50 protein-coding genes and 2 CRISPR repeat arrays (2 of these 52 cut by a window edge) are annotated in these 57671 nt (G+C 50.9%); of the genes, 12 read left to right on the top strand and 38 right to left on the bottom strand.

All coding sequences use genetic code 11. From position 1 onward, the window contains the following. From ftsB to cysD, 5 genes are all read right to left on the bottom strand, one after another. Positions 1-173: the 5' portion of a cell division protein FtsB gene (ftsB, locus tag AC0IWZ_RS16365; protein WP_034497953.1), read on the bottom strand. 142 nt of this gene lie to the left of the window's left edge; 173 of the gene's 315 nt are visible here — the first part of the coding sequence; it begins with the start codon at positions 171-173; the stop codon falls past the left edge of the window. Between the two features lie 183 nt (positions 174-356). Continuing rightward, a complete protein-coding gene (locus AC0IWZ_RS16370; RefSeq protein ID WP_034497955.1) occupies positions 357-680 on the bottom strand; it encodes a DUF3561 family protein in 324 nt (107 codons plus the stop codon). 51 nt (positions 681-731) lie between these two features. After that, entirely contained in the window at positions 732-1337 is a 606-nt protein-coding gene (cysC, locus tag AC0IWZ_RS16375) for an adenylyl-sulfate kinase (RefSeq protein WP_034497957.1), read from the bottom strand. Then, positions 1337-2764, bottom strand: coding sequence for a sulfate adenylyltransferase subunit CysN (cysN, locus tag AC0IWZ_RS16380; RefSeq protein ID WP_471678912.1), 1428 nt, complete (start codon positions 2762-2764; stop codon positions 1337-1339). Before cysN ends, cysC begins: the two co-directional genes overlap by 1 nt. Before the next feature lie 11 nt (positions 2765-2775). Further along, positions 2776-3720: a sulfate adenylyltransferase subunit CysD gene (cysD, locus tag AC0IWZ_RS16385; RefSeq protein WP_281630317.1), complete on the bottom strand. Its 945-nt coding sequence runs from the start codon at positions 3718-3720 to the stop codon at positions 2776-2778. Between the two features lie 229 nt (positions 3721-3949). Here cysD and AC0IWZ_RS16390 point away from each other — a divergent pair, with 229 nt between their 5' ends. Next, complete coding sequence (locus AC0IWZ_RS16390; protein ID WP_410373947.1) at positions 3950-4990, top strand: aminopeptidase; 1041 nt, start codon at positions 3950-3952, stop codon at positions 4988-4990. Positions 4991-5066: 76 nt separating this feature from the next. Continuing rightward, a CRISPR array of direct repeats spans positions 5067-6071; the repeat unit is 29 nt; unit sequence CGGTTTATCCCCACTCGCGTGGGGAACAC. Positions 6072-6164: 93 nt separating this feature from the next. Here AC0IWZ_RS16390 and cas2e read toward each other — a convergent pair. The 11 genes from cas2e to cysJ all read right to left on the bottom strand — a co-directional run bounded on the left by cas2e (position 6165) and on the right by cysJ (position 19889). Continuing rightward, on the bottom strand, positions 6165-6449 hold the full coding sequence (gene cas2e / locus AC0IWZ_RS16395) for a type I-E CRISPR-associated endoribonuclease Cas2e (RefSeq protein ID WP_410373946.1): 285 nt from the start codon (positions 6447-6449) through the stop codon (positions 6165-6167). A 2-nt stretch (positions 6450-6451) separates the two neighbouring features. Continuing rightward, positions 6452-7369, bottom strand: a complete 918-nt coding sequence (gene cas1e, locus AC0IWZ_RS16400; protein WP_410373945.1) for a type I-E CRISPR-associated endonuclease Cas1e — start codon at positions 7367-7369, stop codon at positions 6452-6454. A 3-nt stretch (positions 7370-7372) separates the two neighbouring features. Then, complete coding sequence (gene cas6e, locus AC0IWZ_RS16405) at positions 7373-8026, bottom strand: type I-E CRISPR-associated protein Cas6/Cse3/CasE (protein WP_471678911.1); 654 nt, start codon at positions 8024-8026, stop codon at positions 7373-7375. Then, entirely contained in the window at positions 8026-8760 is a 735-nt protein-coding gene (cas5e, locus tag AC0IWZ_RS16410; RefSeq protein WP_471678910.1) for a type I-E CRISPR-associated protein Cas5/CasD, read from the bottom strand. Before cas5e ends, cas6e begins: the two co-directional genes overlap by 1 nt. Positions 8761-8769: 9 nt before the next feature. After that, complete coding sequence (gene cas7e / locus AC0IWZ_RS16415) at positions 8770-9825, bottom strand: type I-E CRISPR-associated protein Cas7/Cse4/CasC (RefSeq protein ID WP_410373942.1); 1056 nt, start codon at positions 9823-9825, stop codon at positions 8770-8772. 26 nt (positions 9826-9851) lie between these two features. Further along, positions 9852-10451, bottom strand: coding sequence for a type I-E CRISPR-associated protein Cse2/CasB (gene casB, locus AC0IWZ_RS16420; RefSeq protein WP_471678909.1), 600 nt, complete (start codon positions 10449-10451; stop codon positions 9852-9854). Further along, positions 10444-12006 (bottom strand): type I-E CRISPR-associated protein Cse1/CasA, encoded by a 1563-nt coding sequence (gene casA, locus AC0IWZ_RS16425; protein WP_471678908.1) that lies wholly within the window; start codon positions 12004-12006, stop codon positions 10444-10446. The genes casB and casA overlap by 8 nt, the downstream gene beginning before the upstream one ends. 4 nt (positions 12007-12010) lie before the next feature. Beyond that, positions 12011-14686 (bottom strand): CRISPR-associated helicase Cas3', encoded by a 2676-nt coding sequence (gene cas3, locus AC0IWZ_RS16430; protein ID WP_471678907.1) that lies wholly within the window; start codon positions 14684-14686, stop codon positions 12011-12013. A gap of 193 nt (positions 14687-14879) precedes the next feature. Further along, positions 14880-15213: direct repeats of the CRISPR family, unit length 29 nt; unit sequence CGGTTTATCCCCGCTGACGCGGGGAACAC. Positions 15214-15528: 315 nt separating this feature from the next. Next, a complete protein-coding gene (gene cysH, locus AC0IWZ_RS16435; RefSeq protein ID WP_471679117.1) occupies positions 15529-16260 on the bottom strand; it encodes a phosphoadenosine phosphosulfate reductase in 732 nt (243 codons plus the stop codon). A 111-nt stretch (positions 16261-16371) separates the two neighbouring features. Beyond that, entirely contained in the window at positions 16372-18084 is a 1713-nt protein-coding gene (gene cysI, locus AC0IWZ_RS16440; RefSeq protein WP_034497969.1) for an assimilatory sulfite reductase (NADPH) hemoprotein subunit, read from the bottom strand. After that, complete coding sequence (gene cysJ, locus AC0IWZ_RS16445; protein ID WP_471678906.1) at positions 18084-19889, bottom strand: NADPH-dependent assimilatory sulfite reductase flavoprotein subunit; 1806 nt, start codon at positions 19887-19889, stop codon at positions 18084-18086. The genes cysI and cysJ overlap by 1 nt, the downstream gene beginning before the upstream one ends. Positions 19890-20189: 300 nt before the next feature. Between cysJ and queD the strand changes: the two genes are divergently transcribed. Next, complete coding sequence (queD, locus tag AC0IWZ_RS16450) at positions 20190-20552, top strand: 6-carboxytetrahydropterin synthase QueD (protein ID WP_172588727.1); 363 nt, start codon at positions 20190-20192, stop codon at positions 20550-20552. A 31-nt stretch (positions 20553-20583) separates the two neighbouring features. Here queD and queE read toward each other — a convergent pair whose 3' ends face one another. Continuing rightward, the gene (queE, locus tag AC0IWZ_RS16455; RefSeq protein ID WP_034497975.1) at positions 20584-21255 is read right to left on the bottom strand and encodes a 7-carboxy-7-deazaguanine synthase QueE; all 672 of its coding nucleotides are present in this window, start codon (positions 21253-21255) and stop codon (positions 20584-20586) included. A 272-nt stretch (positions 21256-21527) separates the two neighbouring features. On the opposite strand from queE, the gene AC0IWZ_RS16460 reads away from it, so the two are divergent. From AC0IWZ_RS16460 to AC0IWZ_RS16470, 3 genes are read left to right on the top strand one after another with little or no spacing between them, the layout of a single operon-like run. After that, positions 21528-22241, top strand: a complete 714-nt coding sequence (locus AC0IWZ_RS16460) for a nucleoside recognition domain-containing protein (RefSeq protein WP_410373937.1) — start codon at positions 21528-21530, stop codon at positions 22239-22241. Then, entirely contained in the window at positions 22234-22701 is a 468-nt protein-coding gene (locus tag AC0IWZ_RS16465) for a YjiG family protein (protein ID WP_259267749.1), read from the top strand. Before AC0IWZ_RS16460 ends, AC0IWZ_RS16465 begins: the two co-directional genes overlap by 8 nt. A gap of 3 nt (positions 22702-22704) precedes the next feature. Next, complete coding sequence (locus AC0IWZ_RS16470; protein ID WP_471678905.1) at positions 22705-23817, top strand: M20 family metallopeptidase; 1113 nt, start codon at positions 22705-22707, stop codon at positions 23815-23817. A 41-nt stretch (positions 23818-23858) separates the two neighbouring features. Here the strand turns inward: AC0IWZ_RS16470 and adhP are convergent, their stop codons facing one another. From adhP to rlmD, 8 genes are all read right to left on the bottom strand, one after another. Further along, complete coding sequence (adhP, locus tag AC0IWZ_RS16475) at positions 23859-24875, bottom strand: alcohol dehydrogenase AdhP (protein WP_034497982.1); 1017 nt, start codon at positions 24873-24875, stop codon at positions 23859-23861. 169 nt (positions 24876-25044) lie between these two features. Next, entirely contained in the window at positions 25045-26349 is a 1305-nt protein-coding gene (eno, locus tag AC0IWZ_RS16480; protein WP_034497984.1) for a phosphopyruvate hydratase, read from the bottom strand. An 83-nt stretch (positions 26350-26432) separates the two neighbouring features. Then, entirely contained in the window at positions 26433-28073 is a 1641-nt protein-coding gene (pyrG, locus tag AC0IWZ_RS16485; RefSeq protein WP_471679504.1) for a glutamine hydrolyzing CTP synthase, read from the bottom strand. Between the two features lie 225 nt (positions 28074-28298). Further along, complete coding sequence (mazG, locus tag AC0IWZ_RS16490) at positions 28299-29093, bottom strand: nucleoside triphosphate pyrophosphohydrolase (protein WP_471678904.1); 795 nt, start codon at positions 29091-29093, stop codon at positions 28299-28301. 395 nt (positions 29094-29488) lie between these two features. Beyond that, entirely contained in the window at positions 29489-30274 is a 786-nt protein-coding gene (locus AC0IWZ_RS16495; RefSeq protein WP_471678903.1) for a DUF4225 domain-containing protein, read from the bottom strand. Further along, positions 30271-30747, bottom strand: coding sequence for an Hcp family type VI secretion system effector (locus tag AC0IWZ_RS16500; protein ID WP_034497993.1), 477 nt, complete (start codon positions 30745-30747; stop codon positions 30271-30273). Before AC0IWZ_RS16500 ends, AC0IWZ_RS16495 begins: the two co-directional genes overlap by 4 nt. A 131-nt stretch (positions 30748-30878) precedes the next feature. Then, positions 30879-33107 carry a GTP diphosphokinase gene (relA, locus tag AC0IWZ_RS16505; protein WP_034497996.1) on the bottom strand — a complete coding sequence of 743 codons (2229 nt, stop codon included), beginning with the start codon at positions 33105-33107 and terminating at the stop codon, positions 30879-30881. A gap of 57 nt (positions 33108-33164) precedes the next feature. Beyond that, complete coding sequence (rlmD, locus tag AC0IWZ_RS16510) at positions 33165-34490, bottom strand: 23S rRNA (uracil(1939)-C(5))-methyltransferase RlmD (RefSeq protein WP_471678902.1); 1326 nt, start codon at positions 34488-34490, stop codon at positions 33165-33167. Positions 34491-34550: 60 nt separating this feature from the next. On the opposite strand from rlmD, the gene barA reads away from it, so the two are divergent. Further along, entirely contained in the window at positions 34551-37310 is a 2760-nt protein-coding gene (gene barA, locus AC0IWZ_RS16515) for a two-component sensor histidine kinase BarA (RefSeq protein ID WP_034498001.1), read from the top strand. Positions 37311-37379: 69 nt separating this feature from the next. On the opposite strand, the gene AC0IWZ_RS16520 is transcribed toward barA, so the two are convergent. The 8 genes from AC0IWZ_RS16520 to syd all read right to left on the bottom strand — a co-directional run bounded on the left by AC0IWZ_RS16520 (position 37380) and on the right by syd (position 45788). Next, on the bottom strand, positions 37380-38531 hold the full coding sequence (locus tag AC0IWZ_RS16520) for a glycerate kinase (protein ID WP_034498003.1): 1152 nt from the start codon (positions 38529-38531) through the stop codon (positions 37380-37382). Between the two features lie 71 nt (positions 38532-38602). Then, positions 38603-39937 (bottom strand): glucarate dehydratase, encoded by a 1335-nt coding sequence (gudD, locus tag AC0IWZ_RS16525; RefSeq protein ID WP_172893383.1) that lies wholly within the window; start codon positions 39935-39937, stop codon positions 38603-38605. Positions 39938-39965: 28 nt separating this feature from the next. Beyond that, complete coding sequence (locus tag AC0IWZ_RS16530; protein ID WP_471678901.1) at positions 39966-41306, bottom strand: enolase C-terminal domain-like protein; 1341 nt, start codon at positions 41304-41306, stop codon at positions 39966-39968. After that, on the bottom strand, positions 41303-42664 hold the full coding sequence (locus AC0IWZ_RS16535; protein ID WP_471678900.1) for an MFS transporter: 1362 nt from the start codon (positions 42662-42664) through the stop codon (positions 41303-41305). The genes AC0IWZ_RS16530 and AC0IWZ_RS16535 overlap by 4 nt, the downstream gene beginning before the upstream one ends. 343 nt (positions 42665-43007) lie before the next feature. Then, on the bottom strand, positions 43008-43457 hold the full coding sequence (locus tag AC0IWZ_RS16540) for a flavodoxin (protein ID WP_115627457.1): 450 nt from the start codon (positions 43455-43457) through the stop codon (positions 43008-43010). A 27-nt stretch (positions 43458-43484) separates the two neighbouring features. Next, positions 43485-44255, bottom strand: coding sequence for a tRNA pseudouridine(65) synthase TruC (truC, locus tag AC0IWZ_RS16545; protein WP_034498013.1), 771 nt, complete (start codon positions 44253-44255; stop codon positions 43485-43487). Further along, positions 44255-44584 carry a YqcC family protein gene (locus AC0IWZ_RS16550; protein WP_034498147.1) on the bottom strand — a complete coding sequence of 110 codons (330 nt, stop codon included), beginning with the start codon at positions 44582-44584 and terminating at the stop codon, positions 44255-44257. Before AC0IWZ_RS16550 ends, truC begins: the two co-directional genes overlap by 1 nt. A gap of 655 nt (positions 44585-45239) precedes the next feature. Further along, a complete protein-coding gene (gene syd, locus AC0IWZ_RS16555; protein ID WP_471678899.1) occupies positions 45240-45788 on the bottom strand; it encodes a SecY-interacting protein in 549 nt (182 codons plus the stop codon). Positions 45789-45856: 68 nt separating this feature from the next. On the opposite strand from syd, the gene queF reads away from it, so the two are divergent. From queF to AC0IWZ_RS16575, 4 genes are all read left to right on the top strand, one after another. After that, positions 45857-46699 carry an NADPH-dependent 7-cyano-7-deazaguanine reductase QueF gene (gene queF, locus AC0IWZ_RS16560; RefSeq protein ID WP_410373928.1) on the top strand — a complete coding sequence of 281 codons (843 nt, stop codon included), beginning with the start codon at positions 45857-45859 and terminating at the stop codon, positions 46697-46699. 115 nt (positions 46700-46814) lie between these two features. Next, positions 46815-48179 (top strand): nucleotide 5'-monophosphate nucleosidase PpnN, encoded by a 1365-nt coding sequence (ppnN, locus tag AC0IWZ_RS16565; protein WP_410373927.1) that lies wholly within the window; start codon positions 46815-46817, stop codon positions 48177-48179. Positions 48180-48656: 477 nt separating this feature from the next. Continuing rightward, complete coding sequence (locus tag AC0IWZ_RS16570) at positions 48657-49961, top strand: HAAAP family serine/threonine permease (protein ID WP_034498019.1); 1305 nt, start codon at positions 48657-48659, stop codon at positions 49959-49961. 68 nt (positions 49962-50029) lie between these two features. Further along, on the top strand, positions 50030-51394 hold the full coding sequence (locus tag AC0IWZ_RS16575) for an L-serine ammonia-lyase (protein ID WP_034498020.1): 1365 nt from the start codon (positions 50030-50032) through the stop codon (positions 51392-51394). 43 nt (positions 51395-51437) lie between these two features. On the opposite strand, the gene kduI is transcribed toward AC0IWZ_RS16575, so the two are convergent. After that, positions 51438-52274: a 5-dehydro-4-deoxy-D-glucuronate isomerase gene (gene kduI / locus AC0IWZ_RS16580; RefSeq protein WP_471678898.1), complete on the bottom strand. Its 837-nt coding sequence runs from the start codon at positions 52272-52274 to the stop codon at positions 51438-51440. A 414-nt stretch (positions 52275-52688) separates the two neighbouring features. Between kduI and kdgT the strand changes: the two genes are divergently transcribed. Beyond that, complete coding sequence (gene kdgT / locus AC0IWZ_RS16585; RefSeq protein WP_034498024.1) at positions 52689-53684, top strand: 2-keto-3-deoxygluconate transporter; 996 nt, start codon at positions 52689-52691, stop codon at positions 53682-53684. A 52-nt stretch (positions 53685-53736) separates the two neighbouring features. On the opposite strand, the gene AC0IWZ_RS16590 is transcribed toward kdgT, so the two are convergent. Beyond that, on the bottom strand, positions 53737-54921 hold the full coding sequence (locus AC0IWZ_RS16590; protein WP_471678897.1) for an aminotransferase-like domain-containing protein: 1185 nt from the start codon (positions 54919-54921) through the stop codon (positions 53737-53739). A 175-nt stretch (positions 54922-55096) separates the two neighbouring features. Between AC0IWZ_RS16590 and xni the strand changes: the two genes are divergently transcribed. After that, a complete protein-coding gene (xni, locus tag AC0IWZ_RS16595) occupies positions 55097-55852 on the top strand; it encodes a flap endonuclease Xni (RefSeq protein WP_471678896.1) in 756 nt (251 codons plus the stop codon). A gap of 38 nt (positions 55853-55890) precedes the next feature. Here xni and rlmM read toward each other — a convergent pair whose 3' ends face one another. The 3 genes in view from rlmM to gcvA are tightly spaced (at most 49 nt apart) and all read right to left on the bottom strand, a layout consistent with a single transcriptional unit that may run on beyond the window. Continuing rightward, positions 55891-56991, bottom strand: coding sequence for a 23S rRNA (cytidine(2498)-2'-O)-methyltransferase RlmM (gene rlmM, locus AC0IWZ_RS16600; protein ID WP_034498030.1), 1101 nt, complete (start codon positions 56989-56991; stop codon positions 55891-55893). Then, positions 56984-57379, bottom strand: coding sequence for a DUF423 domain-containing protein (locus AC0IWZ_RS16605; protein WP_034498032.1), 396 nt, complete (start codon positions 57377-57379; stop codon positions 56984-56986). Before AC0IWZ_RS16605 ends, rlmM begins: the two co-directional genes overlap by 8 nt. A gap of 49 nt (positions 57380-57428) precedes the next feature. Continuing rightward, positions 57429-57671, bottom strand: the 3' portion of a protein-coding gene (gene gcvA, locus AC0IWZ_RS16610) for a glycine cleavage system transcriptional regulator GcvA (RefSeq protein ID WP_034498034.1). Its footprint extends 675 nt past the window's final position; only the last 243 of its 918 coding nucleotides appear in the window; its start codon lies off the right edge, out of view; the stop codon is at positions 57429-57431.

Here is a 57671-nt window from a genome sequence, read left to right on the forward strand (position 1 = left end):
TCAATTTCAGCGAACAGCTGATCGTTACGCGCCTTAAGCTTGGCGTTCGTCGCCTGCTGAGCGGTAACATCGTCGTTCACACGCGTGTAATCATGTACGCCGTTTTTTCCAAACCACAGCGAATACTGCAACCAGACCAACAAAGCCAGTAACAGCAACGTTAGTTTACCCATCCTGCCCCCTGAAAAACGGCACAATCATCGCACAAAATTTTATCGAGCTTCGCTCTGGGCCCAAAATGGCCCCTCGTATTTGCGGCAGAATTTATCACAGATAGCGGCAACATGCGCGTTTGGAGGCGAGTTAGCGAACTTGCGGTCATAAATAGTCTGTTACGGTTTGGTAAATATTTACGGCTAACCCATCAGCCACAAGAATAGAATGCCGAACATGAGTGCCACGGCCAGCACCGTGGCCGCGCAGCTATATACCACGCGTCCGCGCAGCAAAGAGTGCAAGGCAATCCCTACTACCACCGCAACAGGGAGGAGCGCAAGGAAGAATGGCCAGGTATAGAGGAAGAAAAACAGGGTGTTAGGGCCGTAAACCAGGAACGGAATGCCCAGCGCCAATAGCCACGACAAAAAACCGATAAACGCCCCGGCCAATGACCAGGTCGTCTCTTCGGTGCCAGGGCTTGCTTCAGCCGATGTAATAGCGATATTGGTACTATTGCGCATAACGAATCCATAAACCCTGCAAGCCAGGTACGAAACAATCCTGGCAATCTCTTAGGTTTTGATAATAACGTCACGCCGCAACAGGTCTAATAATTGCGCAATCAAATTTGTTACTAATTGTTCGCCGCCTAAGTGTATTTCCGGGTTCTCTGGAGCCTCGTAAACCGAGTCAATTCCAGTGAAATTACGTAACTCACCGGCACGGGCTTTTTTGTACAAACCTTTCGGATCACGCGCTTCGCAGATAGAAAGTGGTGTATCAACAAACACTTCAATAAACCGCCCTTCCCCGACAAGCTCGCGCACCATCTGGCGTTCTGCTCGATGAGGAGAAATAAATGCGGTCAGCACCACCAGCCCCGCATCGGCCATCAGCCTGGCAACTTCACCGACGCGGCGGATGTTTTCTTTACGATCTGCATCACTAAAGCCCAGATCGCTGCACAAACCGTGGCGCACATTATCGCCATCCAGCAAATAAGTGCTGACGCCAAGTTTGTGTAACGCCTCTTCCAGCGCGCCTGCAATGGTCGATTTACCCGAGCCGGAAAGCCCGGTAAACCACAGCACCGCGCCCCGGTGCTGATGAAGTTTTTCACGCTGCTCAACCGTTACTGGATGCGCATGCCAGACGACGTTTTCGTCGTGCTCAGCCATTATTTGCCTCCCAGCAAATCACGTGCGCCCCAGTGTGGGAAGTGTCTGCGCACCAGCGCATTCAGTTCCAGCTCAAACGCGCTAAACGCAGAAGGTTCCTGATACACCTGTTCTTGCGGCTCACGCACCATTCCGGCACCCACCGTCACGTTGGTCAGGCGGTCGATGAAAATCAGCCCGCCAGTCACCGGGTTTTCCTGGTATTTATCCAGCACCAACGGTTCGTCAAAGGTCAAATCCACCAGACCGATACCGTTGAGCGGCAGGGTTTCCACCACGCGCTGGGTCAGGCTGTTAATTTCAACCTGATAATGAATGTTATCAACGCGAGCGCGGGTTTTCTTCCCGGCCACTTTGATATCATAGCTTTGGCCCGGCACCAGCGGTTGCTCCGCCATCCACACCACATCGACTTTCGCTGTCTGTACCGCAGGCTGTGCGTCGGCAGCATCCACCAGCAAATCCCCACGGCTGATGTCGATTTCATCTTTCAGCACCAGCGTAATCGCTTCGCCCGCAGCGGCTTGTTGCAAATCTCCATCAAAAGTGACGATTCGCGCAATGGTTGACTCAACGCCCGATGGCAGAACTTTTACCCGCTGGCCGACGTTAACAATGCCTGAAGCCAGCGTCCCGGCATAACCACGGAAATCGAGATTCGGGCGGTTCACGTACTGAACCGGGAAACGCATCGGCTGTTGCTCAACGGTGCGTTTCACCTCTACCGTTTCCAGAAGCTCCAATAAAGTCGGGCCGGTGTACCACGGCATGCTGGCACTTTGGGTCGCCACGTTGTCGCCTTCGAGAGCCGAAAGCGGCACAAAACGAATATCCAGATCCGCCGGAAGCTGCTCAGCAAAAGTCAGGTAATCCTGTTTGATCTGCTCAAATCTTTCTTCGCTGTAATCCACCAGATCCATTTTGTTAACCGCGACCACCAGATGTTTGATCCCCAGCAGCGTGGAGATAAAACTGTGGCGACGCGTTTGATCCAGCACGCTTTTACGCGCATCGATCAACAGGATCGCCAACTCACAGGTAGACGCACCGGTCGCCATATTACGGGTGTACTGCTCATGCCCCGGCGTGTCGGCAATAATAAACTTACGTTTTTCCGTCGAGAAATAACGGTATGCCACGTCGATAGTAATGCCTTGCTCGCGCTCGGCTTGCAGACCATCCACCAGCAAGGCCAGATCCAGTTTTTCACCCTGCGTACCGTGACGTTTGCTGTCGGTATGCAGGGAAGAAAGTTGATCTTCATAGATCTGGCGAGTGTCATGCAGCAGGCGGCCAATCAGCGTACTTTTGCCGTCATCGACGCTGCCGCAGGTCAGGAAACGCAGCAGGCTTTTATGTTGCTGCGCGTGCAGATAGGCTTCAACGCCGCCTTCATCCGCAATTTGTTGTGCAATAGTGGTGTTCATCTGGCGGCTCCTTAGAAATAACCCTGGCGTTTTTTAAGCTCCATGGAGCCTGCCTGGTCGCGGTCAATTGCCCGCCCTTGACGTTCACTGGTGGTCGAAACCAGCATCTCTTCGATGATTTCCGGCAGCGTCTGCGCTTCGGACTCAACGGCACCGGTCAGCGGCCAGCAGCCCAGGGTACGGAAGCGCACCATTTTCTGCTCAATCACTTCGCCAGGTTGTAAATCGATGCGGTCGTCATCCACCATCAACAGCATGCCATCACGCTCCAGCACAGGGCGTGGTGCGGCCAGATACAACGGCACGATTTCGATATTTTCCAGGAAGATGTACTGCCAGATATCCAGCTCGGTCCAGTTAGAAAGTGGGAACACGCGAATGCTCTCGCCTTTGTTAATCTGGCCGTTGTAGTTGTGCCACAGCTCCGGGCGCTGGTTTTTAGGATCCCAGCGGTGGAAGCGGTCACGGAAAGAATAGATACGTTCTTTCGCACGTGATTTTTCTTCATCACGCCGCGCGCCACCAAAAGCGGCATCAAACCCGTACTTACTCAGTGCCTGTTTCAGCCCTTCGGTTTTCATGATGTCGGTATGTTTAGCGCTACCGTGCACGAACGGGTTAATTCCCATCGCCACGCCTTCCGGGTTTTTATGCACCAGCAGCTCAAAACCATAGTTCTTCGCGGTGCGGTCACGGAAATCGTACATCTCGCGGAATTTCCAGCCGGTATCAACATGCAGCAGTGGGAAAGGAAGCGTGCCTGGGTAGAAGGCTTTACGGGCCAAATGCAACATCACCGAGGAGTCTTTGCCAATGGAATACATCATCACCGGATTAGCAAATTCGGCTGCGACCTCACGGATGATATGGATGCTTTCCGCCTCCAGTTGCCGTAAGTGAGTAAGTCGTTTCTGGTCCATAACCTTCCCTTTGCCGAGGTTTAGTACGGAGGACATGCCCCCGTTTAAAAATTCATTAGGGGACTATACGGCTGAGGTTTATTTGTTATGAAATTACGAATTGGAATGAGTAGTTCCACAAAGGAATAACGCCGTGGAAATGCAAATCACAAAATGTGCTTTACCCACGAGATAATGCGGCTTTCAGAGCAATTGAAATTGTGTAACGTCCATCACAGTTTCATACTACGCGGGCAAAAATTTTTCTCTTTGAAAGGGACCCACTATGTTTTCCGCATTGCGCCACTCGCTGACCAGCCTGGCGCTAAGCATTTGCTGTACTTTGCCAGCATTAGCAGGTCACTCGCCAATTGGCGAAATGGCCAGTCAACAAACCCGCCACATTGCGACGGTATTCCCAGGGCGCATGACGGGCAGTCCTTCGGAAATGTTAGCGGCGGATTACCTCAAGCAACAATTTAGCCAGCTTGGCTACCAAAGCGATATTCGCCGCTTTAATACCCGCTATCTTTACACCACCAAAGACGGTCATCAGAGTTGGCATAACGTGAGCGCCAGTTCGGTCATTGCTGCCCGCGAGGGCGTTGATCCACAGCAAATTATCATCATGGCGCATCTCGATACCTATTCTCCGCTCAGTGATAACGATGTGAATAACAATCTTGGCGGCTTAACACTGCAAGGTGTGGATGACAACGCGTCTGGTTTGGGCGTGATGCTCGAACTTGCTGCGCGCATGAAAGAGATCCCAACACGTTATGGCATTCGTTTTATCGCCACCAGCGGTGAAGAAATTGGCACGCTGGGCGCGGAAGATATACTCAAACGCATGTCGGCCCGTGAGAAGAAAAACACGCTGCTGGTGATCAATCTCGATAACTTAATTGTCGGCGACAAACTCTACTTCAATAGCGGGAAAGCAACACCGACTGCGGTCAGTAAATTAACGCGCGATCGGGCGTTAAAACTGGCACATAAGTTTGGCGTTCAGGCCACGACGAATCCGGGGCTGAATGCTGCCTATCCCAAAGGCACCGGCTGTTGCAGCGATACCAACGTCTTTGACGAGGCTGGAATTCCGGTGCTTTATGTTGAAGCAACGAACTGGTCGCTGGGCAAAAAAGATGGTTATCAGCAACGCGCGAAGAGCAAAGCCTTCCCGGAGGGAACCAGTTGGCATAACGCTCTGATTGATAACCAACAGTATCTGGATAAATGGCTCCCGCATCGTATCGAAAAACGCAGTCATGATGTGGTACGCGTGATGTTGCCGCTGGTAAAAGAGCTGGCGAAAGCGAAGCAATAACTCGTTGTTGGATTTAGGCCGCAAACGTCTGGGTAAGGGAACCAGGGTTTGGTCCACCAGCAACATGGAAGGGTAGCGATTTATCCCCACTCGCGTGGGGAACACCATATGGACGCACGGTCAGATAAACCGACACACGGTTTATCCCCACTCGCGTGGGGAACACATCAACATCGCGACCGCGAATGAGATCCAGCTCGGTTTATCCCCACTCGCGTGGGGAACACTCAGCGTGATAACGACCTGTAGTTCGTCGAGACGGTTTATCCCCACTCGCGTGGGGAACACATCCGCGAAGCTCTGAGCCATAAGGCCCTTTCCGGTTTATCCCCACTCGCGTGGGGAACACTGAAATCTTCTCCCAATTTTCGAAGCCCTGCTCGGTTTATCCCCACTCGCGTGGGGAACACTAATTTCAAACCAACATCGAGCGAAGGCATCGCGGTTTATCCCCACTCGCGTGGGGAACACCGGTCAATGAGGAAAACCATGCTGGTGGCCACCGGTTTATCCCCACTCGCGTGGGGAACACTCCCGGTGAACTGTATTCAGCGGTTACGGAGCCGGTTTATCCCCACTCGCGTGGGGAACACTCGCTGATGAAATAGTCGCTGTCGCCGCTAAACGGTTTATCCCCACTCGCGTGGGGAACACCATGCGCCCGAATTGAGAAGGCGGTGGCAGAACGGTTTATCCCCACTCGCGTGGGGAACACAAAAGCATTATCGCCGCGGGTTTGACCGTCCTCGGTTTATCCCCACTCGCGTGGGGAACACAGGAGCAAAACCCGGTGCGCCTGGGGAGAATGCGGTTTATCCCCACTCGCGTGGGGAACACTATGCTTTGTGGTGGCACCAGAATCTGTCACTCGGTTTATCCCCACTCGCGTGGGGAACACATCAATCGGTGCAATTAGCTGCATGGGCGCACCGGTTTATCCCCACTCGCGTGGGGAACACACCATCGAAAGTAAATGTTGGCATGTTAATTCCGGTTTATCCCCACTCGCGTGGGGAACACGGTACAAGATAAGAAGGATCGCTATCAATCTGCGGTTTATCCCCACTCGCGTGGGGAACACTCTAAAAGTATATCGCTGATCTAAAAAGGTTTTTTCAACCTAAAAAAATACACCGATTTTTACCTGTTTTTAAAGAACTACAACTCATTGATTTTAAATAGCCGAAAATGAAACCAGTCTTAGCCCATCGAGATCCACCGGCATTCGCCTGTTACTCCCCCAAGTCTGGAACTCAAAGCCTGATTCGTTATTTGTAGCCCAAGCCATAACCACATTTCCCTCCTGAGCCAGAACCGAAATTTGGTGCCAAATCATTTCCCGCACCTTTCGGGACGTGTCACCCACATAAACTCCAGCGCGTACTTCCAGCAGCCATATGGCTAAACGACCTCTGAGATTTGGAGGCACATTTTCTGTCACGACCACCAGCATGCTCATATTTACCCTCCCCGATGCCCCGCATCCCCTAATGCCACAGGCTCAGGAATGGCTGGGGGTTGCGCATCATCAAACGGCTGCGGCATCGCGATTTCTCCCGCTGCCAACACTTCCTCAATCAGTGGGATCAACCGTGCCAGCGTTTTCTGCGTGCGGAATATGTCTCTGCACGCCAGCCGAACGTCTTTATCTGGCGATGGTGAGTTTTTTGCCGCTATCTCAAAAGCCACCGGCACAACACCATCAAATTTCACTATATCGGCAATGTCATAAACAAATGAAAGGGGCTTTCCGGAATGCACAAAACCGATAGCTGGCGCATAACCTGCGGCGAGTACGGCAGCTTCGGTGATGCCATACAAACAGGAGGTTGCAGCGCTAATGCATTGATTTACCGTATCGCCTTTCTCCCAGTCTTTAGGGTCGTAGCGACGGCCATTCCATTTCACGCCGTAACGTTTTGCCAGCAAGGAATAAGTCTGACGTACTCGGGAACCTTCAATACCCCGGAGTTGCTCGACTGAACGACGACTCGGCGCAGGCTCGCCAAAGCGAAGCTCAAACATTTTACGCACGACTTTCAGGCGTAGTTCTTCATCCAGCGCCAGCTTCGCCTGATATAACAATCGATCGGAACGAGCACCGCCAGGCTGGCCGCTGGCATATAAACGCACACCCGCTTCGCCAACCCATACCAACAATGTTCCAGTCGTTGCCGCAAGCCGCACCGCAGCATGAGAGATGCGTGTTCCGGGCTCGAGCATAATGCAGGCGATTGATCCCACAGGAATATGGGTGCGAATTCCTGTCTTATCGATCAGGACAAAAGCCCCGTCTAAAACATCGATCTGCCCGTACTGGAGAAAGATCATCGAGGTGCGATCTTTTATCGGGATCGGCGAAAGAGGCAGATAGCTCATGGGTTATCCTCGCCGAATCAGCAGTAAACCACATCCCATTGCCTTGCTTTTACCCAGACCTTTTTTAAGCGTTTGCATAAAGAGCTGAGAATTTGTCACCTCCAGGCTGCCGGCGAAATCTACTGTGGTAAACGTTATTGGGTGTTCACCGGTCTTGCGAGCAAAGCGCTGGCGCTGCTGGCCTGAGATTTGTACATCCTGCGCTTCAACGGTAAAGCCACCTCTTTCCCCCTGCGCTTTTAACCACGCGAATGCAGCTTTCTCTTGTCTGTCAGGGAATTCACTCGGGTCAGTACCCTGCAATTTAGCTTGGTATTTTGCATCCATTAATACGTCGCTTCGCTTACCGTTACGTGTCACGACCGGATTGGCCCGTAAAGAAAACGCCAGCGTCATTCCCTGCGCAAGTTGCGGTGTGAAGGGCTTACTACTAATGGAAAACAGCGAGCGCTCGGCAATTGGAACTTCCTCTGAAAGAAGATAAAAACTGTCCCCTTGCGCTGTGGGTTCGTGGCGGAATAAAAACTGTCTTTCATTTTGCTCGGTGAAAAGCTGCCATAGCCACTGATGGCTGGCATAAGGCTGAGCAACCTTCCATTTTTGCCACATGGCGGGCGTCAATTTAGTGAGATCGAGCGTGACCCGGGAAAGAAACATTAGCACTCCTCCGTGAGATAACCCGTGTGTTGGGTGCGCGTCTTAAATTGCCAACGGCTTCGGTTAATCGGTTGGTCACAACGCAGCTGTGTGGCAAATTCAGATACCCCCTCGTGCTCACCCTCCCATATACAAAAGAGCTGCGGCGCTCTGATTGCTGCCAGTTCTTCACACAGGAAATGGTAGCTTGAGTCGGCATAAGCTTTATGGAATACCTCCGCCAGCGTTCCTTCAAAAATTAGCGGATTGAGCGGCAGAGCCGGTGGGCAAGATTTCCGTCCCAGATAAAGCGGAAATATTGGGGCGCTTAGTGCCCCTGCAATCTCATCTAGCGAAAAGGGAGCCTCTGGCGTTTGCCGCACAGCTATGTGGTAAAGCGCATCACAGCGATATTCCCGTGAAGTTAGCATTGTGCCAGGCTCATCCGTTGAGAGGATCAGTTCATCCCGCCGCGTGTAATAACGGCGTTTTCGATTCTCTTTAGGCACCTGGACGGTATGGTAATCACGCAGCCATTGCTCGCGCGGAGAAAGCGGCCTGATAGCAAAAGCGTAGTGCTGGTTAAAAACACCGAGCCGCTGCTCATCTTCGCGCCTGATACCTAGCGCCGCCGCCAGTAATCCCAGCAAAGCCGAACGACAGGGAATAGACGAGGTGTGGCGAACTTCCCCCACGGCGGCCTCTCCCCAGGAAACGAGCGGGGCGTAAAGTTGAAAGATCAGATATTGGGACATCATCACTCCTTACTGGCTGACAAAATTCAGCAGTTCCTGAAGCGTGCCATCACCTGATTCCACATTCATGACATATCGCTGTTCATCGGCCTGCGGCCCATATGCGCGAGAAAACTTCTGCTGTTGCTGCTCGAGGCGCGTAATGGCCTGAGCTTGCTGATCTTCACCGCGCACTGGGGTGAAGAATGCGACAGACAATGCGCGCGGTTGCTGTGTACCCTTTTCAGCCATGACATAAGAAGCCCAGGCGCGGGAAGCAAAGCTATTTTGTTTGCCACCAGGGGAAACGGTTAACGCAGTTTCGGTGAGTGCCTTCAAAGTACGCTGAACCAGCTCTTCGTTGCCCTTAAGGTTTTCCAACAGCAAATCGCGGCTAATGCAGATGTAACTGTAGAAAAGCGCCGAGGCAAAGCCCTGCTCCCCCATATGCGCAGAGCCTGAGTCTTCTTTGCGATTAAGGTCGTCAACGGCAGTAAAGAAATCCTCTTCAACCGTGACGGCGCTGGTTCCCAGCGCATGCGCCACCTGACAGGCTGCTTCGACGTTAAATTCAGGGTGAGACGCCAACATACGACCAAAGAGCGCAATATCTACCGCTTGCGCATTGGCACGCAGCAGTTTTAGCTCGTCATCAATGGGTTCGCGATCCTCGGCGATCAGCACTTCCAACAGCTTTTGAATTTGTTGTAGCTCTTCCGGGCTGACATGAACCAGTTGCTCAATTTCAAGATTACTTTCAGTCCTGGCCCCTTTATCGGTTTTGAGTTTACCGAACTGCCCGGCAATTTTTTCTGTGATGGCAATCGCCTTTTTCTCCGCGATTCCTTTTTCCAGAAGCTGTTGATAAATCTGCGGCCCCAGACGACGGGTACGCGTCCCGATATGCCCACTCAACGCATCCTCAAAAACATCAGAAGTGCGCCAGGCACGTTTCAGGCTTTGGGATGAAACGCGCAAGCGCTCGACGCCTCCCATAATGGCGGTTTTTGGGCGACCCGTGTCGTCACGGTTTAAATTTGAAGGAGCGTAAGCGGTAAGAATGTGAAGCTGAATAAAGGTTGTCATGATTATTATTCCATTAATTTCAAAGATTATTTTTCGACTGTCAGGAGATATTCGCTCGCCCAGCGCACGCTGAAACGCTTAAACGGGTCACTGTCGACAGGCTGGTTTTCTTCGCGCTGTTGCCATTCACGCATCCAGAGCAGAATGCCGTCGGCTAAGGAAACGATGTTGACGCCGCTATCGCCGCGTAACTTTACGGCGCGCGTGAGTTGGCTACACAATTCGGTAGGCGTTCTTACCGCCAATAAGCGGTCAAAGCGCAGGCGCGAAAGGCAAGGTGTGGAGCCGTTGAGTTTTTCACCGAGCTGGTATGCAAAACTTTTCTTTGGCTCGTCCGAATGTGCATGCGCGACAACGTAAGCAATCATGGCTAATGCAAGGGTATCGCTTTGTTTCAGCCCCACAATTTTAGAAAGCAACTGATTGAGGTGAAAAAATGCGCCAGTAGTTAACGCACCAAACGGTTGGGCGCTTCGACGCAGCTCCGCCCGCCAGGCTCGGCCATTGGTGGCAACACCCTGATGTTGGTTATTGCGTTCCTGCAAAAAATCGAACCAGCGACGCAGCACCTTAGTGGCAGCCGGGTCGGTTAGAACCACTGTTTTTGCGGTATCGACTTCAAACATCCTGTTTCTCCTTATGCTCACGCGTTAGCTGCAATAAAACATTTAAACTCTTTTGTTTCAGGAAGTTATTTTTCAAAGCTCGCCTGGCTTTTAAAATGCGTGCCAGGTCAGCGACCTCATCAGGGTTAGTCAATACCTGCTTATCAAATGTGTTAAACAAGTAATCACGCACCGCGATATGCCACAGACGCAAAGCGTCGCGTGCTTGTGGCAATTCGGCTGACGGGAATTGATTGAGGGTTTGCCATAACGCACTGAAATCGGCTTCGGTTTGCTGCCAGAAGGCGGTATCCACAAAGCTAAAATCACCTTTAGCCTCTTTAGGCGTTGCAAACCACGCCTCTTTTAATGCGTAACGCAGCAAAGGCAGGCTGCTCGCGGCAAGCTCCAGAGCCTGTTGGAGCAAATTTTTGAGTTCATCCTGGTGGGCTTTTGGCAAGGTGGATAACGGCAGGCGATGCTCATACCAGCACCGCGCTTTGGCGTTGTCCATGTCGTATCCGAAGCACCATAAATTGGTGAGCTTTGGCAAGGGATTCATAGCCACCACTTTTGCGGGGAACGTACTGTTAAGTTTGTCTTCCGCATCCACCACTAAGCCCAGCCAGTCTTTATACGCCAGCCCGCCCGGCTGCCCTTTCAGAGGGATCATGGGTGCGCTGGGGTCTTTCGTCGCTCGCCGATAAGGCGTGACGGGATGCATCCAGGTGTCGTACTGCACGCCGTAGTTTTTACTGCGAATATGAGTCAGCAAATGTGGATGCGTTTCGCCGCATAAATCACACTCTCCCGCCACCGTTTGGCTGAAATCAATCTCGATGCGGCGCGGCATTCCCCACCAGGCCTGTAGCGGATGGGCATTTTCCGGCGTGACAATATTTTTAGGCGTTTCACTGCTGCGCGTGGGTGCCAGCCAGGGGAATATCAGTGGCAGTTGCTCTTTTTGCCATATTTCACGCGAGGGCGTGACATTGAGCCAGAGCTTGCGCCAGAGCGCTTCGTCTGGTTTTTTCGGCACCAACAACGTGGTCATTGGCCCACCTCCGCGCATACTGGTGCGGTAGCCGACACCAGCGGCAGGGGAATTCGTCTGTACGGTATACAGCGCCATTGCCGTGCAGTGCGGGCAGAATTTTTGATATGCGGAGCGCTTGATGAAGTGATCTTTGTTGAGCTTGAGCGTGTTTCCACCAGGCGCATCTACCAGCAATCCAGAAATAGCAGACGACTCCACGGTTAGCGTCGCGAAATCCTGCAGGAATGCGGGCTTTTGCGGGCTAAATTTAAATGCTTCAGTGATGCGTTTCACAACCTCTTGCCAGCGTAGTGGCTCGATACCCTGTTCCCAAATCTCGTCCCACTCTTCTTCATCTTGTGGCGGCACCAAGGTTTGTAACAGGCCAATCAGCAGCTGATACGCCGCTCCCTGAAAATCCGCTCGCGGCCACGTTAGCTCAACAATCTCATTATCAAATAGCTGCTCAGGGGATATCTTCCTGTGCCGCCCGGAACGGTCAATAACGGGTAGCCAGGGATCGGCTATCAGTGAAAACATATTATTATCCTGCATAAAATCCCTCTTTTTGGTCCGTTTGTTTCAGCAGCCCTAACTCTCCACTGTAAAATTCTGACGCAACCCCACGCACCAGCAGCGCCACCTGCGCTTCAGGGTTACGGATGCTTAATCGCATTTGCTCCAGCGCCTCGTCTTCCAGATGCGGGATATCCGCCGCCAGCTTTTTCCATAGCGATACGCGAACAGACATACGGCTTTGCTCCCAGGCGTGAACCTCCATGTCGGCGTAAGGTTCACCGTTTTGCCAGGCGAGATAGAGATCGACAGTGGTTTCGCTCAAGCGAGTTGAGAGTTCAGCGTCATCCCAGGGATAATCGCTGGCGCTTCGTTTGTAACCATCATCACGCCGCAGCAGCGTCTGAGCTGCAATGCCGTTTGAGCTGAGATTTTTGCCGTAGGCATCGTCGCTCGCTCGCTGCAATCCCGGCGGCGCTGGCATCCATTCTTCATAAACACTTTCGACTAATTCTCGGGCATCTTCCGGCATGCGAATCTCGCCCTTTTCCCGCAATATGTATTGCGTGCGCCACAGGCAGGCGTGGTCGGCATAAACAAATCCAGTGCCTGAAATCGTCTGCTTTAACCAGTCAGGTTGAGGGTCGGCCTGCCAGGCTGGCGCAAGTATATGAAGCAGCGGATCAACACGGTTGCCGCGCTGGTGGCGTTGCAGGCGACCGGCACGCTGAATCAGTAAATCCACCGGGGCTAAATCGCTAATCATCACATCCAGGTCAATATCCAGACTTTGCTCAATGACCTGGGTCGCGATCAATACCTTGCCGCGCCGACCAGAAACGGTGCTCTGTTTACCAAATCTATCCAGCGCCTGGGTTTCGATTTTCATACGGTCGATAAAAGCGAAGCGGCTATGAAAAAGCAGTAAATCCTGCGCCGGAATTGTCGTGGACTGTTGCAACTGGCGATAAATCTCAATCGCTTCATCCACCGTATTTCGAATCCAGCATATGCATTGCCCGGCGTTAACGGCTTGTTCAATGAGCTCAATCCCTTGCTGCTGTTCTGTTAGCCACGCAATACCCACTGCACGGGCGACTTCAGGGCGTGTGGGGGTAAAACTTTCAGTGAGCGATTGAGTGGTGAGTTGAGAAAACCATGGATACTGTGCTTCAGGATCGGGGATGGGTAATGAGCCAGCGGTCCCTTTCTGGAAGGCCAGCAATAGCTTTTTCCGCAATGTGAACGGTAAAGTGGCACTGAGAATAATCGCACTGCCGCCCTGTGCTGCATGGAAAGTCAGCAACCCTTCTAGCAAACGAACCATATAGCTGTCATAGGCATGTACTTCATCCAGAATCAGCAACTTACCAAACAACCCAAGCAATCTAAGTGATTGATGTTTAAATGGCATCGCTGCCATTAAGACTTGATCCAGCGTGCCGACACCGACCTCCGCTAACAGTGATTTCTTCCGTGAATCAGCAAACCAAATATTGCAGGCGCTGCTGGCCGCGCTTTCGCCTGCCGCATAACTTTGCTGACCGCTATTTTCAGCACTCCACAATGATTGATTAAACGCATCAGACATATGGCGAGCGCCATGAGCCAGAATTAAAGAAGGCAAGCTATGTTGCGTAAACAATCCACGCCAGGCCTTAGAAAGGCGGTGATACATGGCATTTGAAGTCGCCATGGTAGGAAGCCCGACATACAAGCTGTCGCCATTGCCAGCGGACAATAAACGATGCGCCAGTATGAGTGCAGCCTCCGTTTTCCCGGCACCGGTCACATCCTCAAGCACCATCAGCTGCGGCCCCGGCGCTGAAATATCCACCTGCAATGCTTTTTGCTGGAGTGGCGTCAAATGCTCAATAAAGGGGAATAACGTCTGATAAGAGTTGAACGGCTGAATTGCGGAAGGTAGCGATAATTGCTGCAATGCGCGCTGTGCCTGGTTTTGGGCTTTTTGCCAATATTCAGCAAGAGGATAAATTTCGCTGACCAACGGAAAATAAATATGATTCGAACCGAGCCAATCCGCCAACACCGTTAAACCAGCAATCAACCAGCTTTGCTGCTTGAGCTTTTCCCTCCAGGCTTTATCAGCAAAAAATTCCGGGAAGGCTTTCATCTTCATCAGTTGCGATAAATCGGCTAACCAATTTTCAGCGGCTATTTTGTCTTCTTCAGTAAAAGACAACGTTCCTCTCACATCAACTTTGGGTGGTTTCCCGTGATGCCCCATGACAATACTGAACCAGCAATCAAGCGCATAAGCGGATTTTTTTCGCTGTTCGCAGTCAGGAATTGCATCGCGCAATTTCTCTTCCCAGCGGGGCTGTAAGAAATCTTTCCACAGCCAATAACCAAGCGAATCATGGCGTTCGCAATAAACTTTACCGCTTACAGCCGGAACTAATAAAGCATGAGCCTCGCCGGATAATTGCTGGAAGCCACGCGCAAATTTACCGAGATCATGTGCACCCAAAATCCACGCAAACCAGCGCGCTGCTTCGTCCTTTGTAAATCCAAGCTCAGCAAATATATCCGCCGCGTGAAAGTGGTTACTCATTACCATCTGCCAACCACAGGCGGCCACATCAAGGTTATGCCACGACAGCAAATGATAAGGCGCACTTTCGCAATCGCCTTTAGATCGCGTTTTCCCCCAATAGAATAAATAATCGGCTTGCTGATTCATAAATAGCTGCCCAATAAATATATAGGGAGTTAATACAACGCAAACCGACATTCTTAAACTTGATGAAAATCATTTAATCCTTTGAATTTAAATATATTTAAAAACATTATTGAATGTTTAATTAATTTTTTCATAAATAAAGGAAGGCAAAAAAGCGAAAATAAAATAGCAGTATGCATAGTTTTGTTTGGTGTTGTTTTTCCCCGCTGACGCGGGGAACACAAACGCCACAAATGGTATCGGACAGAAAGGTGCGGTTTATCCCCGCTGACGCGGGGAACACGGGTAATGGCCTCAGCTAGTTCTCGCGCAAAACGGTTTATCCCCGCTGACGCGGGGAACACCTGAACAATCCACGAACGGTAGCCCCGTCAGACGGTTTATCCCCGCTGACGCGGGGAACACTGCGTCATTTTCAATGCTGGACATAAAGCCTCCGGTTTATCCCCGCTGACGCGGGGAACACGCCAGAATATGGGAATACGGGCTGTCGGTACGCGGTTTATCCCCGCTGACGCGGGGAACACACTAAAAATAATCACCTGATTTCTAAGAGTATTTTAGAGTCTAAAGTTCCCACCAGTTTATTCTGTTTTATTAACCATCTAACTATTTGATTTTTTGAAACGAAAAACCTGATTGCAGTTGAATGGCAGAATCACCAAAGATTTCAAAGTTCAGATATTTAATGTGACTCAGTTGACCATTAATCAATCAGGTGTCTATTGATTCACATCAGTTAATGAGGGTTGTGTGCGGAGAATGAAGAATCGGATAAGGAGCTTCAAAAGCTGGGTGTCTCGGCGTGTTTTGAATAGGTCACGCCGAGCTTCGTTAAACAATTACTCGTGCAAGCCGCACTCACGTTTCAGACCGAAGAAGCGAGTTTCCTCTTCTGCCATACCTTCTTCCCATTTCCGCGTAGTGTGTGTGTCGCCTACTGAAAGGTAGCCTTGATCCCACAACGGGTGATATTTCAAACCGTTGGCGGTGAGGTACTGGTAAACCTGGCGGTTGTCCCAGTCGATAATCGGCAGAATTTTAAATACTTCGCGTTGAATCGCCAGCACCGGCAAGTTTGCACGGCTGCCCGATTGCTCGCGACGCAGGCCAGCAAACCAGGTTTGCCCGTTTAGCTCACGCAGAGCACGATTCATCGGCTCCACTTTGTTGATGTCATTGTATTTCTCAATGCCTTCAACGCCCTGCTCCCACAATTTGCCGTAACGCGCTTCTTGCCACGCCGCACTTTCCTTCGCGCTGTAGACTTTCAGGTTCAGCTTCAGCTTGTCGGTCAGCTCATCAATAAACTGGTAAGTTTCCGGGAACAGATAGCCGGTATCGGTGAGGATAACCGGAATATCTGGAAACTGCTGAGTGACCAGATGCAAACTCACCGCCGCCTGAATACCAAAACTAGAAGAGAGCACAAACTCGCCCGGCAGATTCTCCAGCGACCAGCTAACACGCTGCTGCGCCGTGAGTTTTTCGAGCTGGCTGTTGACCTCGGCCAGCGCCATCACACGCTCAACTTTTGGCAATTCATTCAGCGCTTTTAAATCGAGTGCGGCCATAAGTTCCTCGCTTGTTGCTTGAATCATGGTGGATGGCGCCTGCGGCTTATCCACCCTACAAGAGCCTTTCGTCGGTTGGATAAGCGTGAGCGTCATCCGACATTAAAATGGCTAGTCCCACAAGTCCCGAGCCGGGTCCAATACCGGGCGAATGATCCCCGCACGGATGGTGAAATCGCCAAAGCCTTCGTCAGCTTCACGCTCTTTCGACCAGCGCCCCACCAGTTCATCAATAGAGGCCAGAATTTCCGGTTCGGTGATATTTTCGCGGTACATACGCGGGATACGCGTGCCGATACGGTTGCCACCGATGTGCAGGTTGTAACGCCCTGGCGCTTTGCCTACCAGGCCAATTTCAGCCAGTAACGCGCGCCCACAGCCGTTCGGGCAGCCGGTAACACGCGTGACAATGTGTTCATCCGGCACATTGTGTTTCTCCAGCACTTCTTCAACTTTAGTCACAAACTGCGGCAGGAAGCGTTCAGCTTCTGCCATCGCCAGCGGGCAAGTCGGGAAGGCAACACAGGCCATCGAGTTTTCACGCTGTGGTTTCACCGCGTTCATCAGGCCGCTTTCTTTAGCAATTTTCTCGATTGCCGCTTTCTCGCTTGCCGGAACGCCCGCCACGATCAGGTTCTGGTTGGCAGTCAGGCGGAAATCGCCTTTGTGGATCTTCGCGATCTCCATCAAGCCGGTTTTCAGTGGGCGGCCCGGGTAATCGAGGATGCGGCCATTTTCGATAAACAGCGTCAGGTGCCATTTGTCGTCGATGCCTTTTACCCAGCCAATACGATCGCCACGGCCGGTAAATTCATACGGGCGAATCGGCTCGAACGTAATGCCTGCGCGACGTTCAACTTCGGCTTTAAACACGTCAACACCGACGCGTTCGAGGGTGTATTTGGTTTTAGCATTTTTACGGTCGGTACGGTTGCCCCAGTCGCGTTGTGTGGTGACAACGGCTTCGGCAACGGCCAGCGTGTGCTCAAGCGGAATGTAACCAAACTCGCTCGCGGTACGTGCGTAAGTCGCTTTATTACCGTGTTCTATAGACAAGCCGCCGCCCACCAGCAGGTTGAAGCCCACCAGCTTGCCGTCTTTGGCGATCGCGATGAAGTTCATGTCGTTGGCATGAAGATCGACATCGTTCTGCGGCGGCACAACGACCGTGGTTTTAAACTTACGCGGCAGATACGTTTCACCGAGGATCGGCTCTTCGTCGGTGGTCGCGACTTTCTCTTTATCCCACCAGATCTCAGCGTAAGCACGGGTGCGTGGCAGCAAATGCTCAGAGAGTTTTTTCGCCCATTCGTAGGCTTCCTGGTGTAGTTCAGACTCCACCGGGTTAGACGTACAAAGCACGTTACGGTTGACGTCGTTGGCGGTTGCCAGCGCGTCCAGCCCGACTTCATGCAGCATTTCGTGAGCCGGTTTCACGTTCTTTTTCAGAATGCCGTGAAACTGGAAAGTCTGACGGTTGGTCAGACGAATGCTGCCGTAAATGGTTTTATCTTCGGCAAATTTATCAATCGCACGCCACTGTTCGGTGGTAATAATCCCGCCCGGCAGACGGCAGCGCAGCATCATGGCGTGGCGTGGCTCAAGCTTTTGCTCCGCACGTTCTGCACGAATATCGCGGTCATCTTGCTGATACATACCGTGGAAACGAATGAGCAGGAAGTTGTCGCCTCTGAAGCCGCCGGTCAGCCCGTCCTGCAAATCTTCTTTGATGGTGCCGCGCAGATAATTGCTTTCGCGTTTCAGGCGCTCGGCATCACTCAATTTGCCTTCGACCACTAATGGTCCTGGGTGTTTTTCGCTCATTAGTAGACATCTCGCTGATAACGGCGCTCAACGCGCAGCTCACTTAAAAATTCATCTGCCGTTTCGAGGTCCATGCCACCGAACTCGGCTACCACTTCCAGTAATGCTTGCTCTACGTCTTTTGCCATGCGATTTGCATCGCCGCAGACGTAAATGTGGGCGCCTTCGTTAATCCAGCTCCACAGTTCCGCGCCTTTTTCGCGCAGTTTATCTTGTACGTATATTTTATGTTCCTGGTCGCGTGACCAGGCGAGACTGATATTGGTTAGCAGGCCGTCTTTGACGTAGCGCTGCCATTCAACCTGATAAAGGAAATCATCAGTAAAGTGCGGGTTGCCGAAGAACAGCCAGTTCTTACCGCTTGCTCCGTCGTTTTCACGCTGTTGCATGAAGGCGCGGAAAGGCGCGATACCTGTGCCTGGGCCAATCATAATCACCGGGGTTTCCGGGTTGGCTGGCAGGCGGAAGTTGTCGTTATGTTCGATGAACACACGCACTTCGCCGTCTTCTTCCAGTCGGTCAGCCAGGAAGCCAGATGCACCGCCAGTGTGCGCGCGGCCTTCGATGTCATAACGCACCACGCCGACTGTAATGTGCACTTCGTTTTCTGCTTCTGCCTGCGACGATGCGATGGAATAGAGGCGCGGCGTCAGTGGGCGCAGCAGTTCAATCAGCTGCTCAGCAGTTAATTCTGCTGGCGCGTAACGCACCATATCCACGATTGGCGTGTTCTGCGCAAAGTGTTGCAGCTTGGTTTTATCGCCAACCAAATCCAGCAATGCGGCATTGCGAGTCACCTGCGCGTATTTCTCAACGATATTGACGGTGTTAATCGTCAACTCGAAATGCCATTCCAGCGCTTCACTCAGCGGCAGTGTTTTGCCATCGACGGTGACGCTTTCATCGCCTTTGAGCCATAACAGTTCGACCAGCTCTTTCACCAGGGCTGGATCGTTTTGATACCAGACACCCAGCGCATCGCCCGGCTGGTAACGCAGACCGGAATCACCCAAATCAATCTCGAAATGGCGCACGTCTTTTTCAGAATCGCGGCCGGTGATTTTCTGGTTAACCGCAAGCGATGCAGCCAGTGGCGCTTCTTTAGTGTAAGGGCTTGAGAAAACTTCGTTGACCACGCCCGTTGCTGTCACTGCTGCTTGTGCCGGAGTTTCCGCCGGGACACGGGATTTCAGCACTTCAACAATTTTTGCCCGCCACTGCTCGGCTGCTGGCTGGAATTCGACATCGGTATCGACACGATCAAGCAGGCGTTCGCCGCCCAATTCCGCCAGTTTGGTATCAAAGTCTTTACCGGACTGGCAGAAGAATTCGTAAGAGGTGTCGCCCAGACTAAAGACGGCAAATGCCGTATCCGGGAGTTTTGGTGCTTTTTTCGAGAAGAGGAATTTATGCAACGCCACCGCTTCTTCAGGCGGCTCACCTTCACCCTGGGTTGAGGTAACAACAATCAGCAGTTTTTCCTGGGCAATTTGTTTGAATTTGTAGTCGCCCGCATTAACCAGATTGACGTTCAGTTTTGCTGCCAGCAAATCGTCGCGTAATTGTTCGCTCACGCGACGTGCGTTCCCGGTTTGGGATGCGGAAATCAACGTAATCACCGGAATTTCTGCCGCAGGTGCCTGAGCTGTGGTAACAGCACCCGGTTGTTGATTAATCATTCCCCAGAAATAGCCCGATAACCAGGCCAGTTGAGTCTGCGAGAAATCAGTTGTCGCCGCCTGGAGGCGTGCCAGTTGCTCCGGTGTCAGCGGTAGCAACGCGGTCGGTGGGGCCTGAGTCGTCATGCGTATTGGGTTCCAGTAGCAAAGGTCCGTTTTCAAGAATAAACGGCAATAAGGTAAGGTTAACCAGAGCGATAGTAACAATTAAAGAAGGGATAGAAATAACAAATAACCAAAATGACTAACCGCTTTTATGGGTAATTCATAACGTTAAAAGTGGTTATCTAAGCCTATGAAAAACAAAAGATAAAATAGAAAAGAAGCAGAGATACAGGGATTTACTCCTGGGGCATGATTTAAGTTAATGCGCAAAATAGTGGATTCCGGTACTATGCGGCGGTTTTTCGCCCTACAGAGAAAGTAATAATGACCACCACCCTGTTTAAAGATTTTACCTTCGAAGCCGCTCACCACCTGCCGCATGTGCCGGAAGGCCACAAATGCGGCCGCCTGCATGGCCATTCTTTTATGGTGCGTCTGGAAATCACCGGCGAGGTTGATCCTTACACCGGCTGGATTATGGATTTTTCAGAACTGAAAGCGGCGTTTAAACCGACTTATGATCGTCTGGATCATTACTATCTGAATGATATTCCAGGTCTTGAGAATCCGACCAGTGAAGTGCTGGCAAAATGGATTTGGGATGAGATGAAGCCAATCGTGCCGCTGTTAAGCGCGGTGATGGTGAAAGAAACCTGTACCGCCGGGTGCGTGTATAAAGGTTAAAAGAAAGGCACCTTCGGGTGCCTTTCTTGTTTTACGCAATATTCAAATATTTGTGCGTCTGCATTGAAAGCCGCCAATTGCGGGCGATACATGTTTCAATGCACAGACGCGTGGCGTCTTCTTTCTGGCTGATAGGCTGGAGCGCAATCACGCGTTTTTTGTCATCCACCAGCGTTGCCAGCAATTCATCCAGCGCTTCAATATCGCGCATGCGCCCAACCGGATGTTTGATTTCGTCCGCGCGTTCTAGCGCCTGAGAAAGCACATCGTAACCGCCACGCATATTCACTTTCGGAGAGACCGTAACCCAGGTTCCCGCAGTACAACGCACTTCGTGCGTGCCGCTGGTTTCTATCTGGCAACTATAACCGTGGTGTTCAAACAGTGAGGTCAGCGGCGTGAGATCGTGAATGCACGGTTCGCCACCGGTAATCACCACGTGACGAGCGGTGTAATCCTGACGCTGGAAAATAGCCAACAGATCTTCCGCAGTCGCGCTGCCCCATTTATCGGTTTCTTTGGTTTTAGCCAAAATGCTGAACAGAGAGACTTCACGATCCGCGAGTTTATCCCAGGTGTGTTTGGTATCGCACCACGCGCAACCCACCGGGCAGCCTTGCAGGCGAATAAAAATGGCGGGCACACCAGTAAAATAGCCCTCCCCTTGCAGGGTCTGGAACATCTCGTTAATCGGATACTGCATAGTCTTCTCAGAAATAGGTGTAAAGAATAATTATCGCAGAAGTCGCGGTTGAGGTCATGCGCAACGCGGCTGCTGCGGCATTTGTTCTAAAATAAGTCCCTAAGCCGACCCAATAACCACCCAGCAAACAAGGTTATTGTGCTTATCATCACAACAATTACCCTTCTCTTCTCTCTATGCCTGACTGCTTGATCCCTGTCATATTCCGCTGCCCGCAACACACTTAGCATCGCCTGCGTATTGACCCCATCAATGACATAAGGAAATGATATATGGAAAGTTCGGTTCATTCAGGTGACCAACGCGTGGGGCCTGGCGCCTATATTGCGTTGCTGTTCGCAATGGTGTTCTTTTCTGGGCTGTTGGGTGGCAAGGAGTGGTATGGAGTCTTCGACTTCACCACATTAAACGGTGCGTTTGGCAAAGTCGTCACCGATGTCAATCTTTCGGGCGATGCCGTCGACGCGGCCAAAAGTGCTTTTCGCGGTAAGGGTGGGCATGGGGCAATGGACGGTTTCCTGTTCGCCTTTGGCCTGATTCCAGCGGTGATGTTTGCGCTGGGGATGATAAACGTACTTGAGCATTACGGTGCACTGAATGCGGCCCGTAAACTGCTAACACCTCTGTTACGCCCACTTCTCGGGATTCCAGGTTCCACCGGCCTTGCGCTGATTGGCAGTCTGCAAAGTACCGATGTCGGCGCCTCGCTCACTCGCGTGTTAGCCGATGAAGGGCAGATAACCGACAAAGAAAAAACGATCTTCACGATGTTCCAGTTTTCTGCGGGCGCCATGATAACCAACTTTTTCTCCTCCGGTGCCGTGCTCTTTACACTGATTACCATTGACGGAACGAGCGCTGTTCCAGCATCCATCGGCCTGTGCGTCGCGGTGATGTTCATCATGAAAATCGTCGGGGCGAATGTGATGCGCCTGATTCTTAACGTCACAGAACGTAAGCACAGTGTGGAGGTGCAACATGGCTGATACCGCTAAACCGATGATCACCGATGTGTTCGTCGCGGGTGCCCGCAAAGGCTGGAATATCGCGACCACCAGCACCCTTCCTAACGTGCTGATGGCATTCATTATTATTTACGCTCTACAAATCACTGGCGCACTGAACGGCCTGGCATGGATATTTGGCCCGTTGATGAAAGTTTTTGGCCTGCCCGGTGAAGCGGCTGCGGTTCTCATCGGTGGCTGGATGTCGATGGGTGGCGCAATCGGTGTTGCTATCACTTTGTTTGAAAAAGGCATTCTCACCGGTGCTCATCTTGCCATTCTCGCCCCTGCCATTTATCTGATGGGCTCTCAAGTGCAATATGCTGGCCGCATCCTTGGCGTGGTTGGCATTCCGGCAAAACGTATTCCCTTAATGATCGCAATTTCGGTGCTGAACGCATTTGGCGCCATGTTAATTATGCGACTGATGATTCTGGAGTAAGACATGGATTTGAAACAGTACCTTCAAGAACTCAAAAAACTGGTCAATATCGACTGTGGCACGGCAACGATTGATGGCGTTGAAGAAGTCAGCCGCATCATTCAACAGTGGTATCACAACGAAAACTGGCATTGCGACCGAATCGCTCTCGGCGAAATAGTTGGCCCGGGTTTATTTGCCACCAATAAGCCAGACGCTGAACATTATGATGTGCTGCTGGTCGGGCATATGGACACCGTCTTCCCGGTTGGAACCGTGGCCGAGCGCCCATTCAGCATCGAAGGCAATCGTGCTTACGGTCCAGGCGTTTCAGATATGAAAAGCGGCCTGCTGAACATTCTCTGGGCATTACGTGAGATGGATAAAACGACACTTGAGCGTTTGTCTATTGGCGTGGCAATGAACCCGGATGAAGAAACAGGATCGGCGCATTCGCATCACTGGATTGGTGAACTGGCAAAACGCAGCCGCTGTGTGCTGGTGTGTGAAGCCGCAAGGGCAGACGGTTCGCTGGTTAAAGCGCGTAAAGGCATCGCGGGTTATAAGTTAACGTTTAAAGGTGTGGCAGCGCATGCGGGTAACGACCCGGAAGCGGGCCGCTCCGCGATCAAAGCGCTGGCACGCGCGGTGCTGGAAATCAGCGATCTGGCAGATATGGCTAAAGGCACGACCATCAATACCGGCGTGATTTCAGGTGGTGTGGGGGCAAACATCGTGCCGGAGCATGCGGAGATGATTGTTGATGTCCGCTTCCAGGACAACGATGAATATGCGCGAGTCCACGCCGCAATCCAGGCTTATGGCCAGCGTGAGTTTGAGCGTGATGTGAAAACGAGCGTTCACCAACAAGCGCACAAACCTGCGATGGCACCGACGGCTGATACCGAAGAGTTGATGCGAATTGTCGAGCAAGCGGGTGTTGCCGAAGGGATCGACGTACGTTGGAAATCGGTTGGCGGCGGTTCTGATGCTAACCACACAGCAGCGCTGAGCATCCCTTCACTGGACGGTTTCGGCCCGATTGGCGCGGGGTTCCACAGCGCATCAGAATACCTGGAGATAGACAGCATTGAGCCGAGAATTCGTCTGCTTAAGCGGGTAATTCAGTCGCTTTAAAATCAAATGGCCGGGGAAATCCCGGCCAACCTGGACAACGCTTATTTCTTAGTTTTAAAATCAATAACCATACGGCCTTTGATTTTGCCCTCTTCCATTTCCTTGAAAATAGCATTGATATCTTCAAGCGGACGCATCGTCACTTTTGGCACAACTTTACCTTCGGCGGCAAACTGGAAGGCTTCAGTCAAATCCATGCGGGTTCCCACCAGAGAACCGACGACTTCGATACCATCAAGCACCAGTCGCGGAATGTTTAGACTCATAGACTCAGAAGGCAGGCCGACCGCAACGATACGTGCACCAGCACGAACCGCATCGACCGCCGAGTTGAATGCCGCTTTTGCCACAGCCGTGACGACCGCCGCATGAGCACCACCTACTTTCTCCTGAATAACTTTGGCCGCATCTTCGTTGCGCGAGTTGATGACTAAATCTGCTCCGCACTCTTTAGCAAAATCGAGCTGCGCGTCATTAACATCAATGGCAATGACTTTGGCATTAAAGACATTCTTCGCATATTGCAGCGCGAGGTTGCCAAGGCCACCCAGGCCGTAAATCGCAATCCATTGACCAGGCTGAATATGGGAAACTTTCACCGCTTTGTAAGTGGTGACGCCCGCACAGGTTACGCTACTGGCTGCAGCTGATTCGAGGCCGTCAGGGACTTTTACTGCGTAATCGGCAACCACAATGCACTCTTCAGCCATACCGCCGTCAGCGGTATATCCCGCATTCGTTACGCTACGGCACAGTGTTTCGTTACCGGTATTACAATATTCACAATTACCGCATCCACGGAAGAACCAGGCAACACTTGCACGATCTCCCACTTTCAGCGACGTGACGCCGGGGCCGATGGACTTCACCACCCCGATCCCTTCATGACCCAGCGTAATGCCGGTTACATCACCAAAGTCTCCGTTTTTCACATGTAAATCGGTGTGGCAAACACCGCAACACTCCATTGTCAGTAATGCCTCGCCGTGTTTCAGGGCACGAACGGGTTTATCTATGATGCCGACAGAGTGGTCTTTGTTAACAACTGCAGCTTTCATGGCGGTCTCCTGACCTGTGAGTGAAATAACCCACTAATCCTGGTCGAGAGCACTGGCAACCGCAAACGGCATTCCTGGTTTATGCGAGAGTGGCTCAGGTTTGGTGAAAAATGCGCACAAAAAACCCGCCGAAGCGGGTTTTTTAATCAGAATTTAAAGCAGTAACGAATTACTGACCTTTAACTTCTTTCAGACCGTTGAACGGAGCTGGTGTGCCCGCAGCAGCCAGTGCTTCTTCGATACGAATCAGCTGGTTGTACTTAGCAACACGGTCAGAACGGCTCATAGAACCAGTTTTGATCTGGCCTGCAGCAGTACCAACAGCCAGGTCAGCGATGGTAGCGTCTTCAGTTTCGCCTGAACGGTGAGAGATAACTGCAGTGTAGCCAGCATCTTTCGCCATTTTGATCGCAGCCAGAGTTTCGGTCAGAGAACCGATCTGGTTGAATTTGATCAGAATGGAGTTAGCGATACCGTTGTCGATACCTCTTTTCAGGATTTTGGTGTTAGTCACGAACAGGTCATCACCAACCAGCTGAAGTTTGTCGCCCATTACTTTGGTCTGGTATGCGAAACCATCCCAATCAGACTCGTCCAGACCGTCTTCGATAGAAACGATTGGGTACTGTTTGGTCAGGTCTTCCAGGAAGTGGGTGAATTCTTCAGAGGTGAAAGCTTTGTTGCCTTCGCCAGCCAGAACGTATTTACCGTCTTTGTAGAATTCAGAAGCAGCACAGTCCATAGCCAGAGTAACGTCTTTACCCAGCTCGTAGCCTGCAGCTTTAACCGCTTCAGCGATTACAGCCAGTGCTTCAGCGTTGGAACCCAGGTTTGGCGCATAGCCACCTTCGTCACCAACAGCAGTACCCATACCTTTAGATTTCAGAACTTTAGCCAGGGTGTGGAAAACTTCAGAACCCATACGGATGGCTTCTTTCAGAGTTTTCGCGCCAACTGGTTGAATCATGAACTCTTGGATATCAACGTTGTTATCAGCGTGCTCGCCACCGTTGATGATGTTCATCATTGGCAGAGGCATAGAGAACTTGCCTGGGGTGCCGTTCAGTTCAGCGATGTGTGCGTACAGCGGCAGGCCTTTAGAGGCAGCAGCAGCTTTAGCAGCAGCAAGAGAAACAGCCAGGATTGCGTTAGCGCCGAAGTTGGATTTGTTTTCGGTACCGTCCAGGTCGATCATGATCTTATCGATGTTAGCCTGGTCTTTCGCATCTTTACCAATTACAGCCGCAGCGATCGGGCCGTTAACTGCAGCAACGGCTTTCAGAACGCCTTTGCCCAGGAAGCGAGATTTGTCGCCATCGCGCAGTTCCAGCGCTTCGCGGGAACCAGTTGAAGCACCTGATGGTGCAGCAGCCATACCTACGAAACCGCCTTCCAGATGAACTTCAGCTTCAACAGTCGGGTTACCACGGGAGTCGATGATTTCACGACCGATGACTTTAACGATTTTGGACATTAGATTTTCCTCAGTACAAGTTAAACTAAAACTCCAGACAAACAACGCGCGAAACATTCGCGCGTTGTCGTTCTAACTCTCTCTTACTTCGCCTGACGCTTCTGGAACTCACCGGCAGCTTTAACAAAGCCTGCGAACAGTGGGTGCCCATCACGCGGAGTAGAAGTAAATTCCGGGTGGAACTGGCAAGCAACAAACCACGGATGATTTGGCACTTCGATGATTTCTACCAGTTGGTCATCACCGGAACGGCCCGCAACGCGCAGACCTGCTGCTTCAATTTGCTTCAACAACATGTTGTTGACTTCATAACGATGGCGATGGCGCTCAGTAATTGTCGGTTCACCGTACATCTGGCGCACCAGACTACCATCGGTCAACTGACACTGCTGGCCACCAAGACGCATGGTGCCGCCTAAGTCGCTCTTTTCAGTACGAACTTCAACGTTACCTTCTTCGTCGCGCCACTCGGTGATTAAGGCGACCACCGGGTATTTACAGTCTGGCACAAATTCAGTTGAGTTGGCGTTAGCCATGCCTGCAACGTTCCGTGCGAACTCAATCAGCGCAACCTGCATACCTAAGCAAATGCCCAGATACGGAATGTTTTGCTCACGAGCATAACGCGCGGTGGCGATTTTGCCTTCCACACCACGGTAACCGAAACCGCCAGGGATAAGGATAGCATCCAATCCCTTCAGCACTTCTTCAGCACCGCGAGTTTCAACATCCTGCGAGTCAATCAGCTTGATGTTAACGGTCAGACAATTTTTCAAACCACCGTGTTTCAATGCTTCAATCACAGATTTGTAGGCATCTGGCAGTTCAATGTACTTGCCGACCATACCAATTGTGACTTCGCTTGTCGGATTCGCTTCTTCATAAATAACTTGTTCCCATTCGGACAAGTTAGCTTCAGGAACGTTCAAGCTGAATCGTTTACAAATATAATCGTCCAGACCCTGTGATTTCAACAGACCTGGAATTTTATAGATGGAATCGACATCTTTTAGAGAAATAACCGCTTTCTCCGGGACGTTACAGAACAATGCAATTTTTGCACGTTCGTTAGCCGGAACAACGCGGTCAGAGCGGCAGATCAGCACATCTGGCTGAATACCGATAGAAAGCAGTTCTTTTACGGAGTGTTGAGTCGGTTTAGTTTTCACTTCACCAGCAGCAGCCATGTATGGCACCAGAGTCAGGTGCATATACAGGGTGTGCTCACGACCCACTTCAACCGCCATCTGACGAATCGCTTCGAGGAACGGCAGGGATTCGATATCGCCTACAGTACCGCCGATTTCAACCAGCACGACATCGTAGCCTTCGCCACCTTCAAGGATGCGTTCTTTGATTGCGTTCGTGATGTGTGGAATAACCTGAACAGTCGCGCCCAGGTAGTCGCCACGGCGCTCTTTACGCAGAACTTCTGAGTAAATACGGCCAGTGGTGAAGTTGTTACGACGTGTCATTTTGTTGCGAATGAAACGCTCGTAGTGACCTAAATCAAGGTCGGTTTCAGCGCCGTCTTCTGTAACGAACACTTCCCCATGTTGAATAGGGCTCATGGTACCCGGATCGACGTTGATATACGGATCGAGTTTCATGATGGATACGTTGAGGCCACGGGCTTCGAGAATAGCTGCGAGGGAGGCTGCGGCAATGCCTTTACCCAGAGAGGAAACGACCCCGCCGGTCACAAAAATATAGTTCGTTGTCATGCTGAACCTGAAGAGTTAGGTTTAAAGACGATGGAAGTACCAGGACGGGAAAGTAGTATACCCGAACAGTATCGGCGCCACAAACTTTCATTCTGTCTGCAAAGCCCTGACCTCGCGCTTTGTCAGGGCAATGAAAATAGCCCGTTTGGCATAAATGTTTTTGACGTAAATCAAGCGCTTGTTAAATTGGAATTGCCATAAAAAGCGCTTGACCACAAAAACGCGTTAAATTTCAGTTTCCTGGCGTTTAACCTGCTGCCAGACTTGTTCCATGATTTCCAGGTCAACTCCGGTCATTGTCAGGCCCCTGTCGGCAATAATCCTTTCCACTTCGCGGAAACGACGCTCAAACTTCAGGTTAGCTTTTTGTAATGCCGTCTCAGCTTTGGTGCCTAAATGGCGTGCTAAATTGACGGTAGCGAACAATAAATCGCCGACTTCTTCTTCCAGTTTGGCTTCATCAACGACGGCTTGTTTTGCCTCATGCATCACTTCGTCGATTTCTTCATAGACTTTGTCTAAAACTGGGCCAAGCGTGGTCCAGTCAAAACCCACCGTCGAACAACGTTTCTGGATTTTGTGCGCGCGCATCAATGCAGGTAATGCGTGAGGAATATCATCTAACGCCGAATGCTGCGCTTTTTCCGCTCGCTCATCACTTTTGATTTGTTCCCAGCGCTCTAACACTTCGGCACTGTTTCCGGCGGTGCCGTCGGCAAAAATGTGCGGGTGGCGACGTTCGAGTTTGTCGCTGATAGCTTTGCAGATATCGTCGAAACCAAAGCGCTCTTCTTCCTGCGCCATTTGCGCGTAAAACACGACCTGGAACAGCAAATCACCCAGCTCACCGCGTAAATCGTCAAAATCTTCGCGGTTGATGGCATCAAGCACTTCGTAGGTTTCTTCCAGCGTGTAAGGCGCGATGGTGGCGAAGGTTTGCTCACGGTCCCATGGGCAGCCTGTTTCCGGGTCACGCAGGCGCTTCATAATGCCCAGTAGGCGGGTAATTTGAGAGGACATATCGGCTCTATTTTTGTCAAATTTGTGGCTATCTATAGCAAAAAATGAGGTCGAGTTTCAATGAAATTACTCTTTCCACGTTTTTTTAGGTTGAGTCAAAATGTTAAAAAAAAGAGGAAGAATCATGCCATGAATCCATACAAAAAAAGTTGAGATATACATAATCCAGTCGTCATTTAAATATACGTTCAGATTTGATAGTAAACCATAGGGGAATGTTCCATATTTCAAAATATGGAATTGCGTGCCACCAAGAATCATGACAGAGATCACATACACAACCACAAATAATGAAGTATTAAATTTCACAGCATAAACGAAACACATCCCCTGTATCACAACAAACACAACCGAAGTAATGAGATACAAAAACAGAAAAAAAACATCCTCCATCATTATTCCTTTTCTAAGCCAGCTATCGTTGCACTATCTGAGGAGATTTCAATCGTTAGTTCGGACGGTGTCATTTTTTTGAAAGCATAAATTTTATCTTGGTTCATATATCGGAATAATCGCCACGCTTCTGGTTTGTTCACTTTGGTAAGTAAACCATTTACAGATAACCCAAGGTCAACCACAGCAAAAGCATTTTCGCCCTGTTTTTCAGTAAACCCCGCTTCTTTTGCGACGATCTGATAAACTTGTTTCACATACCCGACTTTTTCTTTTCGATATAACAAATAATATCCATTTTCATACATATTATTTGTACCGTGGGCAATAAGAGTTCCTCCAAACGCTGCACAACCTAGCCCTAACGTCCCCGCACAAGCACCATATCCCGCTATAATTTGTGTTCCCCCACCCACAAAACCGATTTGTTTGATGACTAGTGTCTTCCAACCATTGTGCTCAGTTTCAGCCTCCTTTTCAGCTTCAATAATGATCCATTGCTGCACTCGTTGAGCAAAGAGGTCGTCACTGGATTTTTTAAGGTAATTATACTCTTGCTGCAATACATAAGTCGCAGCATTCAAAGTTATTCGGCCTTCGACAAAAGCCGTTTCACTCTGTGAAATTAACTGTTGAACCTCTGCCAGGAAGCGGCGTTTTATATACGACTGTCGCAGGTAATTTCGCGCCACATGCTCACCCAAATTCTTAAGCTGTAACGATAATCGGTGTAATGTCTGAAAGGAAAAACTGTTTTCAATTTCAGAGGAAAATCTCGCCACTGTCATACGCGGTCTTCCCAGAAACTATATCCGCAAGTTCCAGCCGCATGGTGTTCCCAGGTAATATCATTATAGCGCAGCGAAATAACCTCCTCAGGCTGAACCTCGCTTTGCGTTACTGAGTGTGGGTAATCAATAAACATTTCAACAATCACTGCGCGATTAATTTTTATGGTGAAATATTTTTCCTGCCGCCCATGTGAAGCCGTACGATAAAAATCTATAACGAGTGTTAATTCTTCCTGATTAGATATTGCCACGCCCAGTAACGGTGTCGCTTTATCAATGGCTTTTATCAGTGTGACTGGGAGGTGGTTAACATTTTTGTCGCAAAGAATATGATGTTTGAATGAAAGAAGTTGAATTTGATCGGCATGAGATAACTGGCATCTGTTACCAATCGACTCTATCGATGAACAACCTTGTGAAATAAGACCCTGTTTATTTCCTGTCAGACTCATATAAATAGAATGTGCCATGGCTAATCCTTTAAATGAACACGAAGAATATACTTTACTCAGCTCATAAGGAAAAACAACGACATAAATATATATGATTAATCATTTGAAATAAGCAGCGGAAATACTTCCGCTGCAAAATTAAAACTCTATCAGCCGTGCAAGCGCCTGGCGTCGATAATATCAGGCACCTGATTCAGTTTGCCCAATACCCGGCCCAGCACTTGCAGGTTGTAGATTTCGATATTCATATCGATGGTCGCCAGTTGCTGTTTGGTGTCGCTGCGGCTCGCAACGCCCAATACGTTCACCTTTTCATTCGCCAGAATGGTTGTGATATCGCGCAACAAGCCGCTGCGGTCATTGGCGGTAACACGCACCACCAGCGAATAACCGCTGGAGTAGCTTTCGCCCCACACCGCATCAACGATACGTTCTGGCGCGTGTGATTGCAGTTCCGCAAGCTGGTCGCAGTCGGCACGGTGAATAGAAATACCGCGCCCCTGAGTAATAAAACCAACAATCTCATCACCCGGAATCGGCTGGCAGCAACGTGCGATGTGGTGCATCAGGTTGCCAACACCTTCCACTACCACGCGTCCATTATCTTTGCTGCGCGATTGTGGCGTGTAGGATTTCTTCTCTAGCTGGCGTAGGGCTTGCTCATCCTGTTCAGCCGCCGTTGGCTTATTAAACTGCGCTTGCAGGTAATTACTCATCTGGTTAAGACGAATATCCCCGCCGCCAATGGCCGCTAGTAATTCTTCAATGTCATTGAAGTTGTAGCGCGGCAATAATGACTTTTCGGCTTCTTTCAGGCTGATACCCAGATGTTCAATTTCATCATCGAGGATTTGGCGCCCGGCCAGAATGTTTTTGTCGCGATCTTGCTTACGGAACCAGTTGTGGATTTTGGCACGCCCACGGCTGGTAGTGATGTACCCGAGGTTCGGATTTAACCAGTCACGGCTTGGGTTCGGCTGCTTCTGGGTGATGACTTCAATTTGATCGCCCATTTGCAACTGATAAGTAAACGGCACGATGCGCCCACCGATTTTCGCTCCAATGCAACGATGCCCGACATCGCTATGAATATGGTAGGCAAAGTCCAGCGGCGTAGAGCCTGCCGGTAAATCCACCACGTCGCCTTTCGGCGTAAACACATACACGCGGTCGTCGAATACCTGACTGCGCACTTCGTCCAGCAACTCGCCGGAGTCGGCCATTTCTTCTTGCCAGGCGATCAGTTTACGCAGCCATGCGATACGATCTTCATGACCTGAACTTCCGCTCTTGGCATTGCCTTCTTTGTATTTCCAGTGCGCCGCCACACCCAGTTCCGACTCTTCATGCATCTGCTTAGTACGGATCTGAATTTCAATGGTTTTGCCATTTGGCCCCAACACCACGGTATGAATCGACTGATAACCGTTCGGTTTTGGGTTGGCAACATAGTCGTCAAATTCATCAGGCATATGGCGGTAATGAGTGTGCACGATACCGAGCGCTGCGTAGCAATCCTGCAAACGTTCAGCCACCACGCGCACCGCACGCACATCAAACAACTCGTCAAAGGCGAGGGATTTCTTCTGCATCTTGCGCCAGATGCTGTAGATGTGTTTCGGGCGACCATACACTTCAGCCTTCACACCCTCTTCTTTCATCGATTTACGCAGCGCACTAACAAATTCGTCGATGTAATGCTCGCGGTCTATTCGACGCTCGTGCAGCAATTTGGCAATACGTTTGTATTCATCAGGATGCAGATAACGGAAGCAGTAATCTTCCAGTTCCCACTTGAGCTGGCCAATACCGAGGCGGTTGGCGAGTGGTGCATAAATATTGGTGCACTCTTTTGCCGCCAGGACGCGTTCGTCTTCCGGCGCGTCCTTCACTTCACGAAGGTGCGCGATGCGTTCTGCAAGTTTGATGACCACACAGCGGAAATCATCGACCATCGCCAGCAACATGCGGCGAACGTTATCGACTTGTTCAGCAGAAACGGAATCGGTGTGGGCCGCTTTCAGTTGGCGAATAGCCGCCATGTCGCGCACACCATGAATCAGCGTCACAACCTGGTTATCAATGCTTTCGCGCATCACTTCTTCGGTCACGACGCCTGCATCTGCCAGCGGGAACAGCAAAGCAGCGCGTAGGGTGTCGTTGTCCATGCTCAACATCGACAGAATTTCCACCATCTCGACGCCACGCCATAACAGCAGCTCTGCGTTCGGGTGGCCTTTCGTCTGTTGCTCGCAATACCGCCAGGTTTCGGCTAAGCGTTCACATGACTGCTGGTTAGTGATCCCGAGGCTCGCAATCCATCTGTCGGGCGCAAATTCGCCAGCTTTATTGAGATGTGCACTTCTTACCGCAACCATTGTCCATCCTCTTCGGTGTATACCCTACGCCTTGAACTTTATCGGGTATGTATCAAATCACTCGACCTGATCTAACCGCTCAAACAGCGCCATTGACTCCAGGTGCCCTGTGTGCGGGAACATATCCAGCATTGCCAGTTGGCGCAGTTGGTAGCCTGCAGCCAGCAATGCCTCGCTATCGCGGGCAAGCGTGGTCGGATTACATGAAACATAGACCACTCGCGTTGGCGCAAGTGAAATCACATGCTGCATGACACCCGGCGCCCCCGCGCGTGCGGGGTCGAGCAATATTTTGTCAAAACCCTGGGCAGCCCAGGGCTGACGAGTCACATCTTCTTCCAGGTTTTCATGGAAGAATGTGACATTTTTCAGCGAATTACATTCTGCATTATATTCAGCTTTTGCCACCAGCGCAGCAACGCCTTCCACTCCAACAACACTTTCAGCGCGCGTGGCAAGCGGGAGCGTAAAGTTTCCCATTCCACAGAACAGGTCCAGCACGCGGTCGGTTGGCTTAATATCCAGCCATTCAATAGCACGTGCCACCATTTGCTGATTCACGCCATCATTCACCTGAATGAAATCACGCGGACTGAACGTTAAGCGTAGTCCGTCTGAATGATAGCTGGGCTGAACATCACCCAGGGCCGTGAGTGTCTCACTGTCAGGCGCGAAAAACAGATCGACGCCATGAGAATGCGAAAAGCGTTCCAGTTTTTGCCTGTCATCATCATTCAGAGCATCTAAATGACGCAGCACCATCAACGGGCCATTATCGGCATGAACCAATTCAACATGCCCTAAACGGCGAACGGCTTTTAAACTGGCTAAACATTCGTGCAAAGGTTCTAGCAGCGCTTCAAGCTGGGGCACCAAAACTGGGCAACGCTGGATATTCACCAGTTCGCTGTCCTGAGATTTACGAAACCCCATTTGCAACGTCTGTGTTTTCGCCAGGTAATTCAACCCCAAACGCGCACGACGACGATAACCCCATGGTGTCCCAGAAATTATTTCGTCCACCACCGCCGGGTTTTCACGTTTGCCCATCATGCGGGCCAGCGCCCTGGATTTGGCTTGTTGTTGCAGTTCGATGCTGGCGTGTTGCTGCTGGCAGCCGCCACAGACACCAAAATGCGGACAACGCGGTGTCGCACGTTGCGGGCTATCGTTTAAACGCCGCTTAACTTTAGCCTGAGCAAAGTTACGTTTATCTTCAGTAATGGTAATGTCGACCTGTTCACCAGGCAGTGCGCCCTGGATAAAAAGCGCCTTACCGTTGTGGCGTGCGACGCCTTGGCCAAACGGGTCAAGGTCGTTAACCGTCACGGTTATGATCTGACGAGTCGTAACCCGTCGCTTTGCAGAGTAGAATTGCGCCATGAGCCAGAATGCTCTCTCAAAATATTAACTATTGCTTCAATTGTCCCATATCGGAACCCCATGACCAACTACAGCCTGCGCGCACGCATGATGATCCTGATTCTGGCGCCGACATTAATGATCGGTTTATTGCTCAGCATCTTTTTTGTCGTCCATCGTTACAATGACTTGCAGCGTCAGTTAGAAGATTCCGGCGCCAATATAATCGAGCCGCTGGCGGTTGCGAGTGAATACGGTATGAGCTTCCACAGCCGCGAGTCGATTCGCCAGTTGGTCAGCGTTCTGCACCGCCGCCACTCTGATATTGTGCGGGCAATTTCGGTTTTCGATGAAAACAATAAACTGTTTGTCACCTCTAATTATCAGCTCAATGCGTCCGCACTCAAGTTGCCAAACAACGAAAAACCGCCGCACAGCTTGAGTATCACGCGCTATGGCGATTCCATTATCCTGCGCACGCCGATTATTTCAGAGAGCTATTCACCCGATGAATCAGAAGTCACTGACGCCAAGCCAGCAGGAAACACGCTCGGCTATGTCGCGATTGAACTTGATCTGAAATCCGTACGTTTACAGCAATACCGGGAAATTTTTATCTCGACGCTGATGATGTTGTTCTGCGTCGGTATCGCCATGCTGTTTGCTTATCGCCTGATGCGCGATGTCACCGGCCCGATTCGCAATATGGTGAATACCGTTGACCGAATCAGACGCGGGCAGCTCGACAGCCGGGTGGAAGGTTTTATGCTCGGCGAATTAGATATGCTGAAAAATGGTATCAATTCGATGGCGATGTCGCTAACCGCTTATCACGAAGAGATGCAGCACAATATTGACCAGGCGACATCTGACTTGCGCGAAACGCTGGAGCAGATGGAAATCCAGAACGTGGAGCTGGATTTGGCGAAGAAACGCGCCCAGGAAGCGGCACGTATTAAGTCTGAATTCCTCGCGAATATGTCTCACGAACTGCGCACTCCGTTAAATGGCGTGATTGGTTTTACCCGCCTGACGCTAAAAACCGATCTGAACGCCACGCAGCGCGATCACTTGCATACCATTGAACGTTCAGCGAATAACTTACTGACGATTATCAACGACGTGCTCGACTTCTCGAAGCTGGAAGCGGGCAAATTGATCCTCGAAAGTATTCCCTTCCCGCTGCGCAATACGCTCGACGAAGTGGTGACTTTACTGGCGCATTCAGCACATGACAAAGGTCTGGAACTGACGCTCCACATTAAGAATGATGTACCGGATAACGTGATTGGTGACCCGCTGCGTTTGCAGCAGGTGGTGACGAATCTGGTGGGGAATGCGATTAAATTTACCGAAAGCGGCAATATCGACCTTGTGGTCGAAAAACGCTCACAGGGCAACAATAAAGTCCAGGTAGAAATGCGTATTCACGACACCGGCATCGGTATTCCCGAGCAGGAACAGTCGCGTTTATTCCAGGCGTTTCGTCAGGCGGATGCGAGTATTTCACGTCGCCACGGCGGTACTGGCCTTGGGTTAGTGATTACGCAGAAACTGGTGAGCGAAATGGGTGGCGATATTTCATTCCATAGCCAGCCAAATCAAGGCTCTACCTTCTGGTTCTACATCAACCTGGATCTCAATTCCAACGCGGTTCTGGACGGTTACTCCACCGAAAACCTCGCAGGTAAGCGTATTGCGTATATCGAGCAAAATGCCACTGCCGCGCAAAGCACGCTCAATATTCTGGCGAATACGCCGCTTGAGGTGATTTACAGCCCGACGTTTATGACTCTCGCCGAAGCCCACTACGACATTATGCTATTTGGTTTGCCGGTGGCGTTCCGCGATTCGCTTTCCATTGCCAATCCAAAACTGGCTAAAGCCGTCACCATGACCGACTGCCTGATTCTGGCGCTCCCAAGCCATTGCCAGGTCGATGCAGAATCTCTGAAAAAAGAAGGCGTTGCTGGTTGCTTGCTGAAGCCTGTTACCTCGACACGTTTGCTGCCGTTACTGGCCGAGCACACTTTTAATGCGAATCCTGCACTCGTCGATAGCCTTGAGAATAAAAAATTACCGCTGACGGTAATGGCCGTGGATGACAACCCGGCAAACCTCAAGTTGATTGGCGCGTTACTTGAGGATCATGTTCAGAGTGTCGAACTGTGCGGCAGCGGGGCACAAGCGATTGAACGTGCGAAGCAGATGCAGATAGACATTATTTTGATGGATATTCAGATGCCGGAAATGGACGGTATACGTGCCTGTGAATTGATTCGCCAAATGCCACACCACCAGCAAACCCCGGTTATTGCCGTCACCGCACACGCCATGGCAGGGCAAAAAGAGAAATTGTTAAGCGCCGGGATGAACGACTATCTCGCCAAACCTATCGAAGAGAAAAAATTGTATAGCCTGCTGATGCGCTATCAGCCGGGAGCGATTACCGCTCCAGCCTCAGTGGCGAACGTTGAAACTACCGTGCCAACCAGCCCGCAAAACCAGACGCTGGACTGGGCGCTTGCGTTGCAACAGGCGGCGAATAAGCCGGATCTGGCGCGTGACATGCTGCAAATGCTGTTGGCTTTCCTGCCTGAAGTTCGTAACAAAGTTGAGGAGCAATTGGTAGGAGAAAATCCAGAAGGGTTAGTGGATATCATTCATAAGCTTCACGGCAGTTGCAGCTACAGCGGCGTACCAAAGTTGAAAAGCTTGTGCCGCCAGTTGGAGCATGAGTTGCGCTGTGGGGTGAAGCCTGAAGACCTGGAGCCTGAGCTTCTTGAGTTGCTTGATGAAATGAATAACGTTTCGAAAGAAGCCCAGCGGATGCTCAGCTAATTTAATGTCGGATGACGCTTATCCGACCGGGAAGCCTTTCGTAGGGTGGGCAAGCGCAGCGTCCCCACCTTAACTTTTGAAGCGAAATCCACCGCCTATTGCCAGGGTGGCGGCGATATTGCGTGAAGCCATTCGCAAGTTTTCCCCGGCATTTTTCAGCGCATCTTCCAGCGTGCAAATGCTATACAGCACACTAAATACCGCATCCAGACCATGTTCATGCACCACGCCGACATCCGCGGTTAAACTCCCGGCAATCCCAATGACGGGAATATTGTAGCGCCTGGCTATTTTCGCCACGCCAATCGGCACTTTTCCGTGGATTGACTGGCTGTCGATGCGCCCTTCTCCGGTAATCACCAGGTCAGCATCACGCACTATTTCATCGAGTTTTAACGCTTCGGTGACTATCTCAATGCCCTGGCGCAACTGCGCATGACAGAACGCATAAAGTGCAGCGCCCATACCACCCGCAGCACCGCCTCCGGAAAGCTCCAGCACATTTATATGGAGGTCGCGGGCAATGATTTTTGCATAGTGTTCCAGCGCCTGATCAAGCTCGCGGACAATCGCAGGCGTCGCGCCTTTTTGTGGGCCAAATACTGCCGAAGCCCCTTCATTACCGGTGAGCAGATTAGTGACATCACACGCGACTTCAATGCGACAATCCTGCAACCGTTTATCCAGCCCGGAAATGTCGATGGACGCCAGTCGCGCAACTTCCCGTCCGCCCAATCCCAGCGGTTCGCCGTCGCTGTCGAGCAAACGCGCCCCAAGCGCCTGCACCATGCCAATACCGCCGTCGTTGGTCGCACTACCGCCAATCCCAATCAAAATGCTTTTTACACCGCTATCCAACGCACAGCGTATTAGCTCGCCCGTTCCCCACGATGTGGTGTTGAGCGGGTTGCGTAATGCGGTTGGCACTTGCTCCAGGCCACTCGCCGCCGCCATTTCGATAAAGGCTTGCTGCTGGTCGCCTGAAATTCCATAAAACGCCTGAATCGGGTCGCCCAACGGCCCGGTGACATTCACCTCAATGATTTCACCGTTTGTTGCAGCAACCATCGCTTCTACGGTGCCCTCACCTCCATCAGCGACGGGCAATTTCACATAATCGGCATTCGGGAACACCTCCCGAAACCCGGCTTCAATCTGTGTCGCCACCTCGAGAGCACTGAGGCTCTCTTTGTAAGAATCTGGTGCGATGACAATTTTCATATGCCGTCCATTTAATGTCGGATGTCGCAACGCGTATCCGACCTACGCGGTTTCAGAAGGTTTTGTATAGCCTAACGAACCATGCAAGGGCGCTTATTATTAAACGTCCATTCGGGAATCAGGTACTGCATCGCCATGGCGTCATCGCGCGCGCCAAGCCCATGTTGCTGGTAAAGCTCATGCGCTTTCATCACTTGATCCATATCCAGTTCAACGCCCAGGCCCGGTGTTTTCGGGACTTGCACCATGCCGCCTTTAATTTCAAATGGCTGCTTAGTCAGGCGCTGGTTGCCTTCCTGCCAGATCCAGTGAGTGTCGATAGCGGTGACTTTGCCCGGTGCTGCCGCGGCAACATGTGTGAACATCGCCAGAGAAATGTCGAAGTGGTTATTAGAATGCGAACCCCAGGTCAGGCCAAATTCATGGCACATTTGTGCCACGCGCACCGAGCCTTGCATGGTCCAGAAGTGTGGGTCAGCCAGCGGGATATCGACCGATTGCAGAGAAAGCGTGTGGCCCATTTGTCGCCAGTCGGTGGCAATCATATTGGTCGCCGTTGGCAAGCCTGTGGCACGGCGGAATTCCGCCATAATTTCACGACCTGAATAACCTTGTTCCGCGCCACACGGGTCTTCTGCATAGGCCAGAACACCGCGCAGTTGCTTACCGATGCTAATCGCTTCGTCCAGCGACCAGGCACCATTCGGATCTAGCGTCACGCGGGCTTGTGGGAAACGTTTTGCCAGCGCCGTCACCGCTTCGGCCTCTTCGCTCCCGGCTAGTACACCGCCCTTGAGTTTGAAATCGTTAAAGCCGTATTTCTCGTAAGCCGCTTCTGCCAGGCGCACAACCGCATCCGGTGTCATGGCTTCGTCATGGCGAATGCGATACCAGTCGCATTTCTCATCGGGCTGGCTCTGATAAGGCAACGGAGTCTGTTTGCGGTTGCCCACGAAGAACAGATAACCCAACATTTCGACTTCGCTGCGCTGCTGTCCGTCGCCCAGCAACGAAGCGACGTTCACGCCGAGATGCTGGCCGAGCAAATCTAACATGGCCGATTCAATGCCAGTTACAACATGAATGGTGGTGCGCAAATCAAAGGTCTGCAAACCCCGGCCGCCAGAATCGCGATCGGCAAATTCGGCACGCACCAGGTTCAGGATATTTTTGTATTCACCGAGCGTTTTACCAATCACCAGTTGCGATGCATCTTCCAGCGTCTGGCGAATCTTTTCCCCGCCCGGAATTTCTCCCACGCCAGTGTGGCCGGAGTTATCTTTGATAATCACAATATTACGGGTGAAGAAAGGCGAGTGTGCGCCACTCAGATTCATCAACATACTGTCGTGACCCGCAACGGGAATAACCTGCATCGCGGTGACTATCGGGGTAGAAGTTGTCATGTTATTCGTTCCTTGTCGTCAAGATGAATTAATTGCGGCCAAATGCCGGACGTTTGCGATCGAACTTCCAGCCCGGCACCAGATATTGCATGGCCGTTGCATCGTTACGCGAGCCGCCCGGAAGGGATTTATACACCTCGTGGGCTTTTTGCACCTGTTCCCAGTCAAGTTCCACGCCAAGGCCAGGTGCTTCCGGCACCGCGATTTTACCGTTGACTATTTGCAGCGGTGATTGAGTCAGGCGCTGGTCGCCTTCCTGCCAAATCCAGTGCGTGTCGATGGCAGTCGGTTTGCCCGGTGCCGCAGCACCCACATGGGTGAACATCGCCAGCGAAATATCGAAATGGTTATTGGAATGACAGCCCCACGTTAGCCCCCATTCGTCGCACATCTGCGCCACGCGAACCGCACCGCTGAGCGTCCAGAAATGCGGGTCTGCAAGCGGTATATCCACTGCATTAAGCATGATGGCATGGGTCATTTCGCGCCAGTTGGTGGCAATCATATTGGTCGCCACCGGTAAGCCCGTCGCGCGACGGAATTCCGCCATCACTTCCCGGCCGGAATAGCCTTGTTCTGCGCCGCAGGGGTCTTCGGCATACGTCAGCACATCGCCCATGCCTTTGCACAAAGCGATAGCTTCATCGAGCAGCCATGCGCCGTTCGGATCTACGGTTATTCGTGCGTCCGGGAAGCGTTTTTTCAGCTGGCGTGCGGCTTCAAGTTCCTGCTCGCCAGGTAACACGCCGCCTTTAAGTTTGAAGTCTTTGAAGCCATAACGGTCTTGCGCGGCTTCAGCGAGACGCACAATAGACTCGCTGTTCAGCGCCTGCTGGTGGCGTAATTCATACCAGTCGTGACGGGCATTTTTGCCATCCAGATACGGCAAATCGGTTTTGTTACGATCGCCTATGTAAAACAAATAGCCTAAAACGGTGACTTCATCGCGCTGTTTGCCCGGCCCTAACAATTCGCAAACCGGAACGTTCAGCGCTTTGCCGAGCAAATCAAGCAATGCCGCCTCGAGAGCCGCCACCGCATTCACGCGCAGTTCGAAAGTCCACGCACCTTTGCCGAAGGTATCAAAGTCCGCCGACTGATTACCTTTATGAACGTTCTGCACCACGCGATTCATGCGCGCAATTTCCTGACCGACGACATGTGGGATCGCGTCGACCAGCGTCTGATAAATCACTTCACCACCGGGCGCTTCGCCCACACCGGTATGCCCGGCGTTATCGGTCAGAACAACAATGTTGCGCGTGAAAAAGGCACCGTGCGCGCCGCCAATGTTGAGCAACATGCTGTCATGGCCCGCCACCGGAATGACTTTCATATCCGTAATCAGCGGGCTTGCCTGAGTATTCATGATGATTGCCCCGCAGTGACAGGTTTGAGTTCGACACGTTTGATATCGCCAACAATCACCAGGTAACTCAGCACCGCGACAATCGCGTGAACGCCAACGTAAATCAGTGCGCCGTTAAACGACCCGGATGTGCCGACGATGTAGCCGATAGCGATTGGCGTCACGATGCCAGAGACGTTGCCGAACATGTTAAACAGGCCGCCGCTCAAACCGCTGATTTCTTTCGGCGCGGTATCAGCCATCACCGCCCAGCCAAGCGCACCGATACCTTTGCCGAAGAATGCCATCGCCATAAAGCCGACAACCATCATTTCGGACTCAACGTAGTTACAGAACACCATGCTGACTGAGAGCAACATCCCGAGCACGATTGGCGTTTTACGGGCGATGTTTAACGAGCCGGTGCGGCGCATCAGGTAATCAGAAATCACGCCACCCAACACTCCGCCGACAAATCCGCATACCGCCGGAACCGACGCGACGAAACCGGCTTTCAGAATCGACATGCCTTTTTCCTGCACCAGGTAAACCGGGAACCAGGTAATAAAGAAGTAGGTTAAAGCATTGATACAGTACTGCCCGATATAGATCCCAACCATCATGCGTGATCCGATCAACTGTTTGATCTGGCCCCACTTCTGCGCCATTGGGATATGTTCTTTTGGCTTCTTCTGATCCATGTTGATCAGCGCACCGCCCGCTTCAATGTACTCCAGTTCTTTTTGGTTTACGCCAGGATGGTTGTTCGGCTCATGAATCACTTTGAGCCACACGAAGCTAATAATGATACCCAGCCCGCCCATAAAGAAGAACACATGCGACCAGCCCACTTCGTGCGTCAACCAACCCATGATTGGCGCGAAGATAACGGTGGCGAAATACTGTGCGGAGTTAAAAATCGAGACCGCCGTGCCGCGTTCCTGTGCCGGGAACCACGCTGCGACGATTCGGCTGTTGCCGGGGAAGGAAGGTGCTTCGGCCAGACCCACCAGGAAGCGCAGAGTAAACAGCGCGATGATGATGCCAAAACCATTAAAGATATCGACGAAACCTTGCAGCAAGGTAAACATCGACCAGATAAAGATGGACCAGAAATAGACGCGTTTTGAGCCGAATTTATCAAGCAACCACCCGCCGGGGATTTGCCCTATAACGTATGCCCAGGAAAACGCGGAAAACACATACCCCATGCCGATAGGGTCGAGGCCGATATCTTTTGCCATTTCCGAACCGGCAATAGATAACGTGGCGCGGTCACCATAGTTAAACGAGGTGACGATGAAAAGCATGACGACTATCCAATAGCGAGCGTTGGTTCTTTTCTCGGCCACGCTCGCCGTCTGGCTAATTGAATTCATGTTGCACTCCTGAATTATAGCTTTTGGCTATGATCCACTCTGCACTTGTAGGGTATCAGAATGAGGTATCGGCCCATCCACAGTATTTTTTGTGGTGCTGAATCTGCGGTTTTTTGATGCCGAAGGAAAGTATATTCAGGGAGTGAGCGTGCCTCATCGTGCAAAGACACAAGTTTGCCGGACGTTTCATGAGCAGTTTATGGCGTCTGTCCAACGTGCTGGGGGATGGTTCACGATTTTTGAAACAACCAGATAAAAGGAAGGGTCTATGCTTAGGCTGCAAGGCGAGGTAAAAATATTCGGCGGCAGGGAAGTGTGACTTCACCTGCCAGGATTCATTTTGTTACTTTAACAACGTCACCCATTGCTCAACCCATGGGTTAGAAACCGCTTCAGGTTCCGGATGATCGTTGGCATCAATGGCTAAAACATTACCGATGCGTTTCGCACCCTGCTCTTGCAGTAAGGCGTCAAATTGCTTTCCGCCCCCGCAAAAATGTTCGTAGTTGCTGTCACCTAATGCAATCAAACCGTAACGCAATTCAGGCTGGTATCCGATTTTGTCTTTTATCGCCTGAAACAGAGGAACGATGCTGTCTGGCAAATCGCCCTGGCCGGTTGTTGAAGTCACAATTAACACGTACTGGTCGCTAAATTTCTGCCAGTCAGCAAGCTCAGGATCTTCAAAAACGGTAGCTTTATGACCATTCTTTTTTAAAATCGCTTCGGCTTCTTCTGCTACCAGCAGCGAGTTTCCATACATTGTTCCTACAAAAATCCCTACTTCAGCCATCAGTTAACTCCTTGCGTTACGGCGGTATTATTCATCCTGGCCGTTGCTTGCCACAAACTCAACCTTTTCGATGTCACTCAGTAAGCCGCTCCAGCCAAACTGTGACATCATCTGCATCCAGGTGTCATCAAGGTTGGCGCGAAGGCACAGCGGTTCGCCTGTCACCGGGTGGTTTAACGAAAGCTGGCTTGCGTGCAGCATTAACCGCTGGCAGCCAAAATGTTCGGCCGCAGCGCGGTTCTGGCGCAGGTCGCCGTGTTTTGAATCGCCAATCATGGGGTGGCGTAAGTGCGACATATGGCGACGTAACTGGTGCTTACGCCCAGTTTTAGGCTCCAGCTCAACCAGGCTGTAGCGTGCGGTTGGATAACGACCAACCGGAACCGGCATTTCTACGGTCGCCAACCCACGATAATGCGTTACCGCTGGCTGCGCTTCTTTATCCTGAGTCGCTTTTTTATCGGCGATTTTATCCAGCTCTTCCACCAGCGGGTAATCCAGCACCGCTTCATCTTCAAGCCAGCCGCGAGTCACCGCGTGGTAGCGCTTTTGAATTTGGTGATTTTCAAACTGCTGGGATAACAAATGCGCGACTTCGCTGGAAAGGGCCATCAGCAATACGCCTGACGTGGGCCTGTCGAGGCGGTGCACGGTAAACACATGTTTGCCAATTTGGTCACGCACGGTTTGCATCACAAAGACCGTTTCATGACGGTCCAACCAGCTTCGGTGAACTAACCAACCCGAGGGTTTGTTGACCGCAACCAGCCATTCATCCTGATAAATAATTTCCAGCATCAGGATTTGTCACTCACAAACAGCGCATCAAGTTCTTGCAGGGCTTTTAACAGAGGTGTACGTCCGACATGTGCCGCATCCAACGCCATTTCGTAATAGGGCGCGAGGGCAAAATCAGCAGGCAGAGGGTGTTGAGCATCAAGAAGCGCGTGCATTCGGGGAATCAGAACCCATTGCAACCATTCGTGAGGCTGCATTGTATCCAGGCAAAATGGTTGCGTGCTTTCAAAGGCTTCAGCGTTTGGTGCACAACCCTGCCAAAGTTGGTGGTCACGCAAAACCTGTTCAATGATGTGTAGATGCTGGCGTACCAGCGCGTGGCGTTCCATGGAAACCTCGAGCATCAGTCAAAAGAAGCCGGCAAGCATATCACTTCTTAGGCTGAGCGAAAAAATGCATAAAAAAAGGGAGCACTGTATAAACAGTGCTCCCGGTTCGTTTCGCAGCTAATCCGGCTACTTTTGGTGCTCCCTGCTCGTCCGTGACAACTATGTCCTGCGGTCTCCTGACCTACAATCCGTCGTACTCGCGTCCTGCTACCATGATCCTGAGGTGTTCCGGCATCGTCCTGATGCATAATCCTTTGGTCTTCCAGACCCACCGAATGTTCCTGATTCGGCTCTCATTCTCCGTCCTGGAGGTGTCCCTTACTCTTCCTGAGTGATCCTTGCTTCATCCAGAAGCCTTCCTTGCAACACCATCCTGGTGTGTTCCACTTCTTCAATGAAGTGACATCATCCTAATGTCTCCTTCACTTCCCGACGTCCTGTCGACGGACATAGAATCCTCTATTTCGTTCACTCTGACAACCCACTCACAACCAAAGCTTACGATAACTTTCATTCAAAAGCAGACGTAAAACCAATCAAGTTATTGATATAAAAGAGTTAATAAATTTATCGACATGAAAGCTCTGCATGAAAAGTTAGAGATCTCTTACAACTCGTGTAAGAGATCTCTCACAAGACTGATAGCGATTAACGCTTAAATGACCTGCGGTTGTAAGCCTTGCAGGAACAAATTAAGTGACGGGGCGAGGGTTGTACGCTGTTTGGTGCCAATTTTTTCCAGAACGACTTCACCGGTAAGATTACACAAAGACACCACTTCCATTTCATCAGGTGTGGTAGCCAGAAACAGCGTCGGCGATAGCTTCAGGCGTTTTTGAGTGACCAGATGACCAATCAAGTTTTCTTGTACACGTTGGAAATCGTCTTCGCTCCACGCCTGCAACAGCGTTAACGCCTGGTTGCCAGACATCGCAGGCATGTCACCGGCAAATTGGGTGGTGTAAAACTGATGCGCGCCAGGCTGCAAGGCAATATCCATCGCCCGCTCAACCGCGCTGAGATCGTTTGCGGGAGCAAATGGCTGCGGCTGCCAGCGCACATCGTTACCGGTTGTCGTCACGATACACGGCGATGGCACACCATATAATTCTTCACTTGCAGGCCAGCCATCAGCTTGTTCACGCCAGGCCTGACAAAAGCGCTCAGTGAAATCTTCCAGCGCCTGACGTACTTCGTTATCCACCAATTTCTCACTCCCTCAAGGCTGCGGTACAATAGGAACCAATTGTACCTGCATTCTATCGGTGACACATGTCTTATGAAAACCACCAGGCACTGAGTGGCCTGACACTGGGTAAGCCAACCGCTTACCAGGATCAATACCAACCGTCTTTACTCCAGGCCGTCCCTCGCAGCCTGAACCGCGACCCATTAGGCTTACATGCAGATAACCTGCCATTCAGCGGCGGCGATATCTGGACGTTGTACGAACTGTCGTGGCTGAACAGTAACGGTTTGCCCCAGGTCGCCGTAGGGCATGTGCAGCTTGATGCGAACAGCGTGAATCTGGTTGAGTCCAAAAGCTTCAAACTCTATTTGAACAGCTTTAATCAGACCCAATTTGCAGATTGGGAAACGGTTCAGGAGGCGCTAAAGCGTGATTTAAGTGCCTGCGCACAAGGTGATGTCAGCGTGGTGTTGTTCCGTCTGCATGAGCTCGAAGGGCAGGAAATCGCGGCATTCACCGGCGAGTGTATAGATGAACAAAATATCACTATTGATAACTACGAATTTAATGCCGATTACCTCAGTGGTGCGGCGGGCGACGAAATCGTAGATGAAACCCTGGTGAGCCATCTGCTGAAATCTAACTGCCTGATAACCCACCAGCCCGATTGGGGTTCCGTTCAGATTCGTTATCGTGGCCCGCGCATCGACCGGGAAAAATTGCTGCGTTATCTGGTGTCATTCCGCCAGCACAACGAATTCCACGAGCAGTGTGTGGAGCGAATCTTTAATGATATTCAGCAATTCTGCTGCCCGGAAAGCCTCAGCGTCTATGCACGCTATACTCGTCGCGGCGGTCTGGACATTAACCCGTGGCGTACTAATACCGATTTCCATCCGGCATTTGGCCGCCTGGTTCGTCAATAAGTGCGAAACGCCTCGCAGCCTGCGGAAGGATTATTGTTTTCAGGTTGTTAAATTGAACATGCCAGGGCTATTGTAATCATTGGGAGCGGCACTTTACGCTTCGTAAGGAGTTAACTTGATTACACATATTAGCCCGTTAGGCTCAATGGATATGTTGTCGCAGCTGGAAGTCGATATGCTTAAACGCACGGCCAGCAGCGACCTCTATCAACTGTTTCGCAACTGTTCACTTGCCGTACTTAACTCAGGAAGCCAGACCGATAGCAGTAAAGAGTTGTTATCGCGTTACAAAAACTTCGATATCAACGTGCTGCGCCGCGAACGTGGCGTCAAACTTGAACTGATTAATCCACCTGATGATGCGTTTGTTGATGGTCGCATCATCCGGGCTTTGCAAGCCAACCTGTTTGCCGTGCTACGCGATATTTTGTTCGTGAACGGCCAGATTTCCACCGCCGGGCGCTTCCAGAATCTCGATTTGGCAGACCCAGAAAATATCACCAATATGGTGTTTTCTATTTTACGTAACGCTCGTGCATTGCATGTTGGCGAAGCGCCAAACCTGGTGGTTTGCTGGGGCGGGCACTCGATCAACGAAAACGAATACCTCTACGCACGTCGTGTCGGTACTCAACTCGGTCTGCGCGAACTCAATATTTGTACCGGCTGTGGCCCTGGAGCCATGGAAGCACCAATGAAAGGTGCCGCGGTGGGCCATGCCCAGCAACGTTATAAAGAAAGCCGCTTTATTGGTATGACGGAACCGTCAATCATTGCCGCGGAACCACCTAACCCGTTGGTAAATGAACTGATAATCATGCCGGATATCGAAAAGCGCCTCGAAGCGTTTGTGCGAATCGCGCATGGCATCATCATTTTCCCTGGTGGCGTGGGTACAGCAGAAGAACTGCTTTATCTGCTCGGCATTTTGATGAACCCGCATAACCACGACCAGGTATTGCCGCTGATTTTGACCGGGCCGAAAGAGAGCGCTGACTACTTCCGCGTGCTGGACGAGTTTATCGTCAACACGGTGGGTGAGCAGGCGCGTCGTCATTACCAAATCATTATCGACGACCCGGCTGAAGTCGCACGTCAGATGAAAAAGGCCATGCCAAAAGTGAAAGAGAATCGCCGCGAAACGGGCGATGCTTATAGCTTCAACTGGTCGATTCGTATTGCGCCTGATCTACAAATGCCGTTTGAGCCAACCCACGAAAATATGGCCAATCTCAAGCTCTATCCGGATCAACCCGCAGAGCAACTGGCGGCTTCTTTGCGCCGGGCGTTTTCCGGTATTGTTGCGGGTAACGTAAAAGAGGGCGGGATACGCGCCATTGAACAATTTGGCCCGTACAAAATTCACGGCGACGCACAAATGATGCGACGCATGGATGACCTGCTTCAGGGCTTTGTCGCCCAGCACCGCATGAAATTACCAGGCAGTGCTTACATTCCTTGCTACGAGATTTGCACCTGAATCCTCAGGGCGGAGCGACTCCGCCCTTTTTTATTTCCATATTTTTTTCTCATTTTTCCCGCTAATTTCGCCCCCTTTCATGTTACCCGTATCAGCATAAACATCTTCACGTAAACTAATACCTCAGTTCAATTCCATGCTAAAAACCCTGCGTATACAGACAATTACCCTGAGAGCACAGACTGAAACAACGGTTTATTATCTACAATACCCGTAATTTTAGGGTGTAAATATCAAACAAAATATCAGATGCAGAGTGAAAATCTGCCAAAAACCACACAAGCAGTGGATTCTTACATTTGAGATCTTGATCACTGATGAATTGACAACATGAATGTATCTTTCCGCCCGCTGATTATCACTGGCCAAAATTACTATAAAACCGCCCGCTACCAGCATTAAATTTCAACAGTCAATGGCAAGGCAACGCGATTGACTCAGTTTTCGAATCAATATGTTCCTTTGGAGAAGTAGTAGATGGAAACCACACAAACCGGCAGTATTGCCTCGGTTGAAAGCAAAAGTTCATGGCGCAAGTCCGATACCATGTGGATGCTGGGCTTGTACGGCACCGCAATTGGGGCTGGCGTTTTATTCCTGCCGATTAACGCCGGTGTTGGCGGCCTGATTCCGCTGTTCATCATGGCAATTCTTGCGTTCCCAATGACTTTCTTCGCTCACCGTGGTCTGACTCGCTTTGTGCTGTCAGGTAAAAACCCTGGTGAAGACATTACTGAAGTTGTAGAAGAGCACTTCGGTGTGGGCGCAGGTAAAGTCATTACCCTGCTCTACTTCTTTGCTATCTACCCAATTTTGCTGGTGTACAGCGTCGCTATAACTAACACCGTTGATAGCTTTATTACGCATCAGTTGGGTATGGTTTCTCCGCCACGTGCGCTTTTGTCTCTGATCCTGATTGTGGGTCTGATGACCATCGTTCGTTTCGGTGAGCAGATGATCGTTAAAGCGATGAGCATCCTGGTGTTCCCGTTTGTTGCGGCTTTGATGGCTCTGGCGTTATATCTGATCCCTGAGTGGAGCAGCGCGGCGTTTGATACCCTTTCATTTAGTGCAGCGGCATCTCCTGCAACCGGCAGCGGCTTGTGGATGACGCTGTGGCTGGCAATCCCAGTAATGGTGTTCTCCTTTAACCACTCGCCTATCATCTCTGCGTTTGCGGTTGCAAAACGTAACGAGTACGGCGACGAAGCTGAGAAGAAATGTTCCCGCATCCTGTCTTTTGCGCACATCATGATGGTAATTACCGTGATGTTCTTCGTATTCAGCTGCGTACTGAGCCTTTCCCCGGAAAACCTGGCCGAAGCAAAAGCACAGAACATCTCTATTCTGTCTTACCTGGCTAACCACTTTAACGCGCCAGTCATTGCCTGGATGGCACCGATTATCGCGATTGTTGCTATTACCAAATCCTTCCTCGGCCATTACCTGGGCGCACGTGAAGGCTTCAACGGGATGGTTATCAAATCCCTGCGCGGTAAAGGCAAAACTATTGAAATCAGCAAACTGAACCGCATCACCGCTATCTTCATGCTGGTGACAACATGGATTGTTGCCACCCTGAACCCAAGCATTCTGGGGATGATTGAAACCCTGGGCGGCCCAATCATCGCGATGATTCTGTTCCTGATGCCGATGTACGCGATTCAGAAAGTCCCGGCAATGCGCAAATACAGCGGCCATATCAGCAATGTATTTGTGGTAATTATGGGTCTGGTCGCTATTTCCGCCATCTCTTACTCTCTATACTCGCTGTTCATCTAAAAGTTATAAACCGCCTGCCTCCTGCAGGCGGTTTTTTCTCTTAAAGTTACTCAGGCAACGGACGCAACATGATTAGCGTATTCGATATTTTCAAAATCGGTATTGGCCCATCCAGTTCCCATACCGTCGGCCCGATGAAAGCCGGTAAGCAATTCGCAGACGATTTGATCGCGCAAGGGATTTTGCGCAACGTCACGCGAGTCGTCGTTGATGTATACGGTTCACTCTCTCTCACCGGTAAAGGTCACCATACCGATATCGCCATTATTATGGGTCTGGCGGGTAATATGCCGGACACCGTTGATATCGACGCCATCCCACATTTTATTCAGGACGTGAATACTCACGGTCGCCTGTTGCTGGCAAACGGCCAGCATGAAGTGGAATTCCCGGTCGATAGCTGCATGAACTTCCACGAAGATAATCTTTCCCTGCACGAAAATGGCATGCGTATTACAGCGCTGGCAGGAAGCGAAGTTGTTTATAGCCAAACGTATTACTCCATCGGCGGTGGTTTTATCGTTGATGAAGCCCATTTTGGCGTGGAAGAGTCCCAGCAGGTTGTCGTGCCATATCCTTATAAAAGTGCCGCTGATTTGCAGCGTCATTGCAAAGAAAGTGGGCTTTCGCTGTCTGGCTTGATGATGCTCAATGAGCGAGCAATGCGTTCGCAGGCTGAAATTGACGCACACTTTGCTGACGTGTGGAATGTCATGCGCAGCGGTATTGAACGTGGCATCACCACCGAAGGCGTGCTGCCGGGTAAAATGCGTGTCCCCCGTCGTGCTGCGGCATTACGCAGAATGTTGGTCAGCAGTGATAAGAACAACTCTGACCCAATGGCCGTTGTCGATTGGATTAACATGTTCGCGCTGGCGGTAAACGAAGAAAATGCGGCGGGTGGTCGCGTTGTCACCGCCCCAACTAACGGCGCATGCGGTATTGTTCCGGCGGTACTGGCTTATTACGACAAATTCATTCGTGAAGTTAATACAAACTCCTGCGCGCGTTACTTCCTCGCGGCGGGCGCAATTGGTTCTCTGTACAAGATGAACGCGTCAATTTCAGGCGCTGAAGTGGGTTGCCAGGGCGAAGTCGGTGTTGCCTGTTCCATGGCAGCTGCAGGTCTTGCGGAATTACTGGGCGGCAGCCCAAGCCAGGTTTGCATCGCGGCTGAGATTGGGATGGAGCATAACCTCGGTCTGACGTGCGACCCGGTTGCCGGACAAGTTCAGGTTCCGTGCATTGAGCGTAATGCGATTGCAGCGGTAAAAGCGGTGAATGCGGCACGTATGGCCTTGCGCCGTACCAGCGAACCACGCGTTTGCCTCGATAAGGTTATCGACACCATGTACGAAACTGGCAAAGACATGAACGCCAAATACCGCGAAACATCACGCGGTGGCCTGGCGATGAAAGTGTCCTGCGATTAAAAACAAAAAACCCGCTGCGAAGCGGGTTTTTTATAACGGCTTCTTATCTTAGATCGCCAACCTTCACATGATCCATATCGTCAAACACCTGATTCTCACCCACCATTCCCCAGATAAACGTATACGCGCGCGTACCCACACCTGAGTGAATTGACCAGCTCGGGGAAATCACCGCTTGCTCGTTCTGCATCACAATGTGACGGGTTTCTTGCGGCTGGCCCATCATGTGGAATACGCAGCTGTCCTGCTCCAGACCGAAGTAGAAATAAACTTCCATCCGACGTTCGTGTGTATGGCAAGGCATGGTGTTCCACAGATTACCAGGCTCCAGTTCAGTCAGACCCATACTCAACTGGCACGTTTCCAGCACATCTGGAACGAAGTACTTGTTGATAGTACGGCGGTTGCTGGTAACGCTATCGCCCAGTGTGACTGGAGAAACGTCCGCAGGTGTCACGCGCTTGGTTGGGTAAGTGGTGTGTGCCGGAGCACAGTTGTAGTAGAAGCGTGCCGGGTTTGCAGGGTCGATGCTGGCGAACACCACTTCTTTAGCGCCCTTACCGACGTACAAACCGTCGCGAGCGCCGATTTCATAGCAAGTACCGTCAACCGTAATTGTGCCCTGGCCGCCGATATTGATTACACCCAACTCGCGGCGCTCGAGGAAATAGCTCACCCCCAACTGCTTACCAACTTCACCGCCAACACTCACCGTGCGCGTAACAGGCATGACGCCACCAACAATGATGCGGTCGATGTGGCTGTAGGTCATAGTGTACTCGTCAGCAGTAAAGATGGTTTCGATCAGAAACTCTTTACGTAAACCGGCAGTATCCAGGGTTTTTGCGTGATCGCTATGAATGCTTTGACGAATATCCATTACTTTTCCTTTCAAGGCTGAAAATACCAGGCGGAAACACAATCACGCCCGTTACTATTAATAATAATTTAGCAATTAAAATAGAGTTACTCACAAGTCATCTACATTTAACCGCACCACATAGACAGTTTATCACCTGATTATATAAATAATGTGATCCAAATTGAAATATCGTTTCAATTTGATTGAATTGCAATTCCAACAGAGCGATAGTTTATCTCACGAAGCGTTACCGGGGCACATTAGCCGTGGTGACTAGCTCAATGAGGTTAATCAAACTGCCATTAAGAGCAACGAGCATCTCTGACCCAACATCTTAAATAATCAGGGAAAACTAACTGTTTTCGCTGCTAACTGTTACGTCATTTTTTCATTAACACGCTGTAGAAAATGAAAAAATCATAAGGAATTACCATGAAGATCAAAGCTACTATTGAACGCATTCCTGGTGGGATGATGCTGATTCCATTGATTCTTGGAGCTATTTTAAATACTTTCGCTCCAGACACTGGTGCCTATTTTGGTTCGTTTACTAAAGGAATGATTAGCGGCACCGTTCCTATTCTGGCGGTTTGGTTCTTCTGTATTGGTGCCTCAATTGATCTGCGTGCAACAGGTACCGTTTTGCGCAAGTCCGGCACCCTGGTGCTGACCAAAATTGCTGTGGCCTGGGTCGTGGCTATGATTGCCGCGTCCTTTATTCCTGAAGGTGGGATTCAGACAGGCATGTTCGCTGGTTTATCCGTTCTGGCCCTCGTCTCTGCGATGGACATGACCAACGGCGGCCTGTACGCGAGCCTGATGAACCAGTACGGCACTAAAGAAGAATCAGGTGCATTCGTGCTGATGTCTCTGGAATCTGGCCCACTGATGACCATGGTGATCCTGGGTTCTGCGGGTCTGGCATCCTTTGAACCACACCACTTTATCGGTGCCGTGCTGCCCTTCCTGATTGGTTTTGCATTAGGTAACCTGGACCACGACTTCCGCACCTTCTTTAGCAAAGCAACGCCAGTCCTGATTCCGTTCTTCGGCTTCGCTCTGGGTAACACCATCAACCTGGGCGTGATTATGGACACCGGCTTGCTGGGTATCATGCTGGGTGTAGCGGTTATCGTTGTTACGGGTATTCCGTTGATTCTGGCTGATAAATACATCGGCGGTGGTAACGGTACCGCGGGTATTGCAGCCTCTTCGGCAGCAGGCGCTGCGGTGGCTAACCCGGTTATCATTGCGCAAATCAACCCGGCATTTGAGCCAGTCGCCGCTTCAGCAACCGCGCTGGTTGCAGCGAGCGTGATTGTGACCGCAATTCTGGTACCAATCATTACCGCACTGTATTCAAGACGTATGGGCGGGAAAGTTGCTCAAAAGAATGAAAATGATGATGTGGTGGAGCTTTCACATTAATCGTTAAACAGTTAATACAAAAATGGAGCCTTGCGGCTCCATTTTTTTCGTCTTATAGCGCCGCTTTTAAGCGTTGTACCGCCTCATAGAGCTGCTCTTCGGTGGCCGTTGCATAAGAGAAACGCAGCGTTTTCTTGTCGGCATTATCACTAAAGAAGAACTCACCCGGAACATACACCACGCCTTTTTCCAGCGTCTGTTGCAACCAACGGGTGGTATCAAATTCGTAGCGGAAAGAGGCCCACAAGAACATCCCACCCTGCGGTTGGTTAAAGGTGATGTGCTCGTTTAATTCCTGATGCAAATACTTCGACAAGCTCAGGCATTTCTTCTTATACGCTTCGCGAATCAGTTCAATCTGCGGGTCAAGCCTGTCGAGTGTGAGATAGGCAGACACCAGTGATTGCGTAAAAGAGTTGGCGTGCAAATCGGTGGCTTGCTTAATGATGGCGACTTTTTGCTTCATCCATTCCGGCAGAACAATCCAGCCTACGCGCAAACCCGGTGCCAGAATTTTAGAAAACGTCGAGGTATAAACTACGTTTTCCTGGCTGCCACGCTCAGTGGCCACTTGCAGAAGCGTTTTCTCGCGAGTGTCAGTGAAGCTAATCGCGCCGTACGGATCATCTTCAACAATGACGAAGTGATGTTCTTCAGCCAGTTTGACCAGTTGCTCACGGCGGCTGGCGCTCAATGTTGTGCCGCTTGGGTTGCCAAAAGTCGGAACGATATAGACGCCTTTAATACGCGTTGTTTTCAGCAACTCTTCCAGTTCGTCGACAATCATCCCGTGCTCATCGCTACCCACGGATTTCACATCGGCTTCGTTCAGGCTCAGAATTTGCAGCGTCGCCAGATAAGTTGGGCGCTCAACCACAAACACATCACCAGGGTTCACCAACGCACGCATCAGCAAATCCAGCGCCTGTTGAGAGCCAGAGGTGATCAGCAACTGTTCTGAAGTGGTGGCAATCCCCCGTTGCTGGCACAGCTCAACCAATTGCTGACGCAGTTCAACATTGCCTTCGGTCAGGCCATACTGGAACGCGTCATTAAAATTCTCGGCGACCACTTTTTGCGTCGCAATTCCCAGCCCTTCTTTATCAAACAATTCGCTGGAAGGAATGCCGCCAGCAAGGGAAATCACGCCAGGCATTTTGCTGTGCTTCAATAATTCTCTGATGGCTGACGGTTGTAAAGCCTGGATGCGATGTGCGAGGTGTGAACTATTACTCATGTTGTTGTCTCTGATTTTTCTATTCGTTTAAAATATATATAGCAACCTAAGTACTTAGCAATGCTTTTCAGAACAATAATATTGCGAGCCGCTTTCCTGAATTTAATTCCCGCGTTCGCGGTCGTCTCGCAGAAATGTTACTGTGCATCAAGAGAATGTTGAATGCGAAATACCCATGATGATTCATTTACTTATCGTTGATGCCCTGAACTTAATACGCCGTATTCATGCGGTTCAAGGCTCGCCCTGCGTTGATACTTGCCTGCACGCTCTTGATGCCCTGATTACCCATAGTCAGCCCACGCACGCCGTCGCCGTGTTTGACGACGATGACCGCCGTGAAGGCTGGCGGCATCAGGTGTTGCCTGACTATAAAGCGGGGCGCACACCAATGCCAGATACCTTGCATCAGGAAATGCCAGTATTACGAGATGCGTTCGCTAAGAGAGGCGTCGCCTGCTGGCATTCTGCGGGGAACGAGGCTGATGATCTTGCCGCCACACTTGCGGTAAAAATTGCGGCCAGCGGGCACCGTGCGACTATTGTTTCCACCGACAAAGGTTTCTGCCAGTTGCTCGCACCGAACATTCAAATCCGCGACTACTTTCAGAAACGCTGGCTGGATGCGCCATTTATTGCGCAAGAATACGGTGTGCTGCCTACACAATTGGGTGACTTCTGGGGGCTTGCGGGAATCAGCAGCAGTAAAATTTCTGGTGTTCCGGGTATCGGGCCGAAGAGCGCCACACAATTGATCAATCAGTTTTCAACGCTCGAAGCGCTGTACGAACGATTAGAAGAAGTACCTGAGAAATGGCGTAAGAAGTTAGAACAACATCGTGAAAGTGCGTTTATCAGCCGCCAGGTGGCGCAGTTGCAGACGGATTTACAGCTTGATGGGAATTTACAGCAATTGCGATTGCCGGGCTGAACACCCTCTCCCTGAGGGAGAGGGTTGAATGAAGGTGATTATCGCTCGTCGCGACGACCGCCCACAGCGGCCCACATACGGCGCACGTGCACTGTCACTTCTTCACGGTCGTGGTACAACTGGCGCGCCTGAATTTCCGCGCTGATTCCATGCTCTGCCAGTTTTTCATGAATCAATGCCAGGTTTTGCGACACTTCTTCATAACGCTTCTTCATTGGCAACTTGAGGTTGAAAATAGTTTCGCGGCACCAGCCGTTCACGAGCCACGTCGCCATCAGACTCGCCACTTTTGCCGGTTTCTCAACCATGTCGCAGACCATCCAGGAGATGTTGTTGCGGGTTGGCTTATATTTAAAACCATCTTCCTGCAACCAGGTCACTTGCCCGGTGTCCATCAGGCTCTGTGCCATTGGGCCGTTATCAACGGAGCAAACCCACATATTGCGTTGCGTTAATTGGTAAGTCCAACCGCCAGGGCAGGCTCCCAGATCAACGGCATGCATCCCGTTCGCCAGACGCTCATCCCACTCATCCGCCGGAATGAAAGTATGGAATGCTTCTTCCAGTTTCAGGGTTGAACGGCTTGGCGCTTCAGCAGGCAATTTCAGTCGCTGGATGCCCATATAGAAAGGCGAGTTATTCGTGGTGTAGGAATAACCGGTGTAGCAGCAGCCGGGTGCGATAAAGAACACATGCACCACCGGGCGTTTTGGCGTTTCGTAATTGGTGAGGATCCCTGCCTCGCGCAGGCTGGCACGCAGCGGTACCGTCAGCTTACGGCAAAACTTCATCAGCTCTTTGCTTTCATTCGTGTCAGCAACTTCAACGCGCAGATCGCCGCCCTTCTCAACCACGCCCGTCAACATTCCGGTAATTGGCGTAATACGATCTTCCGGTGGAAGATCTTTTAGCAGCTCACCCGCAACGATCATCTGGCGAGCAAAGATCAGATCACGAAACGGCAATTCACGCGCCAGTTTGTCAGCGTCATCTTGCTGATAGCATTCGTAAATTACGTAACCGCTGTTTTCTTTCACCCGCGCAAAACCAAACACGCCGCGCTGGCCCGCTTTATCGGTAATCTCTGCCGCGCACTCTTTCTCAAAACCTTGTCGGCAGTACAAAATAACTTTATTCATGGCTTACGCCCCTACGTTTCAGGCGCATTGCACCAATCAACATCAAGATCCAACCGGCGAGAAAACTAAACCCGCCGACCGGAGTAACAAACGCCCACAGGCGTAAGTGTGACAGCGCCAGACAATAAAGACTGCCGCTGAATAAAACAGTACCGAGCGCCATAAAAACGCTGCTCCAATAAAACCAAATGCTGACCCGGCGTTGCATGGCAACGGCCAGACCAAATATGGCTAACGTGTGAAACGCTTGATATTCGAGGCCGGTTTGAATCCAGCCCATTTCCACAACACCAAGCGTTTTGCTCAATACATGCGCCCCAAAGGCCCCGAGAGCAACAAAGATAAAACCGCTAATTGCGGTAAAAATCAGCATGAAACGGCTGGTCATGGTGTAACCCTAAAGTGAAGGCGCAGCACAATGCCTGCGCGAAGGTTGCTTATTGATCGTAACGAAAACGGAATTTTTCTTGTTCGCTCGCTGTTTTCGCCAGAATCCACTGCCTGAAGGCCGCTATTTTACCCAGTTCTGCCTGACTGTCATGACAAACAAGATAAAAGGCATTTTTACTCACCAGCACGTCGTTAAATGGGCAAACTAAACGTCCCGCTTCAATTTCCGATTGCGCCATCACATTGTTTGCCAGCGCAATGCCTTGCCCGTGAATCGCAGCCTGGAGCAC

The organism is Buttiauxella sp. AC142, assembly GCF_979253435.1.

Coding starts and splice junctions, on each gene's coding strand:
- AC0IWZ_RS16550 (WP_034498147.1), bottom strand. CDS start 44,584: ATGGAACGCCACGCGCTGGTACGCCAGCATCTACACATCATTGAACAG.
- AC0IWZ_RS16370 (WP_034497955.1), bottom strand. CDS start 680: ATGCGCAATAGTACCAATATCGCTATTACATCGGCTGAAGCAAGCCCT.
- cas7e (WP_410373942.1), bottom strand. CDS start 9,825: ATGACAACCTTTATTCAGCTTCACATTCTTACCGCTTACGCTCCTTCA.
- cas1e (WP_410373945.1), bottom strand. CDS start 7,369: ATGAGCTATCTGCCTCTTTCGCCGATCCCGATAAAAGATCGCACCTCG.
- kdgT (WP_034498024.1), top strand. CDS start 52,689: ATGAAGATCAAAGCTACTATTGAACGCATTCCTGGTGGGATGATGCTG.
- queF (WP_410373928.1), top strand. CDS start 45,857: ATGTCTTATGAAAACCACCAGGCACTGAGTGGCCTGACACTGGGTAAG.
- AC0IWZ_RS16460 (WP_410373937.1), top strand. CDS start 21,528: ATGGAAAGTTCGGTTCATTCAGGTGACCAACGCGTGGGGCCTGGCGCC.
- cysJ (WP_471678906.1), bottom strand. CDS start 19,889: ATGACGACTCAGGCCCCACCGACCGCGTTGCTACCGCTGACACCGGAG.
- casA (WP_471678908.1), bottom strand. CDS start 12,006: ATGTTTTCACTGATAGCCGATCCCTGGCTACCCGTTATTGACCGTTCC.
- queE (WP_034497975.1), bottom strand. CDS start 21,255: ATGCAGTATCCGATTAACGAGATGTTCCAGACCCTGCAAGGGGAGGGC.
- cysN (WP_471678912.1), bottom strand. CDS start 2,764: ATGAACACCACTATTGCACAACAAATTGCGGATGAAGGCGGCGTTGAA.
- truC (WP_034498013.1), bottom strand. CDS start 44,255: ATGCTGGAAATTATTTATCAGGATGAATGGCTGGTTGCGGTCAACAAA.
- eno (WP_034497984.1), bottom strand. CDS start 26,349: ATGTCCAAAATCGTTAAAGTCATCGGTCGTGAAATCATCGACTCCCGT.
- AC0IWZ_RS16590 (WP_471678897.1), bottom strand. CDS start 54,921: ATGAGTAATAGTTCACACCTCGCACATCGCATCCAGGCTTTACAACCG.
- cysH (WP_471679117.1), bottom strand. CDS start 16,260: ATGGCCGCACTCGATTTAAAAGCGCTGAATGAATTGCCAAAAGTTGAG.
- AC0IWZ_RS16575 (WP_034498020.1), top strand. CDS start 50,030: ATGATTAGCGTATTCGATATTTTCAAAATCGGTATTGGCCCATCCAGT.
- cysI (WP_034497969.1), bottom strand. CDS start 18,084: ATGAGCGAAAAACACCCAGGACCATTAGTGGTCGAAGGCAAATTGAGT.
- AC0IWZ_RS16605 (WP_034498032.1), bottom strand. CDS start 57,379: ATGACCAGCCGTTTCATGCTGATTTTTACCGCAATTAGCGGTTTTATC.
- AC0IWZ_RS16390 (WP_410373947.1), top strand. CDS start 3,950: ATGTTTTCCGCATTGCGCCACTCGCTGACCAGCCTGGCGCTAAGCATT.
- adhP (WP_034497982.1), bottom strand. CDS start 24,875: ATGAAAGCTGCAGTTGTTAACAAAGACCACTCTGTCGGCATCATAGAT.
- AC0IWZ_RS16520 (WP_034498003.1), bottom strand. CDS start 38,531: ATGAAAATTGTCATCGCACCAGATTCTTACAAAGAGAGCCTCAGTGCT.
- AC0IWZ_RS16495 (WP_471678903.1), bottom strand. CDS start 30,274: ATGACAGTGGCGAGATTTTCCTCTGAAATTGAAAACAGTTTTTCCTTT.
- cysC (WP_034497957.1), bottom strand. CDS start 1,337: ATGGCTGAGCACGACGAAAACGTCGTCTGGCATGCGCATCCAGTAACG.
- AC0IWZ_RS16540 (WP_115627457.1), bottom strand. CDS start 43,457: ATGGCTGAAGTAGGGATTTTTGTAGGAACAATGTATGGAAACTCGCTG.
- AC0IWZ_RS16535 (WP_471678900.1), bottom strand. CDS start 42,664: ATGAATTCAATTAGCCAGACGGCGAGCGTGGCCGAGAAAAGAACCAAC.
- gudD (WP_172893383.1), bottom strand. CDS start 39,937: ATGACAACTTCTACCCCGATAGTCACCGCGATGCAGGTTATTCCCGTT.
- cas6e (WP_471678911.1), bottom strand. CDS start 8,026: ATGTTTCTTTCCCGGGTCACGCTCGATCTCACTAAATTGACGCCCGCC.
- rlmD (WP_471678902.1), bottom strand. CDS start 34,490: ATGGCGCAATTCTACTCTGCAAAGCGACGGGTTACGACTCGTCAGATC.
- cas2e (WP_410373946.1), bottom strand. CDS start 6,449: ATGAGCATGCTGGTGGTCGTGACAGAAAATGTGCCTCCAAATCTCAGA.
- mazG (WP_471678904.1), bottom strand. CDS start 29,093: ATGTCCTCTCAAATTACCCGCCTACTGGGCATTATGAAGCGCCTGCGT.
- AC0IWZ_RS16470 (WP_471678905.1), top strand. CDS start 22,705: ATGGATTTGAAACAGTACCTTCAAGAACTCAAAAAACTGGTCAATATC.
- xni (WP_471678896.1), top strand. CDS start 55,097: ATGATGATTCATTTACTTATCGTTGATGCCCTGAACTTAATACGCCGT.
- kduI (WP_471678898.1), bottom strand. CDS start 52,274: ATGGATATTCGTCAAAGCATTCATAGCGATCACGCAAAAACCCTGGAT.
- AC0IWZ_RS16530 (WP_471678901.1), bottom strand. CDS start 41,306: ATGAATACTCAGGCAAGCCCGCTGATTACGGATATGAAAGTCATTCCG.
- cysD (WP_281630317.1), bottom strand. CDS start 3,720: ATGTCCTCCGTACTAAACCTCGGCAAAGGGAAGGTTATGGACCAGAAA.
- barA (WP_034498001.1), top strand. CDS start 34,551: ATGACCAACTACAGCCTGCGCGCACGCATGATGATCCTGATTCTGGCG.
- relA (WP_034497996.1), bottom strand. CDS start 33,107: ATGGTTGCGGTAAGAAGTGCACATCTCAATAAAGCTGGCGAATTTGCG.
- cas3 (WP_471678907.1), bottom strand. CDS start 14,686: ATGAATCAGCAAGCCGATTATTTATTCTATTGGGGGAAAACGCGATCT.
- AC0IWZ_RS16570 (WP_034498019.1), top strand. CDS start 48,657: ATGGAAACCACACAAACCGGCAGTATTGCCTCGGTTGAAAGCAAAAGT.
- rlmM (WP_034498030.1), bottom strand. CDS start 56,991: ATGAATAAAGTTATTTTGTACTGCCGACAAGGTTTTGAGAAAGAGTGC.
- AC0IWZ_RS16500 (WP_034497993.1), bottom strand. CDS start 30,747: ATGGCACATTCTATTTATATGAGTCTGACAGGAAATAAACAGGGTCTT.
- casB (WP_471678909.1), bottom strand. CDS start 10,451: ATGTTTGAAGTCGATACCGCAAAAACAGTGGTTCTAACCGACCCGGCT.
- pyrG (WP_471679504.1), bottom strand. CDS start 28,073: ATGACAACGAACTATATTTTTGTGACCGGCGGGGTCGTTTCCTCTCTG.
- AC0IWZ_RS16465 (WP_259267749.1), top strand. CDS start 22,234: ATGGCTGATACCGCTAAACCGATGATCACCGATGTGTTCGTCGCGGGT.
- cas5e (WP_471678910.1), bottom strand. CDS start 8,760: ATGTCCCAATATCTGATCTTTCAACTTTACGCCCCGCTCGTTTCCTGG.